This window comes from Phenylobacterium sp., from assembly GCF_037968635.1.
In the GTDB taxonomy this organism is placed as follows: Bacteria; Pseudomonadota; Alphaproteobacteria; order Caulobacterales; family Caulobacteraceae; genus Phenylobacterium.
This window is the reverse complement of sequence record NZ_JBBKVV010000086.1, coordinates 1-53,282: the sequence shown is the minus strand read 5'-3', so window position 1 is coordinate 53,282 and position 53,282 is coordinate 1. Positions and strand designations below refer to the sequence as shown.

Sequence of the window (53,282 nt, the reverse complement as noted above, 5' to 3'; positions counted from 1 at the left end):
ATTAAGGCCGAGCGGCGCCATCGCTCGCGGGAGACCCGGCTCGTTGTGGGCCTGGCTGTTGCGGGGCTCGCCATCGCCGCAGTGGTGTTTATCGGGGTGCCGGCGGCCTCGGGGCCTCTAGCGCGCGCGACGCCGCCGGAGATCGAGACGCGCATGGGCCGCAATTTCGAGGCCCAACTCTCCATCGCCTTCCGCCCCTGCGAGGCCGGCGCGGGACAGGCCGCCCTGGCCGCCTTCGGCGAGCGACTGGAGACCGCCGCCGACACCCCCTTCGACATCCGGGTTCGCGCCGTCCAGGCGCCCATGGTCAACGCCTTCGCCCTGCCGGGTGGGGCGGTGATGGTCACCGACGACCTGATCGCCTTGGCCAGGACCCCCGACGAACTCGCCGCCGTCATCTCCCACGAGGCCGCCCATGTGGAGCGCCGCCATGTGATGCAGGCGGTGTGGCGCTCTCTCGGTCTCGGCCTGGTGCTGGACGCTGTCGTCGGCGGCGGCAGCGGGGCGGGGCAGCAGGCTGTGCTGCTGGCCGGTTCGGTGGCCGACCTGCGCTTCAGCCGCTCGGCCGAGCGGGAGGCCGATGTCCGCGGCCAGCAGCTCCTGGAGGCCAACGGCCTGTCGTCCCAGGGCATGGCGCCCTTCTTCCAGCGCATCGCAAGCAAGGGGGAGGGCCCCGGCGCTGTGGCGGTGAAGGAGTTGATGTCCAGCCACCCCGACAGCCAGCGTCGAGCCCAGGAGAGCGCCGCGCGCGCCCATCCCGGAGCCCCCGCCTTCACCCCTGCGGAATGGGCGGCGATCAAGTCCGCCTGTCAGAAGCCGAAGCGCACGCTCCAGCAGATCCTGAAGAATCCTCTGGGCGGCTGATCATCGATTGCGGAAATTCCCCGGGGGAACTGTCGAATCGGCTCCAACCGGCGCGTCTCTTGTCCAGACCCACGCTGAAAGGAGACTTCGATGCAGTACACGCTTCTGGTTTACGAACCCGAGCACCTCGATCAGGGACCCGAGGGCCAGGCCAGTCTGATGGAGGTCGGGGCCAAGCACATGGCTCTGGCCCAGGCCATGCGGGACGCCGGCGTCATGCAGGCCGGCGCGGGTCTGCAGCCGGTGGCCACCGCCACCACGGTGCGGACCTCGGCCGCAGGCCAGACCCTACACGACGGTCCCTTCGCCGAGACCCGGGAGCACCTGGGGGGCTTCTATCTGATCGAGGCGGCCGACCTGGATGAGGCCATCAGGTGGGCCAGGCAGGTCCCGATCCGCCCGGGCGGATCGTGCGAGGTTCGCCCGATCATCAACCACTGAGCATGGACATCGGGCGGGCGATCTCGGCGGCGAGACCCAAGGTGGTGGCCGCCCTGGCCGCCCGCCTGCGCGACCTGGACCTGGCCGAAGAGGCCTTCGCCGAGGCCTGCGCAGCAGCAGTTCCGGCCTGGCGCGATCTGCCCCCCCGCGATCCAGCCGCCTGGCTGTGGCGGGCGGCCTGGCGACGCGCTCTGGACGCCAAAAGAAGGGCGGCTGTGCGCCAACGCCTGACACCTGATGATCCCGCGTCCCCGCCGACGCCGGAGGACGAGTTGATCGCCACCGATGATCCATTTCCCGACGAGCGGCTGCGGCTGATCTTCGTCTGCTGCCACCCGGCCATCGCCGCCGACACTCGGGCCGCCCTGACCCTGAAGCTGGTCTGTGGCCTGTCCACCGACCGTCTGGCCCGCGCCTTCCTGATGTCGGAGCCCGCCATGCTGCAGCGGATCACTCGGGCCAAGCGCAAGATCCGGGACGCCGGCGTACCCTTCGAGGTTCCCGGCAGGGAGGCTTGGCCCGAGCGGTTGGAGGCGGTGCTGGCCACCCTGGAGATCGCCTACACCCAGGCCTATGAGGACGCCGCCCTCGCCGCCGAGGCCGCGCCTTTCGCCCAGGAGGTGCTGCGGTTGTCGGGACTGCTGGTGGAACTCATACCTCGGGAGGGCGAGGTGCTGGGTCTGGCCGCCCTGGTCCGCTTCGCCGAGGCGCGACGACCCGCGCGGCTGGACGGAGCCGGCGCCATGGTCCCGCCGCCCGAGCAGGACATGGGGCTCTGGCGGGGTGACCTGATCGCGCAGGGCGCGCGGTTGCTGGACGCCGCGGCGGCTCTCGGTTCGACGGGACCTCGCCAGTTGATGGCTGCGATCCACGGCCTGCACCTTTCACGCCGAGATACCGGTGTCACGCCCTGGGCCGCCATCGTCGGCCTGTATGACGCCCTGACCCTGTTCCGACCGGACGCCGTCACGGCGGTGAACCGCGCGGTGGCGATCGGCGAGGCGAGCGGCGCGACGGCCGGGCTCTCGGAGCTGGAGGCGGTTCCCGGCGTGGCGCGGCTGACCAACTGGCTGCCCTTTCAGGCCGCGCGCGCTGGCCTTTGCGACCGGGCGGGTCTGAGCGATGACGCCGCCGGCGCCTATCGGGCGGCGCTGGCCCTCAAACCCCCGCCCGCCGAGAGGCTCTACCTGGAACGACGGCTCGCGGGCCTGGGCTGAAGGTTCGCGCTTTCCATCCTTGCCCGCGGGGCGATAAGCCTAGGGGCATGGACGCCGAGCTGAACATCGCCACCGCCCCCTTCCGCGACGCTCGCTTCGCCCCGCGCCGGGTCGAGATCGAGCACCGGGACAATGGCGAGATCATCGTCACCAACCCAACGGCCTATTCCACGGCCTTCACCACCACCACCGAGGCGCTGGAACACTGGGCCGCCAAGACCCCTTCGGCGATCTGGCTGGCGGAACGGTCGGGCGAGGGTTGGCGAACCATCTCCTATGCCGAGGCTCTGGGAGCGGTCAGCGCCATCGCAGGGGGGCTGCGAGAGCTGGGCGTGGTCAGCGACCGGCCCCTGCTGATCCTGGCCCGGAACGGCGTCGACCACGCTCTGGTCAAGTACGCGGCCATGAGCCAGGGCATGCCCGTGGCGCCGGTCTCCCCGCAGTACGGCCTGCCGGGCGCCAACCTCTCGCGGCTGGCCCACGCGGTGGAGGTGCTCCAGCCCGCAGCCGTCTACACCGAAGACGCCGACCTGTTCATCGCGGCCCTGGAGGCCCCGTTCCTGGCCGGCCTGCCGGTGATCGCGGGGCAGAACGCGCGTGTTGGCGACGTGCCGTTGGCACGGTTGCTGACGTCCCGGCCCGCCGCGCCGACCGCTCGGCCCGACGACCACGCCAAGTATCTGCTGACCTCCGGCTCCACCGGCCTGCCCAAGGCGGTGATCTGCACCCATCGCGGCATGGCCTGGAACTCCGCCCAGATCCGCGCCTGCTTCGAGGATGACGAGCCGCCGGTGATGGTCAATTCAGCGCCCTGGAGCCACAGCCTGGGGGCCAACTCCATCCTGCACATGTCAACCCACCGGGGCGGGGCGGTCTATATCGACGCCGGCCAGCCGGTGGCCGGGCGCTTCGCCGAGACGGTGCGCAACCTCAAGGACATCGCGCCCACCTATCAGAATATGGTGCCCGCCGGCTGGATGCTGTTCGCAGGCGAGTTGGAGCGCGACGCCGATCTGGCGCGAACCTTCTTCTCGCGGGTGCGCCTGCTGCAGTATGGCGGCGCGGCCCTCGGCCAGGAGATCAACGACCGGATCCAAGCTGTGGCGGTCCGCACGGTGGGGGAGCGCATCTCCTTCGCCAGCGGCTATGGCGCGACGGAGACCGGGCCGACAGCGGCGACGGTCCATTGGCACAATGGCCGCATGGGTCTGATCGGCCTGCCGGTCCCCGGCACGACGGTGAAGCTGGCGCCCTCCGGCGATAAGCTGGAGTTTCGGGTCAAGGGTCCGCAGATCACCGCCGGCTACCTAGGTCGCCCCGACCTCACGGCCCAGAGCCGCGACGCGGAGGGCTTCTACCTACTGGGCGACGCCGCCCGCTTCGTGGACCCTGCCGACCCGAGCCAGGGCATGGTCTTCGATGGCCGCCTCTCCGAAAACTTCAAGCTGGCCAGCGGCACCTTCGTGACGGTTGGCGACCTGCGGGTGGCCGCCGTCTCGGCGATAGGCGACGCGGTCACCGACGCGGTGGTCTGCGGCGAGAACCAGGAAGGGGTGGGCCTGATGTTCTATCCCAATCCCGACCTGGCGCCGGAGGCGGTGGCCGTGGCCGTTCGCCTGGGCCTCGAGGCCTTCAACGCCCGGGCCAAAGGTTCAGGAGGGCGCATAGGTCGCGCCCTGGTGCTGGACGGTCCCCCTGACGCCGGCGCGGGCGAGATCACCGACAAGGGCTATATCGCCCAGGCCCTGGCGCGGTCGCGCCGGGCGCAGACGGTGGCGAAGCTGTTCGCCGATCCCCCTTCTCCAGATGTGATGGTGTTCTGACATGAATGGCGCCGACGCCCTGATCGAAACGCTCGTGGACAACGGCGTCACCGCCTGCTTCGCCAATCCCGGCACCAGCGAGATGCAGTTTGTGGCCGCCCTGGATCGACAGCCGAAGATGCGGCCGGTGCTCTGCCTGTTCGAGGGCGTGGCCACCGGGGCCGCCGACGGCTACGGCCGCATGAGCGACACCCCGGCCTGCACCCTGCTGCACCTGGGGCCGGGCTACGGCAATGGCCTGGCCAACCTGCACAACGCCCGGCGCGCCTATACCCCGATCATCAACGTGATCGGCGACCACGCCACCTATCACCGCCAGTATGACGCGCCGCTGAACTCCGACATTCCCTCCATCGTCGCGGCCAACTCGGTCTGGGTGAAGTCGGCCGACACCCCCGACACCGTGGCCGCCACCGCCGCCGAAGCCATCACCGCCAGCTACGGCCCTCCGGGTGGCCCGGTCAGCCTGATTCTGCCCGCCGATTCCGCCTGGCTGGAGACCAAGGTCTCCAAGGCGATCGCCTCGCGCCCTGCGCCGGCCAAGCCCGACGCCGCCAATGTCGAGACGGTGGCCAAGGCCATCAAGGCCGCCGCCAAGCCTGTGGTGTTGATCGGGGGCCGCGCCGTGCGCGCGCAGGCCCTGGCCCAGGCCGCCCGTCTGCAGGCCGTCGGCGTCCGGGTGATGGCCGACACCTTCATCGCGCGCCAGCCGCGCGGCGCGGGAATCTTCGCGCCGGCCCGCATGCAGTATTTCGGGGAAGCGGCCCTGGCCGACCTCGAGGGCGTGGACCTGATGGTCTATGCGGGGACGACCATGCCGGTGGCGTTCTTCGCCTATCCGGACCGTCCCAGCGTCCTGGTGCCGGAAGGCTGCGCGACACTTACCCTGGCCGACCGCGAGACGGACTCCGTCGCGGCCCTGGCGGCGCTCGCCGACGCGCTTGGCGCGCCGGCCACCGGTCCCAGCCAGCCACTGAAACGACCAGAGAATGCGCCGACCGGGGGCATGACGCCGCAGAGCGCCGGGGTGTCCATCGCCCGCCACCTGCCCGAGGGCGCGATCATCTGCGACGACTCGGTGACCTCCGGCGGTGGTGTGGCGGGGCCTTGCATGACGGCCCGGCCGCACGACGTCCTGGCGCTCACCGGCGGCGCCATCGGCATCGGCATGCCGCTGGCCATCGGCGCGGCGGTGGCCTCGCCGGGGCGCAAGGTCGTGTCGCTGAACGGGGACGGCTCGGCCATGTATACGGTCCAAAGCCTGTGGACGATGGCGCGGGAGAACCTCGACGTCACCGTCGTGGTCTTCGCCAACCACTCCTATCGCATCCTCAATATCGAGATGGGCCGGACAGGCTCGGGCAATCCGGGTCCCTCGGCCTCCAAGCTGCTGGACCTGGGGGACCCTAAGATCGACTGGGTCTCCATGGCCAAGGGCATGGGGGTTCCGGCCGTCCGCTGCGAGACCGCCGAACAGTTCGAGACCGCCTTCGCCCGGGCCATGTCCGAGCCCGGTCCGAAGTTCATCGAAGCGGCGATCTAGCGTTTTCCCGCACTTCCCAATGAGGGCGAGGACTTCGGGCAGCGCAACGAAAAAGGCCCGCGGGGTGAACCCGCGGGCCTCGATCTTGTCTTCCTGATCAGGCGATCAGGTATTGCCGGGCAGCTTGCAGTCCTTCGAGAAGGCGCAGCCGATGACGCCGATCACGGTCATCGGGCTCGGGGTGTATTCCACGATGTAGCCCTTCAGGCCGTCAGCGCAGGCGACTTCGAGATAGCCGGTTCCCTTGGCGGTCTTGCCGATGAAGCGCGTGGCCGAGACGGCGCAATCGTTCTTACCCATCTTCTTCAGGTCCGCCGTCACCAGCGGGAACGCCAGGTCGGGTTTGGTGAAGGAGCAGCGGTAGCCGGCCACGGGCGCGCGGGCGCAGTCATGGATCTGCGGCTTCACGCCGGGGCCGCCGAAGATGCCGACAGCGCCGTCGGGACGGTTCGAGCAGGCCATTTCCACCACGTCCAGGCCGGCGGGCGAGGGGAAGGGGGCGTACTTGGAGACTTCGCAGTCGAAGGCGGCCGACTTGGCCAGCCGGGTGTAGAGGCCGGCCTGGGCGGTCTCGGCTTCCTTGGCGTCGGTCAGCTCGCAGCCGCCCATCACCATCGAGGCCTTCTCGCAGGGGTAGGTCTGGGCCAGCTGGCCCTTTTCCACCTTGTAGAGATAGCCCTTACCGTCGGTGCAGGAAGTCTCGTAGAACATCGCGCCCGCCTGGGACACGCCGGCATAGCGGCGGTCCTTGATGGCGCAGCCGTTCTTGGAGGCCGTCACCAGCGTGTCGACGATGGCCATGCGATGGGCCTTGTCGTGCAGGGTGCATTTGATGTTGCTGGTGCTGTCGTCATACAGCAGGCAGTTGTCGGCCTCGACCTTCTTGGCCTCGTCGGCCGGAGCGCTGGTCTTCAGCACGTAGCCGTCACCGGCGGCGCAGGAGACTTCCAGGAATGTGGTCGTGGCGCTCTGGCCGATGCCACGCACCTGATCAGGGGTGCAGGCGATGCCGGCCTTGGCGATGTAGCCGGCCAGGTCAGACTTGGGATCGGCGTTGCCCGGAAGCTTGCAGGGCAGGGTCGAGGGCTTGCCGTCCGGCTGCGGGCTGTTGGCTTCCACGCAGGTGAAGGCGGTCGGCGTGGCGCCGGTCACCGACGACAGGATGAAGCCGAGGCCCTTGTCGCAGTCGATCTCGTAGTAGTTGGTTTCCGTTTTCGCCTTCTTGTCGCTCATCTTCCCGACGAAGCGTGCGTCGGTGATCTGGCAGGCGATGCCCGCAGCGGTGGCGACGGCCGGAGCCTCGGCCATCCCTTGAGTGCGCGCGGCGGCGGTGACCTCCTCGACGGGCTTCTTGGCCGCCATAACGACGGCGGCAGGCGCCATCACCGCGACAAACAGGGCCGCAGCGAGCCCGATTCCGAATGACCTCATGGTCGTGATCTCTCCTGGGGTAGTTCCTCTGGGCGGACTTAAGCGCCCCTGCGTCCCTCAAATCAAGTTTGGCGTGAACGGCGTCTGAACTGAGCCGCGCATGACCGTATTGCGGTTTGATAGACACCGCCTGTGGCGCGACAATGGCCGAACACCGGTTGGAGTTTGGGCGATGCGGGACGGATTCGAAGAGACCATCACCGAGCACCCGCGTCCAAAGCTGGTCTATCCCTTCGAAAAGGGCCCTCGGACCGGCGAGGCTCTGGATGTGGCGCCAGGGGTGAAATGGCTGCGGATGCCGCTGGGCGGGTCACTGGCCTTCATCAATGTCTGGGCGATCCGCGAGGGCGCCGGATGGGCCATCGTCGATACCGGCATGGGTGGACCCGAGACCATGCAGGCCTGGCGCGAGGCCTTCGCTCAGTCCCTGGGCGGTCTGCCGGTGACCCGGGTGTTCGTCACCCACATGCACCCCGACCATATCGGCATGGCCGGCTGGTTGACGCGGAAGTTCGACTGCCGCCTATGGATCACCCGGTTGGAATTCCTGATGTGCCACAACCTGGCGGCCGACACCGGACGCGAGGCGCCGGAGGACGCGCTGCGGTTCTATCGCGGCGCCGGCTGGAACGAGGAACAGATCGAGAGTTATCGGGCGCGCTTCGGCGGCTTCGGCAAGGGGCTGCACGCCCTGCCGGCCAGTTTCCAGCGGCTGTCGGACGGTGACGAAATTCAGATCGGCGACCACCTATGGCGGATTGTGGTGGGCTCAGGCCATTCGCCGGAGCACGCCTGCCTCCATTGTCCGGACCTGAAGCTGCTGATCAGCGGCGACCAGGTGCTGCCGAAGATTTCCTCCAACGTCTCGGTCTTTCCCACCGAGCCGGGGGGCGATCCCCTGACCGACTGGCTGGTCTCCTTGGCCCGGATCAAGTCGAAGGTCCCAGACGACGTGCTGGTGCTGCCAGCTCACAACGATCCCTTCCACGGTCTGCATGCCCGAATCGACCATCTGATCGGCGGGCATGAGCGTGGCCTGACCCGGTTGAGGGCGCTGATCTCCGAGCCAAAGAGGTCGGTGGATGTGTTTTCCGTGCTGTTCCGGCGCAGGATCGACGAGTGGGTTCTGGGCATGGCGACGGGGGAGAGCCTGGCGCACCTCAACTGTCTGATCACCCGGGGGCAGGCGGTGCGCGAGACCGACGCCCAGGGTGTGGACTGGTATCGGGCGGCCTGAGCCCCCACGCAAAGAAATCACCGCCCGGCGCTATCGCATCCGGCGGGACGGCCTAATATACGACGTAAGAAATTGAGGGAGTGCGACGATGAGCGAACATGTCCTGAGCGAGAAGGCGGCCGGGGTCCTGACACTGACCCTGAACCGGCCGGAGAAGAAGAACGCTCTGACCCGGGAGATGTACCAGGCCCTGGGGGACGCCATCGACCAGGCCGAGTTCGACAAGGAGGTCCGCTGCGTCCTGATCCAGGCCAATGGCGACATGTTCACCGCCGGCAACGACCTCACCGACTTCGCGGCCGTCAATTCCGGCGACGCCAGCGCCAACGACGCCCGGCGCGGCGGCAACCCGCTGCTGGCCGCCCTGGCGCGGGCCAAGACGCCGCTGGTGGCCGCGGTCAACGGCCGAGCCGTGGGCGTGGGCGTCACCATGCTGCTGCACTGCGACCTGGTCTTCATCTCCGAGGACGCCTTGCTGACCACCCCCTTCGTCAACCTGGCCCTCGTGCCGGAGGCTGCCTCCAGTCTGACCCTGCCCAGCAGGATTGGCCATGCGCGGGCCTTCTCGATGTTCGTGCTGGGCGAGGCCGTGGACGCCAAGAAAGCCGTCGACTGGGGCATCGCCAATGCGGCGGTCCCCACCGACCAGCTTCGCGCCCGGGCCAAGGCCGCCGCAGACGCCGTTGCCGCTCGCCCGCCGGCCGCCGTGGTGATCACCAAGTCGCTGATGCGCGACGGCGAGGCCATCGCCAACCGCATGGACGAGGAGGGTCGCCACTTCGCCGCCCAGCTCAAGTCGCCGGAAGCCAAGGAGGCCTTCGCCGCCTTCGCCGAAAAGCGAGCCCCCGACTTCGCGAAGGTGAGTTGAGATGGCCCGCATCACCTCGGGGCTCTCGCCCTTCACCGACGCCGCCGAGATCGCTGAAGACCACGACCTGACCGGCCGGACGGTGGTGATCACCGGCGCGGCCACCGGCATCGGCATCGAGACCGCCAAGGCCCTGGCCGCCGCCGGCGCCGAGGTGACCATCGCCGTCCGCAACCGGGAGGCCGGCGAGAAGGCCGCAGCGGGGATCAACGCTGATATCGGCGCCGAGCGAGCCAAGGTCGGCGCCCTGGACCTCTCCGACCTGGCCTCGGTGGCCGGCTTCGTCCGCACCTGGGGCGACGCGCCCCTCAACGTGCTGATCAACAATGCCGGGGTCATGGCCTGCCCCCAGAGCTACACCGCCAATGATCTGGAGATGCAGGTCGGCACCAACCATTTCGGCCACTTCCTGCTGGGGGTCGGCCTGGCGCGGGCCCTGATGAACGGGTCGGAGGAGGGGCGTTCCGCGCGACTGGTCTCGCTCAGCTCCAGCGGCCACCGGCGCGGCGGCATCAACTGGGACGACGTCCACTACCGCACCCGTGCCTATGACAAGTGGGAGTCCTACGGCCAGTCCAAGACCGCCAACGCGCTCTTCGCCGTGGGCTACCACAAGCGCTTCGCCGACCTTGGGATCACCGCCAACTCGGTCATGCCGGGCGGCATCATGACCCCGCTGCAGCGCCACATGGCCCGCGAGGAGATGATCGCGCTCGGCTGGATGAACGCCGAGGGCGTGGTCCGCGAGGGCTTCAAGACCCCGGCCCAGGGCGCGTCCACCAGCGTCTGGGCCGCCATCGGTCCGGAACTGGAGGGCGTCGGCGGTCTGTATCTCGAGAACCTGGCCGAGGCCGTCCCCTTCGACCCGGCCGATCCCTATCAGGGCGTCATGCCCCACGCCCTGGATCCCGAGAGCGCCGAGCGCCTCTGGGCCCTTTCCGAGGACACCACCGGAGTGAAGCTATGAGCCTGCAAGGCAAGACCCTCTTCGTCACCGGCGCCAGCCGCGGCATCGGCCTGGCCATCGCCCTGCGCGCCGCCCGCGACGGCGCCAATATCGCCATCGCCGCCAAGACCGCCGAGCCGCACAAGCACCTGCCGGGCACCATCTATTCCGCCGCCAAGGAGATCGAGGCGGCTGGCGGCAAGGCGCTGCCGCTGATCGTCGACGTGCGGGACGAGGCCAGCGTCTACGAGGCGGTGGAGAAGACCGTGGCTGCCTTTGGCGGGATCGACATCTGCGTCAATAACGCCTCAGCCATCCAGCTCACCGGCACCCTGCAGACCGACATGAAGCGCTACGACCTGATGAACCAGGTCAATGCGCGGGGCACCTACCTGACCTCCAAGGCCTGCATCCCGCACCTGAAGAACGCCGCCAACCCCCACGTCCTGGCCCTGTCGCCGCCGCTGGACATGAGCCCCCGCTGGTTCGAGGGCCACGTCGCCTACACCATGGCCAAGTTCGGCATGAGCATGTGCGTCCTGGGCATGGCGTCTGAGTTCAAGGCCGATGGCATCGCCTTCAACGCGCTCTGGCCCCGCACTGGGATCGCCACGGCGGCCATCCAGTTCGCCCTGGCTGGCGACGAGGGCATGAAGCAGTGCCGCACGGTCGACATCATGGCGGACGCCGCCCACGCGATCTTCCAGAAGCCGGCCCGCGAATTCACCGGCAACTTCCTGATCGACGACAGCTTCCTCTACGCGGAGGGCGAGCGCGACTTCGACAAGTACCGAGTCGATCCCACCACCCGGCTGATGCCCGACTTCTTCGTGCCGGCCGACTCCGTCCCGCCGCCCGGCGTGGTCATCGGCTAGGCTTGCGCTTCGGCTTGACCTTGGCCCGGGCGGCGGCCTCCAGGCCCTTGCCCGCCCAGGCCGCCAGCAGGTCGGGGTCCTCCAGGGCGTCCAGGGGCGCCGACCAGTAGCTCATCGCCTTGTCGCCGCCGAAGGGCTTGAAGGGTTCGCACCCGGCCGCCTCGAACGCGGCGCGGTTGGCGTCGTCCACCTTGAGGTAGAGAGTGTCTTCGGCGATCAGGGCGAAGAACAGCGCGTGGCGCGACAGGCCGACCCCGCCGAACATGCGGCGGTGGGTGATCCCGCCGAGCGGCTGGAGCTGCTCCAGGATGTAGTCGACAAATTCCGGTGAGACCGCCATGCGCTCCTCGCCAAGCCAGAGGACACCCTAGCCGTGACCGTCACCGTCCGTCCCGCCGTTCCCGCAGACGCGGCCCTGATCCTCGACTTCATCCGCGCGCTGGCCGACCACGAGAAGCTGCTGCACGAAGTGGAGGCCACGCAGGCCGATCTCGCCGGCCACCTGTTCGGCGAGACCCCGCGCCTGTTCTGCGACATCGCCGAGAGCGACGGCGCCCCGGTGGGCTTCGCCATCTGGTTCTACAACTACTCCACCTTCCGGGGCCGCCACGGGATCTATCTGGAGGACCTGTTCGTGGTTCCGGAGGCCCGCGGGATCGGGGCCGGCAAGGCCCTGCTGCGCGCGCTCGCCCAGCGGTGCGAGGCGGAAGGGTTGGCGCGGCTGGAATGGGCGGTGCTCAACTGGAACGCTCCGGCCATCGCCTTCTATGACGGGCTGGGCGCTGGGGCGCAGACGGAATGGACCGTGCGCCGGCTGACCGACGAGGCGCTCGCGAACCTCGCGCGGGGCTAGACCTTGATGTCGATGATCGCCGGGCCGCCCGGCTTGCCGTCGGCGTCGGCCTTGGCGTGGTCCTGCAGCATCTGAAGCATCGCCTCCTTGATCCGCCGGGCAAGTTCTTCCGCGATGGACGACTCTGCCGAGGCCCGCTGCTTGGGGTCGAGCTTGGCCAAGTCGCCCTCGCTTGTGCCGCGGGATTCCAGGATCTCGGCGCGCAGCTTCTCCTTCAGCTTCTCGGCCTTCACCTCCTGCGCCCACTGGTAGATTCCCTTGTCGCGTATGGCGTCGAGGGTCGCCTTGGTCTTCGTTTTCGACTCCGCGGCCTTGACGGCGGCGGCATCCACCGCGCTCGCGGACTTGCTGATGGCGTCGGCCGCGCTGGGCAGGAGCGCGCCGAGAACCGAGGCGCCGATAGCGGAAATGGACATGCGAAGCTCCGGTCTTGCGGTTAAGGTTACGCAAGTTCCGGGCCAGCAAGAGCCGGTTCTGGGAGGAGCCGATGAGCGCGCCGCCGAAGACGATTCTGACCGCCTCGGCCGAGGAGGAAACTGCTATTCGCCAGGCGGTGCGGACTTTCGCCGTCGAGCGGGTGGCCGGGCCCCAGCACGTCGCGGGCCTGTTGGACCTGCTCTCTGATCCGCGCGTCTCCGACCCGATCTACGACCTGCCGCGCCCCTTCACGCCCGAGAACGTCGCCCGCTGGGTGGCCGACAGCGAGGCGCTGCGGCAGCGCGGCGAGTGCATTTTGCTGGTCACGCCCGATGATGCGGGCGGTGTCGGCGGCTACTCCCGGATCACCGTCTGGCCTGACCGGTCCTCGGCCGAGTTGGCGGGTGCGGCGCGGGCGGATCGTCAGAACACCGGGCGCGGGCGCCAGGGGGTCGCCGCCTCGGTCGGTGCGATCTTCGAGGTGCTGGGGGTTCGGCTGATCGGTCTGACCGCCGCCCTGGACAATGTCCGCTCGACCGCGGCCATCGACGGGGCGGGATTTATCCGAATGGGTGAGCGAGAGAGCGTCCGCCCCGATGGCTCGATACGCCGCTCCCACTATTGGGAGCTGACCCGCGACCAATGGCGGGCCCTGCAGCGCCCATGAAAAAGACCCCGGCCTTGTGACCGGGGTCCTGATCGTTTCTCGAAACGCCGCCTCTTACGAAGCGGGCGCCGCGGCCGGGGCCGCGCCTTGGCTCGCCAGCGGCGGGCGCGAGGTCGGGAAGAACTTGGGGGCCATCGCGGGAATGGCTTCCTTGATGATGCTGTCGACCGTCCAACCCGATTCCTTGGTCACGGTCTCGATCGGCCGCGGCTGCGAATAGAGCGTGATGGTTTCGCCCGACGAACCGAAGATCTGGCCCGAGACGCTGGCGGCGGCCGGGGTGATCATGGCCACCGAGAAGCGAGCCGGTTGGTCGGCGCGGATCATCTCGGCCATCACGGCGCGACGCGCGGCGGCGGCTTCATCCTTTACCGGAACCGACTGGGTCATGCGGGTCCAGGCGACCGGGGCCACGCAGTTGGAGCGCACGTTGTTACGGGCGCCTTCCATGGCGATGATGCGCGACAGGCCGGCGATGCCCATCTTGGCCGCGCCGTAATTGGCCTGGCCGATGTTGCCCAGCAGGCCGGAGGTCGAGGTGAAGAACATGTAGGCGCCGTCGTTCTGCTCGCGGAACAGCTCGATGGTGGCGCGGGCCACGTTGAAGGAGCCGCGCATGTGGACGGCGATGACGGAGTCCCATTCGGCCTCGGTCATCTTGTGGAACATCACGTCCCGCAGGATCCCGGCCGGATTGATGACGGCGTGCAGACCGCCGAATTCCTTCTTGGCCTGCTCGACCATGCCGTAGACGGCGTCGAGGTCGGTGACGCTGTCGGAATTGGAAACCGCTTCACCGCCGGCGGCGCGGATTTCCGCGGCGACGGTTTCAGCCGGACCAGCCGAGCCTTCGTCTTCGCCCTTCAGGCCACCGCCCAAATCGTTGACGACGACCTTCGCGCCTTCCTGCGCGGCGATCAGAGCGCAATCGCGGCCGATACCGTTGCCGCCGCCCGTAACAAGAACAACTTTGCCTGAAAGAGCACCCATGAACCAATCTCCCTGAAATATAATTCGCAGACTGTTATTCGAGCCTGTCGGCCTTGCGCAAGGCTGGAAACAGTTTCGCCCAGACGCCGGTCACGATCAACGCACCGACGCCGCCGAAAATCGCCGCGCCGACGGGCCCGAAGAATCGGGCCACGACACCGCTCTCGAATTCCCCCAGTTCGTTGGATGCGCCGATGAACAGGGAGGACACTGCGGCCACGCGCCCGCGCATGTGATCGGGGGTCACGATCTGCACCAAGGTCTGGCGCACATAGACGCTCAGCATGTCCGCGCCGCCCAGGACCGCCAGGGCCAGGACCGACAGCGGCAGGGATTTCGAGAGGCCGAAGACGATGGTCGCGGCCCCGAACACCGCCACGCCGGCGAACATGGTCAGCCCCGCGTGCTGGCGGATCGGCCGGGCGGCCAGGATCACCGCCACCAGGGTGGCGCCGATGGCCGGTCCCGCCCGCAGCAGGCCGAAGCCCTCGGGTCCGACGTGCAGCACATCGCGTGCAAAGACCGGAAGGAGCGCCGTAGCGCCCCCAAGCAGGACGGCGAACATGTCCAAGGAGATGGCCCCGAAGACGATCTTGTTCGTCCAGGTATAGACCATCCCCTCCTTGATCAGGGCCCAGCGGGATCCCGCCTGGACGATGGGCTTGGTCACGCCCCGGATCATGAACACACACAGGAACGACAGGGCGTAGAGCACCGTCGTCACCGAATAGGAGAGGCCGGTGGAGTGGGCCAGCAGCAGGCCGCCGATGGCCGGGCCTACGATGGAGCCGCCCTGCCAGGCCAGCGAGTTCAGCGCGATGGCCCGGGGCAGCAAGCTGCGCGGCACCAGCATGGGCCCCAGCGCGGTGGCCGAAGGGCCCATGAAGGCGCGGCTAGCGCCGAACAGGGCCGAGAGCACCAGCAGCAGTGGGATGGTGGCGAAGTCGTAGATCGAGGCGAAGGCCAGGGTCACCGCCGTGGCGATCTCGCCCGTGTAGCAGAGCAACAGCACCTTGCGCCGGTCATGGCGGTCAGCGGTCTCGCCGGCGATCGGCGACAGCAGCAGGACGGGGATGAAGGCGGCCAGGCCGATCATGCCGACATAGAAGGCCGACTGCTTCACATCCATGGTCTCGCGGGCGACGGCGTACATCTGCCAGCCCAGCGCGACACTCTGAATCTGCACACCCAGCGTCGCCCCGACACGACCGATCCAGAATAGCACGTAGTCGCGCCGCTTCATCAGCTCGCGAAGGGTGGTGGGTTCAGCGGGGCCGTCGGCGGAAGTCTCAGTCATGGGCGGCGGACATTGCGGCGCCAAGGTCACGCTCGCAACGCGCGATTGACGCCAAGCCCACATGGCCCTAATCGCGGCCCTCGTGAACGAGAAGCCGGGCCACGTTATGCGACAACAGCGACGAACCGGGCGCGCCAGCCGCGCCGCCTAGAACCGCCCGCTGCCGGCGCACCTGTGTGCGTGGCGGCGAGACCGTCGCACCCCGCACAAGATCCAACGCCCATGACCGTTCCCGCCGCCAAGGCGCCGACCTTTGAACGCGAGCAGCCGCTCGATGGCCCCGCCGTCGAAGCCCTGCTGGACCACGCCTTCGGGCCTGGACGCTTCACCAAGGTGTCTGAGCGCGTCCGCGAGGTCGCCGAGTTCCGTCCCGACCTTTCCTTCTGCGCCTGGGACGGGCAGCGCCTGGTGGGCAGCGTTCGCATGACCCGCATCCGCATCGGAACCGATGCGGCCATCTTCCTGGGTCCGCTGGCGGTCGAGGCCGACGTACGCAAGTTCGGAACCGGCGGGGCGCTGGTGCTCGCCGCCTGCGACGCCGCCCAGGAGGCCGGCTTCGCCTCGGTGCTGCTGGTGGGGGACGAGCCCTACTTCGGCCGCTTCGGATTTTCCGCCGCCCTTGCGAAGCGCGTGCGGCTTCCGGGGCCGGTGGATCAGCGCCGGGTGCTGGTTCGGGGGCTGCGGGAGGGCGGCGCCGACGATCTTTCGGGCCTGGTCGTCGCGCCCTGACCTAGGGTCGCGCTTGAGGCGCGCTTCCGCGCGTCCTACCTTGATCCCATGACCGACACGTCCAGCAAGACCGGCCTCGATGGCGTGATCGCCGCCGCCAAACAGGCGCCGGGCCGCGGCCTGCCGCCTGTGCACCTCTGGAACCCCACGCACTGCGGCGACATCGACATCGTCATCAAGAAGGACGGCCTCTGGTTCCACGAAGGCACGCCCATCGGCCGCGAGGCCCTGGTGCGCCTGTTCTCCACGGTCCTGCGCAAGGATCCCGACGGCTTCCACCTGGTGACCCCGGTGGAGAAGATGAAGATCACAGTGGAGGACGCCCCCTTCATCGCGGTGCGTGTGGACCAGGTGGGAGACGCCTTGAAATTCCTCACCAATGTCGGCGACGAGGTCGAGGCCGGCCCTGAGAACGAAATCCGGGTGGCGATGGACGCGGCGACGGGCGAGCCGCGCCCCTACCTGCACGTTCGTCGTGGCCTTGAGGCCCTGATCGCCCGTCCGGTCTTCTATGAACTCGTCGAACTCGCCCAGGAGCGTGAGACGTCGGAGGGCCCGCGATTAGGGGTCGCCTCCAACGGCGCCTGGTTCCCGGTCGGACCGGCCGGAGCTCACCGACTGTGAACCCGGCGCAGGCGTCGGCCGCCACCCGCGACTGGATCATGGCGCACCTCGATCCCCTGGAGGAACGCGCGCCCGCGTCCGGCGTGACGCGCTCGGACTTCGACCTTTCGGGTCGATACGGCGACCCGCCCGTCGAACTCACCCCGGCCTCGGTCCTGGTGGGGCTGGTGGAGCGAGAGGGGGCCTATTCGGTGATTCTCACCCGCCGGGCCGACACCCTGCGCCGACATACCGGTCAAATCGCCCTGCCGGGCGGGCGGCGCGATCCGGGCGAGACCCCCTGGGGCACGGCCCTGCGCGAGGCGCACGAGGAGGTGGGCCTGCACCCGGAGTACGTGACGCTGGCGGGCCTTTCGTCGCCTTATGTCACGGGCACCGGCTTCCTGATCACCCCGGTGGTGGGGTTCGTCCGGGAAGGCTTTTCCCTGACGCCCAATCCGGCCGAGGTGGCCGACATCTTCGAGACCCCTTTCGGCTTCCTGATGGACCCGGCCAATCACGAGGAACATGAGCGTGAGGCGCCCGGCGGGGAAAAGCGTAGGTTCTACGCCATGACCCACGCTGAACGCTTCATCTGGGGAGCCACCGCCGGCGTCCTGCGCGCGCTGTACGAGCGGCTCTATGGTGCGGCCGTTGCTTGAGGTCCTCGCCTCACGCGCGGTGCTCGTGGCCCTGCCGTTCGGACTCTGGTTCCTGTGGCGAGAGGTCGCCCGTCGCACGGGCCGCGAGATGGGCTCCACACCCTGGGCGTGGCTGTTCGCCGCCGGCGCGGTGCTGTTGGGCGTTTCGCTGATGGCCACGGCGGCGTTCCGCGACGACAATCGCGGCGAGGTCTATGTCCCCGCCGAACCTGCAAAGGACGGGCGGATCACGCCCGGCCATTTCGAGAAAAGAGCCCCCAAGTCTCCATGACCGACAGCATCGGCCAAAAGCCCTGGATGAAGACTCCGCAGGTCATCGCGGTGATGGACGCCCTGGAGGCGCGCGGCTTCACGGGCTGTGCGCGCTTCGTCGGCGGCTGCGTGCGCAACGCCCTGCTGAACCGCCCCATCGACGACATCGACATCGCCACCACCCTGACGCCTGACCAGGTCACCGAGGCCCTGCAGGAGGCTGGCATCAAGGCTGTGCCGACGGGCGTTGAGCACGGCACCATCACCGCCGTGGCCGATGGCCAGCCCTTCGAGATCACAACCTTGCGCCGGGATGTCTCCACCGATGGGCGCCGGGCGGTGGTGGCCTTCACCCAGGATTGGGCGCAGGACGCCCAGCGCCGGGACTTCACCCTCAACGCCGTCTACGCCGACCGCGACGGGACGCTTTTCGATCCGACCGGTCGTGGGATCGAGGACGGCAAGGCGGGCCGCGTGGTCTTTGTCGGCGACGCCATGACCCGCATCCGCGAGGACTATCTGCGCATCCTGCGCTTTTTCAGGTTCCAGGCCTGGTATGGCAGGGGCGAGGCAGATGACAAGGCGCTGGCGGCTTGCAAGGCGTTGAAGGAGACCCTCTCCGGACGTCCGGCCGAGCGCACCGCCAAGGAGCTCACCAAGCTGCTGGCCGCCGAGGAGCCGCGCCCGGCCCTGGCCTTGATGGCCCGAACCGGCGTCCTGACTGCTGTCCTGCCCTGCGCCACCGACCTTGCGGCCCTCAACCAACTCATCGAGATCGAGACCGAGCAGCTGTTCGAGAACGATCCGATCCTGCGCCTGTCGGCCCTGATCCCCGAGGACCAGATCGGCGCGGCGCAGGTCGCCGAGCGCCTCCGGCTTTCCAACGACGTTCGCGATCGGCTGGTGGCGGCCATGGGCAAGACCCCTCGCATCACCAGCTGGATGAGCCCGCGCGAGGTTCGTCGCGGCGTCTACGCCATCGGGCTTGGGGCCTTCAACGACCGGGTGAAGCTGGCCTGGGCGAAGTCGGGCCGGACCTCGGCCACCCACCAGTGGCGAGGCCTGTTGGCGCTCGCCGAAAGCTGGTCGCCGCCGGCCTTCCCCCTGACCGGCGAGGACGTGATCCAGTCAGGGGTGCCCAAGGGCCCGATGGTGGGCCAAGTGCTTCGCGAGGTGGAGGACTGGTGGATCGACCACGACTTCATCGACGACAAGTTTTCGGCCATCGAGAAGCTCAAGGCCGTGGCGCAAGGCATGTCCTATTGAGGTTGGGGATTCTCGAGACGGGCGCCCCGCCCTCCGAGGTCGACCAGTTCGGCGACTATCCGGCCATGTTCCGGGCGCTGTTCGGCGGGGACGCCTACGACTACGCCACCTTCGACGTCCAGGCTGGCAGGCTGCCGTCTACGACCGACGCCTGCGCGGCTTACGTCATCACCGGGTCGCCGGCCGGCGTCTATGATCCACTGCCCTGGATCGAACCGCTGAAGGACTTCCTGCGGGCCGCCAAGGGCGTACCGATGGTGGGCATCTGTTTCGGCCACCAGATCATGGCCGAGGCCTTCGGGGGCAAGGTCATCCAGTCGCCCAAGGGCTGGGGGGTGGGTCTGCACCGCTATGAGGTCCAGGCCGCCCAGGCCTGGATGGACGCTCCGCGCCTGACCGCCGCCGCCTCGCACCAGGACCAGGTGGTGGAGGCGCCGCCGGGCGCGATCGTGCTGGCCGCCAGCGGGTTCACGCCCTTCGGTATGCTGGCCTATGGCGACCAGCCGGCCATCTCCCTGCAACTGCACCCGGAGTTCGAGCCGGCCTATGCCCGCGCCCTGATCGAGGCCCGGCGTGGGACGCGCCTCACGGACGCCCAGGCCGACCGCGCGGTCCTGTCCTTCGAGCAGCCGGACGACCGCGCCCGGGTCGGACGCTGGATCCAGAGGTTCCTGGCTGAGGCAACGCTTGGCGGTTCCTGACGTTCTGTTCTTCGGCGCCACGTTCCGCGCCGGCCAGGAACGTTCCTCATGCGCCACGCCCGCGCCCTGCTTCTGTCCCTCGGCGCCGCCGGCCTCGTCGGCGTCGCGACCCTGACCGCCCAGGCCCAGACCGCGCCCAGCCAGACCGCCGCCTCGGTCCTGGCGGAGATGGAGCAGCGGACATCGCTGAAGCCGGCGGCCGCCTTCAACAGCATCGCCGACAAGAACGCCCGCTCGGCCGCCCTTTTCCAGGAGGCTGGAAAGGTCATCACCCACCCGCGATGCGCCAACTGTCACCCCGTGGAGCGTCCGACCCAGGCTGATGACCGTCACCCCCACATGCCGGTGGTGTCGCGCGGCGAGGACGGTCACGGCGAAGGCCTGCAGTGCGCCTCCTGCCACACCGCCAAGAACGTCTGGGTCGGTGGGACCCACATCGTCACCATCCCCGGCAATCCGAAGTGGGCGCTGGCGCCGGCCTCCATGGCCTGGCAGGGCAAGTCGCTGGGTGAAATCTGCGCCCAGATCAAGGATCCGGCCCGCAACGGCGGCAAGACCCTGGCCCAGATCCAGGAGCATATGGCCAGTGACGAACTGGTGGCCTGGGGCTGGAATCCGGGTCTTGGCCGTACCGCGGCTCCAGGCACGCAGGCCCAGCTCGGCGAGCTGATCCAGGCCTGGATCGACACGGGCGCCAAATGCCCCGCGCCAGGCGGCGTGAAGGTGCCCAGCCATGACCTCAAGGCCGAGACGGCGACGATGAAGCCCGCCGTCTAGGCCAGCTCACGCACCATCCAGATCGTCCCCGGCGTCTGTTGCTCAGGGAAACGGGTGAACCCGTAGGTGTCGTAGAACCGCTGCGCGCGGGTGTTGGCTTCGCTGACCCCCAGGTGAAGGCCTGGCGCGCCGACCGCCTTCAGCGCCGTCGACAGGGTGTCCATCATCCGCTGGCCCATCCCCTGGCCCTGCAGGTGGGGCAGCAGGTTGATGTGCAGGTGGGCGGGGTAGGTGGCCACGACAGGCTCCGGCGCGAGGTTGGGTTTGTGGAACAGGCGCTCCAGGTGCTGGTCCGGCGTTCGCTCGGCCCACGGGACGCCCTGCGGATCGGCATGGGCGGCCCGCAGCACCGGCCACCAGCGGACCTCCAGCAGGGCCGCGAAGGCGCGGGTGTCGGCGGTTCCGACGATGTAGCCGGCGACCCGACCGCCATCCTCCGCCACGAAGGCGAGTTCCGGCGCGAGGCGGCCGTAGGGGGCGGCATATATCGCGCCCAGCAGGTGTTTGTCGCGATAGAGGGCGGTTGCGTCCTGGCCGCTGTCGCCGGTCTTCAGGCAGACGTCGTAAAGGCCTTCCAGGTCTTCGGGTCTGTAGGGGCGAATGCTCGCCATCGACGGGCTCCCGATCAGGCCCAGGCCGCGACCGGCGGCATGGACGACAGGATCGTGTCGATGTTCCCGCCCGCCTTCAGGCCGAACATGGTGCCGCGGTCGTAGAGCAGGTTGAACTCCACATAGCGGCCCCGGCGGACCAGCTGCTCCATCCGGTCCTGATCGGTCCAGGGTTCGCTCATCCGGTGGCGCACGATCTTGGGATAGACCTCAAGGAACGCTTCGCCCACCGCGCGGGTGAAGGCGAAGTCCTTCTCGAAATCACCGGAATTGTGCCGGTCATAGAAGATGCCGCCAATCCCGCGCGTCTCCTTGCGATGGGGCAGGTAGAAGTACTCGTCGCACCAGGCCTTGTACTTGGCGTGCCAGTCGGGGTCGTAGGGGTCGCAGGCGGCCTTCATGGCGGCGTGGAACAGCACCGCGTCGTCGGCCTCCTCGCTCCGCTGCTCATCCACCATCGGCGTCAGGTCGGCGCCGCCGCCGAACCAGCTCTCCGCCGTCGACAGGAAGCGGGTGTTCATGTGGACCGTCGGGATGCGCGGAGAGCGCGGATGCACGATCAGGCTGATGCTGGCCGAGACATAGGAGGGGTCCTTGTCGGCGCCCGGCATCTGGGCGGCCATCTCCGGCGAGAAGCGGCTGGTCGCCGCCGAGGTGTGGACCCCGGCCTTCTCGAACAGCCGGCCCTTGAAGTGGCCGCCGATACCCCCGCCGACACCGGTTTCCCGGATCCAGGGCCGCATGTCGAATCGGCAGGGCGCCTCCGGATAGAGCTCGGGCGGCGCCTCGGCCTCCAGTTGCTCCAGCGCCGCGACGATGCGGATTTGTAACTCTTCGAACCACGCCTTGGCGCGGGTGCGGCGGTCTTCGATCTCGGGCGGGAGGCTGCTCATGCGGGTGGATTAGGAAATTGGCCGGTCTGGCGCAACGCTTCCGAAAGACCGATGGCCGCCGAAACTGTGACATTCAGCGACCGCATTCCACGTACCAGCGGAATATAAACCCGGGCGTCGGCGCTCTCGTGAACGTCGTCGGGAACACCGGCGCTTTCGCGCCCGAACAGCAGGACGTCATCGGGCCGGAAGGTGAAGTCGTGCAGCGGTGTCGCGCCCTTGGTTGTGAACAGAACGATCCTTCCGGGCCTGTTTTGCGCGAAATCGGCCCATCCGGGGTGCCGCGTCACTTCGCCCGGCTCCCCGTAATCCAGGGCCGCGCGCCGTATCGCACGGTCGGAAAGTGGGAAGCCACATGGCTCTATGACGTGAATTCCGACCCCCAGACAGGCGCCGAGACGGAGGGCCGCCCCAAGGTTTTGCGGAATGTCCGGTTGAAAAAGCGCCAGCAGCATTCTAAGCGATCCAGCCTACGGGATTGGCCGGGGCTAGGCGCGAATCACGGGAGGGGGCGACCGCAGTGCGCGATCGCTGTTCCTTCCGCTCATTCGACCTGCTCCAGCATTTGATTCCGAATGGCCCTTACCAGAACGTCTGGCAGGGTCGAAGACGGGTCTCGGCGCAAAGTCGCGGCCGCAAACGAAGGGTAGCTTTAAGGTGGCCGACACCGTCGTGGGCGCAAATCCCGATCCTCATGCCTCGGGCGAAGACCCGAACCGGCGTGATTTCATTCACATCGCCGCGGCCGTCATGGCCGTGGGCGCGGTTGGGGCGTTGGCCTGGCCGTTCATCGATCAGATGAACCCGGCCGGCGACACCCTCGCCCTCGCCTCGGTGGAATTCGACCTGACCAAGGTCGAAGCCGGCCAGCAGGTCACCATCAAGTGGCGCGGCAAACCGCTGTTCATCCGCAACCGGACGGGCAAGGAGATCGCCGAGGCGATCAAGGACGACACCGCCGATCTGCGCGATCCGCAGACCGACGAGCAGCGTCACAAGCCCGGCAAGGCCCAATGGCTGATCCTGGTTGGCACCTGCACCCACCTGGGCTGCGTGCCGACCTTCGGCGGCGGTGACTACGGCGGCTGGTTCTGCCCCTGCCACGGTTCGCACTACGACACCTCCGGCCGGATCCGTAAGGGTCCCGCGCCGACCAACCTGGCCGTGCCGGACTACACCTTCCTGTCGGACACCAAGGTCAAGGTGGGCTGAGGATCATGAGCGGACATTCAAACTACGAGCCGAAAACCGGCTTCGAGCGTTGGCTCGACACCCGACTGCCGATCGTGCGCCTGGCGTACGACAGCGTGATCGACTTCCCGACCCCGAAGAACCTGAACTACTGGTGGACCTTCGGCGGCATCCTGGCGGTCTGCCTGGGCATCCAGATCGTGACCGGCGTCGTGCTGGCCATGCACTACGTCCCGCACGTCGACTACGCCTTCAACTCCGTCGAGCGCATCATGCGCGACGTGAACTACGGCTGGCTGGTGCGCTACATGCACTCCAACGGGGCCTCGATGTTCTTCATCGCGGTCTATATCCACATGTTCCGCGGCCTCTACTATGGGTCCTACAAGGCGCCCCGCGAGGTGCTGTGGATCCTGGGCTGCGTGATCTACCTGCTGATGATGGCCACGGCCTTCATGGGCTACGTCCTGCCCTGGGGTCAGATGAGCTTCCACGGCGCGGTGGTGATCACCAACCTGTTCGGCGCCCTGCCGGTGGTGGGCGAGTCCATCACCACCTGGCTGTGGGGCGGCTTTGCGGTGGATAACCCCACCCTGAACCGCTTCTTCTCGCTGCACTTCCTGCTGCCGTTCATGATCGCCGGCGTGGTGATCCTGCACATCTGGGCGCTGCACGTGCCCGGCAACGGCAACCCCACCGGGGTGAACGTGAAGTCCAAGGAGGACACCGTTCCCTTCCACCCGTACTACACGGTGAAGGACGGCTTCGCGATTTCGATCTTCCTGCTGATGTTCGCGGTCTTCGTGTTCTTCCAGCCCAACGCCTTGGGCGACGCGGTGAACTATGTTCCCGCCAATCCCCTGGTGACCCCGGCCCACATCGTTCCGGAATGGTACTTCCTGCCGTTCTACGCGATCCTGCGGGCGGTTCCGGACAAGCTCGCCGGCGTGCTGCTGATGTTCGGCGCCATCGCCATGCTGTTCGTCCTGCCCTGGCTCGACACCTCCAAGGTGCGGTCCATGCGCTACCGGCCTACCGCAAAGCTCTACTTCGGTATCTTCGTGCTGGCCTGCCTGGTGCTGGGCTATTGCGGCGGCCGTCTTCCCGACGACCACGTGATCGGCAACCTGTCGACCTTCCAGCTTCTGGACGCCGACCTGAACTCGATGGTGTGGCTCTCCCGCGTCGCGACGGCCTACTACTTCGCCTACTTCGTGGTCGTGCTTCCGATCCTGGGCCTCACCGAGACCCCGCTGCCCCAGCCGGAATCGATCTCCGCGCCGGTGCTCCCCGCCAACGCGCCCGCGGGCGCCGCGGCTTCGCCTGAAAAGAGGGGCTGAGCCTCAGATGCTGCGCAAAGGTTTCATTCTCGCGGCGCTTGGGCTCGCTTTCGTTGCCGGTCCGTCGTTCGCGGCGACCCATCCGGAAGAACCCAAGGGTGTCCACTGGAGCTTCGAAGGCCCGTTCGGAAAGTTCGACCAGGCCCAGGTTCAACGGGGTTACAAGGTCTATCGGGAGGTCTGCGCCGCCTGCCACTCGATGAGCCTGCTGAGCTTCCGCAATCTTGGTGAGAAGAGCGGTCCGTTCTTCGACGACAAGTACAAGAACCCGAACGACAACGCCTACGTGAAGGCGATCTCCAAGGACTATCAGATCAACGACATCGACTCGGAAACCGGGGACGTCATCCAACGTCCCGGCACCCCGGCCGATCGCTTCCCCAGCCCGTTCCCCAACGAGGCCGCCGCGCGCGCCTCCAACGGCGGCGCCCTGCCGCCGGACCTCTCGGTCATCATCAAGGCCAGGGCCCAGGGACCGCAATACGTCTACTCGATCCTGACCGGCTACGTCGCCCCGCCGGCCGGCCTCGAAGTGCCGCCGAACCAGCACTACAACCCCTATATGCCCGGCGACGTCAGCGCCTTCTACAAGGGCAAGGGCCACGTGCCGGCCGGGGGCTTCATCGCGATGGCTCCGCCTCTGGAAGCTGAGAAGGTGACCTTCGATGACGGGACGAAGTCGACGATCGACCAGCAGGCCAAGGACGTGGTCGCGTTCCTGGCCTGGGCCTCGGAGCCCAAGCAAACCGAGCGTAAGCAGTTCGGCGTGGCCGCCATGATCTACCTGCTGATCTTTGCGGGCCTGCTCTGGGTCAGCTACCGCCGCATCTGGAAGAACGTCGCCCACTAGGCGCCTCGTCTTTCCGAGCATGATCGAAGGCCCCGGCGAAAGCCGGGGCCTTTTTTCGTTCCTGTTCCAGGCGGATGAAGAATTGCTAAGTTGCCTGGGGACGCCGACCCGCCGATAGGCGAGGGGAACCGATCGGGGTTTTGGGGGCGGCATGGCCACAAAGAACAGGCGGATTCACCCCATCGGATATCTGGCGCTGTACGCGGTCCTCTGGGTCGCGGCCTTCGCATATCTGTTCTACCGGCAGGCCGACTGGAGCTTTCCCCTGGTCTCCCTGGGACTGTTCGGGGTCGCGCTCTCGGGGGTGGCCTGGGCCCTGACGCGCAGGTCAAATCCGCCCCCGGTCAGGGTGCGCCGTCCGACCGTTGAACTCACCGCCGTGCTGATCTTCATGGTGGTTTACGCCCTTGGTTTCCTCGGCTGGGGCATGGGTGCGCTGAAGACCGCCATGCCCGACGGTCAGCTCCGCGAGTTGGTGATTCTCGGCGCCAAGCTGGCGGTCCATGTCTTCATCCCCGCCCTGATCCTGCTGGCGCTGGGGGGGCGGGTCGCGCCGCTGTTCTCCACCGGTCTGGCTCGCAAGGGCTTTTGGCCCACCCTGATCGTCATGAGCGCCATCTTCCTGGCCCTGCTCAGCGTCGTCAGTCCCAGCCTCCAGCAGATCGGCGACCTGCAGCCGGGTCTGAAGGTCCTCGTCTGGGCCGCGCCGGCCGCCTTCATCTGGATCGCCCTGGAAGCGGGGCTGGCCGAGGAGTTCCTGTTTCGCGCCGTGCTGCAGACCCGCCTGGCCGCTGTCCTGAGCAGCGAGACCGGGGCTGTCGTCCTGGGCGCCCTGGTCTTCGCCCTCGCCCACGTGCCCGGCCTCTACCTGCGCGGCGCGCCGGGCGAGCAGGGCCACTCCACGGATCTCTTTGAGGTCATCGCCTACACCATAGGGGCCCTGTCGCCGGTGGCCCTGATGCTGGGGGTGGTCTGGGCGCGGACCCGCAGCCTGCTGCTGGTGGTCCTGCTGCATGCGGCCATCGACGTGCTGCCGATCCTCCCCGACTTCCTCAAAACCTGGGCGGGGCTGAGTCCTGTTTCCTAGGGGCGGCCCAACAGCAGCCGGCCGCGCGGGAAGTCGAACCGCACCGACCATCGCAACAGCACCTGTGGACCGATCGCGCCTATCACGCCGTCGACATGGGGCTGCAAGCCGGCGCCCAGACCCTCGAACACTCCGCCCGCGAAAGAAAGGGCCCTCAGTCGGGCGCGGCGGGGACCATAGGGCGCCAGGTCATCCGCCTTGGCCCCAGGGACGCTCGCCAGAGCCTCATCGAGCCGCACGGGACTGTCCAGCCCCGTCGCCACCACAAAGCCGCCAACGGCCGTCCTGGGGCCGTCCGCGGCGGCGGCGTTGACAACCGGCGCCCCGCCGATCAGGCGCATCTTCAGACGCGTCTCCGCGCGGAATTTCGGAACCCTGCCGGCGCGCCATATCTCCACCCGGCAGGGGGCCAAGCTGACATCCACCACATAGGCCGATAGGATGTCGGCGCCGATCACCCCGGCGATGGGAGTGGGGAAGGCATAGGTTCGCGCATCGAGGTCCACGACGACCACCGGCCGCTCGGTCAGGCGCAGGCCATCGATCCGCACTTCGCCCCGAAGCGCCGGCGGCAGGCCCTCCATCTGCGCCCGCGTCTCATGCAGCTGGGTGGTGGGGCTGCCGGTGTCGAGAATGTAGTCCCCGGCCACCCCGGCGACTCTGGCCGGCACCACCACGACTCCGTGCTCGAGCCAGCAGGCCGCCGCCTGTGCGGACGCCGGGGCGAACCAGAGGGCGACGAGGGCCAGGACGAGCTTCACTCAGGCGATTCCCGTAGGAGGGGGACGCTGGACCATAGCCAAGCCCGCCGGCCTACGCGATAAATAGGCATGCTCACCTCGATACCTTGCCTGCCGCCCACGGATGGGCGCTGACATGGCTTTCACCAAGGCCTGGCGCGACTTCAGGCGCATGCAGGATGTGGCCACCGCGGCCTCGAGCCTGATCTATGCGGGTTCGGTGATCCACGCCTTCAGCGTCTTGCCGGGCGGCGCGGCGGTTATCGCCCGCCATGCCCTGGCCTGGCCGGCCACCGCCCTGCTGGCGGGCTTCGCCCTGCCGCTGCTGATCCTGCCGGCGCGGCGGGCGTTGGCCCGCTATGTCTGGATGAGCTTCATATCGGGGTTCGGACAGACGCCCGTCTCGGTGCTCACCGGGGTCGGACTGCTCATCGCCGCGGCCGGTTTCATCTATTGGCAGGTGGCCTCGGTGGCCAACGGCGGCCACTATCCCGCCGCCGTGTTCGCGGGCTACGCCGCCGGGATCGGCATCCTGGGCGCCCAGTCGGTCCTGGCCCGCTGGCTGGAACGTGACCCGGAAGCGCGCAAGCATATCGAGGAATAGCTTCCTACATTTCGCCGCGGCCGCCGCCGTTGTTCATGAACACCTGCAGGGTCCGCAGGCGCGCCAGGCGGGCGGCGTCGGGGTTGTAGTCGGCGCGGCGGTCGGAAACAAAGCCGTGACCGGCGTCATAGAGGTGGACCGGGACGTCGGCGTGGGCCGTCCGAATCTCCTCGACCTTCTCCATCGGAATCGAGGCGTCGTTGCGGCCGAAGTGCAGGATCGTCGGAACCCTGGGTGTCTCCTCCACCAGCTCGCTGATCCGGCGGCCATAGAAGGCCGAGGCCGCCGAGACCCCGGTGCAGCGGCAGGCCGCCAGCCAGGTCGCCGCCCCGCCCCAGCAGAAGCCGGTGACGAAGACGGCCGGCGCCAGCGCGTCGATGGCGGCCTGCAGGTCGCCCGCCACCTGATCCCACGGGGTTTGCGTGGAATACTCCACCCCCCTGGCGATGGCGGGAGCGCTGTAGTCGGCCTCGAAGCCGGGCTCCAGGCGGTCGTAGAAGCTGGGTGCGATGACCTCGTATCCGTCCTCCGCGAAACCGTCCGCCAACTCGCGAATATGGTCGGTGACCCCGAAGATCTCCTGGACCAGCACGATCCCCCCCCGCCGCGCATCGGCGACCGGGGCGTGATAGGCGGCCAGTTCGAAGCCGTCGAACTTGCTGGTCAGGCGGATCGTCTCGCCCATGGCCCTCAAGCGCCCGCGAACAGGTCGAGGGTGCGCTGGCGGGCCAGGTCGGCGCTGGGCTGGTTCAGTCGTTCCGGGTCCTCGTTGTTGAAGCCGTGGCCGGCGTCCTCGTAGATGTAGACCGCCACGCCGGGATTGCTGGCCTGGACGGCGGCCTTGACCTCATCGGCGGGGATGCCCGCGTCCTTCCGGCCCAGATGGACGATGGTGGGGCACTTGGGCGTCTTGTCGGCGTTGGCCTGGACCAGGCTGCCGTAATAGCTGGACGCGCCGGAGAAGCCTTCGAGCTGACAGGCCGACAGCCAGGTCAGCGACCCGCCGTAGCAATAGCCCACCACGAACACCTTGCCCGCACCCGCCAGGTCGTCCCGCACGGCGGCGATGTCGGCGAGCGCCTGGTCCAGCGGGGTGGCGCGGGCATGGGTGACGCCCGCCGTCAGGCCGGCCGGATCGTGGCCCGCCGTGAAGCCCGGCTCGCGGCGGTCGTAGAGCGATGGCGCGATGGCCTCGTAGCCGAGAGACGCCCAGCGGTCGACGTCGCGCTGGATGTGCTCGTCGATCCCGAAGATTTCCTGGATGACGACGACGCCGCCTTTGCGCGCAGCCGTCGGCGCGGCGCGATAGACCGCGAACTCGAAGCCGTCGGCCCCGCTCTTCAGCTTGGAAAACTCACCCATGACGTCTCTCCCGATTTCGCCATCTGAGATAGGCCGGTGGCCAGGGATGTCCAGCGCGGTTGGCGCGCCGCGCGGGCGGCGCTAAGAAATCCGGCAACCGCCGTCATCGAGGTCGATCCCTTGAGCCCGCCATCTCTGCAGTCTTTCGGGCCGGACATCTGGCTGTCGGCAGGCCCGGAGGCCCAGGTTATCGGTTTCCGCTATCCTACCCGAATGGTGCTGATCCGGCTGGGCGTGGGCCACCTCCTTGCGATCTCGCCGGTGGCGCTCACCCCAAATCTCAAGGCCGAGATCGAGGCCCTGGGCGAGGTGCGCCACATCGTGGGGCCGAACTCGCTGCATGATCTGTTCCTGGGTGAGTGGCGACAGGCCTATCCGCAGGCGACACTCCACGCCGCGCCGGGCCTCAGGCAGGTCCGGCCGGACCTCGCTTTCGACGCCGACCTCAGCGACACGCCCGCGCCGGCATGGGGATCAGATCTGGATCAGGTCATCGTGCGGGGAAACAGGATCACGGCGGAGGTGGTCTTCTTCCACCGACCCAGCAGCACGGCGATCTTCACCGACCTGATCCAGCAGTTCCCGCCCGGGTGGTTCAAGGGCTGGCGCGCCATCGTGGCCCGTCTGGACCTGATGACGGAAGCCGAGCCTCAAGTCCCTCGCAAGTTCCGGGTCGCCTTCTCAGATCGCGCCGCCGCGCGGGTCTCTGTCCGTCGCATCCTCGAATGGCCGACGGAGAGGGTCGTGATGGCCCATGGCGCGCCTGTGGCCCATGACGGGCGGGCCTTCCTCGCCCGGGCGTTCGGCTGGCTTAAGCCTTAGACGTTGAACCGGAAGTTCAGGACGTCGCCGTCGCGGACCACGTATTCCTTGCCTTCCTGGCGGAACTTCCCCGCCTCGCGGGCCCCGGCTTCACCTTTCAGGCCCACATAGTCCTCATAGGCGATGGTCTCAGCGCGGATGAAGCCCTTCTCGAAATCGGTATGGATCACGCCGGCCGCCTGGGGGGCGGTGTCGCCCTTGTGGATCGTCCAGGCCCGCGCCTCCTTGGGGCCGACCGTGAAATAGGTCTGCAGGCCCAGCAGGTGGTAGGCCTCACGGATCAGCTTGTTCAGGCCGGGCTCGGTGAGACCCAGGGTCTCCAGGAACTCGGCGCGCTCGCCGGCGTCCAGCATGGCGATCTCGCTCTCGATCTGGGCGGAGATCGCGACGTGGTCGGCGCCGTCGCGCGTGGCGCGCTCGGCCACCAGCCGCGACATCCCGTTGCCGTCGGCGGCTGAGCCTTCATCGACATTGGAGACATAGAGGGCCGGCTTGGAGGTCAGCAGCTGCAGCATGCGCCAGGCCTTGTCGTCCTCGGCGGAAACCTGCGCCTTGCGGGCCGGACGGCCGGCGTTCAGTTCCGTCAGGGCCAGTTGCACCAGGCGCAGGGTCTGGGCGCTTTCCTTGTCTCCGGCCTTGGCCCGCTTCTCGAGGTTGCTGACCCGCTTCTCCAGGCTTTCCAGGTCGGCCAGCATCAGCTCGGTCTCGATGGTCTCCAGGTCGGAGAGCGGATCGACCTTGCCCTCAACGTGGGTGATGTCGTCGTCGATGAAGCAGCGGGCGACAAAGGCCACGGCGTCGCAGTCGCGGATGTTGGCCAGGAACTGGTTGCCCAGGCCTTCGCCCTTCGACGCCCCGCGCACCAGGCCGGCGATGTCCACGAAGTTGATGCGCGCCGGGATGATCTCCTTGGAGGGGATGATGGCGGCCAGGGCGTCCAGGCGCGGCTCGGGCACCGCCACGTCGCCGGTGTTGGGCTCGATGGTGCAGAAGGGATAGTTGGCCGCCTGGGCCGACGCGGTCTGGGTCAGCGCGTTGAACAGGGTCGATTTGCCGACGTTGGGCAGGCCGACGATCGCGACTTTCAGGGCCATGAACTTCCAATTCCTATGCGAGGGCGCGGACTAGCACGTCTGCCGCCCCCAAACCAATTCCAGTGACGTCAGGTGTCGCCGCGGTTGCGGGCCTGCCGGGTGTCGCCCTTGTCGGCCGGGGCCAGGCGCAGGACTTCGGTCTGGTACTTGTCGTCCTCGCCGGCGGCCAGCAGGGGCGCGGCCTGTGCGACGGCCCTCAACAGGTCGATGACCCAGGGGTGCTCCACCTTATGGAAGTCCGACAGCACGTGACCCTGCACCCGCTCGGGATGTCCGGGATGGCCCACGCCCAGCCGGGCGCGGCGGAAGTCGGGGCCGATATGGGCGGTGACGGAGCGGACTCCGTTGTTGCCCGCCGCCCCGCCGCCGGTCTTCATCCGAAAGCGGCCGGGGGCCAGGTCGATCTCGTCGTAGAACAGCACCACGTCGGCGGGGGTGGCCTTGTAGAACTTCAGGGCGGCGCCGACGGAACGGCCGCTCTCGTTGTAGAAGGTCTGGGGCTTGAGGATCAGGGCCTTCACCGGGCCGTCGGGCGTGTCGATCTCGCCCTCGCGGGCCAGCCCGGAGAACTTCGAGCGCTCGGGCCCGAACCGCCATTGCTGGGCGATCTCGTCCACGGCGATGAAGCCGATGTTGTGGCGGTTCTTGGCGTACTGGGCGCCGGGATTGCCTTGGCCCGCGAGGATCAGCATGGCGCCAGGCGGCTCGGCCCCCCGAAGGGGGCCGGCCAGTCCTTAAACTGTGGTCGTGGCGGCGGCGGCGGCCGCGTCGTCGGTGGCGGCGTCAGCCGAGGCCGAGGCCGACGAACCGGCCAGGGTGGCGACGACGTAGTCGCGTTCGGTGGCGGGCTTGACGCCTTCCGGCAGAGTGAAGGCCGACATCCGGATGGTGTCGCCGATTTCCGCGCCGGTGAGGTCGAAGACCAGCTCTTCGGGGATACGGTCGGCGGGGCAGGCCAGCTCGACCGTATGACGCACGATATTGAGCGTGCCGCCCTTCTTGAGGCCGGGGGATTCTTCCTGATTCTTGAAGTGCACGGGCACTTCGATCTTGATCAGCTGGTGCTCGTCGACGCGGTACAGGTCAAAGTGGACCGGCTCGTCGGTGACGGGGTGCATGTCGATCGCCTTGGCGATGACCGGCTGGCTTTCCTTGCCGTACTTGAGGGTCACCAGGTGGCCCAGCAGCTTGCCCGTATAGAGCGCCTTGCGGAATTCGTTGGCCTTCACGGCGATGGCCACAGGATCCTTGTCGCCGCCGTAGAGCACGCCGGGGACCAGGCCCGCACGACGGGTCTCGCGCGCGCCACCGGTGCCCGTGCGATCGCGAACTTCAACGTTCAGAATGATATCGGCCATGGCCTTGCCTCAAAACGAAACCGCCGCGCGAAGTGCCGCGCGGCGACGGACGACCCTCCTGGGGTCGAAAGGTGGGCGTAAATACACAAAAGCCCCGCCCGTGGCAACGGGCGGGCGCAGATGTTTTAGCGCTTCTTGGTGACAGACTTCGCCGGCGTCTTGGCCGGGGTCACCTTGTAGCCGGTGGAGCCGTCAGCGACGTTGATCTTCGGAATGAACTTCGCCTCGAAGGGCTCGGTGTTTCCCGACGCCTTAATCACGCAGCGGCCGGTGTCCATCATGATGTGCTGGCCCAGGCAGAAAACGTCCTCGTAGTGCGGCTTGGAGACGGCCAGGCACTGATACAGGTTCAGCTTGGCCATGTTCATGCAGAACGCCACGTTGGGCTCGGCCATCACCGCCATCAGGGTGTCGACATTGGCGTCGCCGCCTTCGCCCAGGGCGGCGAGCGCGGCCACGGCCATGCCGCGGATCACGATGGGGCTGTAGGGCGGGGCGGCCGGTTCGGCGGTGAGCCCCAGGGTCGAGACGCCCAAGGCCGCCTGCTGCAGGCGCGCGGTCTCGGCCAGGTCGCCCACCACCGGGGTGGCGGAGAGATTCTTGGCCTGGGACAGCCGCAGGTCGCGGTTGACCACGTCGGACTTGGACCACTTCTGCTTCTGGATGTCGTAGGCCGACTGCTTCACCGCCTTGCCGGCGTCGTAGAGCTGCTGGCCCTCATTGCCGAGCGCGGTCTTCACCAGACCGGCGGCGCTGGCCGAGCCGCTCATGCCCACGACATAGGCCGGGTCCTTGAGGATCGCGGCCACCACTTCACGGCGCTGGTCGACATTGACGGCATAGGTGCGGACCCCGGCCACGAAGGCCGGATCCTGCAGAGCGACGATGGCGGCGTAGGCCGTGGCGCCGCGCTGGAGTTGCTTGGGCTCATAGGCCGCGCCAACAGCCACGCCCTTGGCGATCTGGTCGCCGTCGGCGAAATCGGGTGTGATCGCGCTGACGTGGGCCATGTAATAGCGGTAGGCGGCTGCTTGCTCGATCAGCTTGGGCGACAGGCTCACGGCCGGAGGAGGCGGGGCAGGCGGCGTGGGCGCGGGCTGCGAACAGGCCGACAGCAGGGCCGCGAAGGCGATGGCGGCGAGCGTGCCGGTCACGCGAATGGCAGAGGTCATCCTGAAGCTTCCCCAGAAGATAAGCGCGCGAGACTATAACAGATGCGCGGGCAGGAATGTGACCGCACGTCCTTAACCCTTATTGACCAAGCGTGGCCGTTTCAGGGTTGTGTCAGCAAGTCCCGTGCCGGAAAGCCGTTAGAATCGAGGATCAACCGTCAGTCGAACAGTTTCGACACGGACTCTTCATTGGCGATGCGCCGGATGGCCTCGCCCAGCAGCTTGTCGCAGCTCACATAACGCAGCTTGGACTTGTCGCTGGCGGCCTCGGAGGCGGAGATGGAGTCGGTCATCACCAGCTCCTTGAGGATCGAGGAATTGACCCGGTCGATAGCCGCGCCCGACAGCACCCCGTGGGTGACATAGGCCGAGACCTCGGTCGCGCCGCCGTCCACCAGAGCCTGGGCCGCGTTGCAGAGGGTGCCGCCGCCGTCGATGATGTCATCGAACAGGATGCAGCGTCGGCCCGAGACGTCACCGATGATGTTGGCGACCTCGCTCTTGCCCGGGCCCGAGCGGCGCTTGTCGACGATGGCCAGATCGGCGTTCAGGCGGCTGGCCACGGCCAGCGCCCGGACCACGCCGCCCACGTCGGGGGAGACGATCATCAGGTCGCTGGTCTTCTCGTAGTTTTCCTTGATGTCGGCGGCCAGCAGCGGCGCGGACACCAGATTGTCGGTGGGGATGTCGAAGAAGCCCTGGATCTGGCCGGAGTGCAGATCCATCGTCAGCACCCGATCGGCGCCGGCGCGCTCGATCAGGTTGGAGACCAGCTTGGCGGAGATGGGCGTGCGCCCCCCGGTCTTCCGGTCCTGCCGGGCATAGCCGAAATAGGGCATGACGGCGGTGATCCGCTTGGCCGAGGCGCGTCGCAGCGCGTCGATGCAGATCAGCAGTTCCATCAGGTTGTCGTTGGTGGGGTAGCTGGTGGACTGCAGCACGAAGACATCCTCGCCGCGGACGTTCTCGTCGATGGTCACCCAGACCTCGTTGTCGGCGAAGCGCTTTACCTGAGCCTTGGTGAGCGGCAGGTCGAGATGGGAGGCCACAGCCTCGGCGAGCGCTCGATTGGAGTTGCCAGCCAGCAGCTTCATGAGAACTCCCGCAATGTCTCGCCGATGGGCGGGGCTTGTAGCAGGCGAGCCGCCCGCGGCAAGGCCCGGCGGTGATTCAGACCAGCGTAATCGCCGACAGCAGTCGGCCGAAGTCGGGCTCGTCCCGCTTGAAAGCGCGGCGGTTGGAAAAGAACAGGGCCTCCTCCGCGCAGGTGTCGTTGCCGATCCAGGCGGCGGTCCCGACACCGGCGGCGGTCAGCCGCGAGACCACGAAGCCCGGCAGGTCGAACATGCGCTTCTCCGAGGTTTCCCCCGGCGCGAAGAACCGTTCGTGGTCGCCGTCCTTGGCGGTGAAGGCGGTCAGGAACTCCAGGCCGACCTCGTAGGAGGCCTGGCCGATGCAGGGACCGACCACGGCCACCATCCGCGACGGTTCGGCGCCCAGGCCGGCCATGGCGGCGACGGCGGCCTCGGCGACGCCGTGCAGCGCGCCCTTCCAGCCAGCATGGGCGGCGGCCACCACGCGCCCCTGCGCGTCGGCGATCAGGATCGGAGCGCAGTCGGCGGCCAGGGCGCCGCAGAGCACGCCCGAGGTCGAGGTGATCACCGCGTCCCCCTCCGGCCGCTCATCCCCCCAAGGCCGGTCGGCCACCAACGCCGTGGCCGAATGGATCTGATAGCAGGTGGAGAGCGCGCGCGCCGGCAGGCCGAAGTGCTCGGCGGTCCGACGCCGGTTCTCCGCCACATCGGCGGGGTCGTCCCCGGAGCCGCGCCCGACGTTCAGGCTGTCATAGATACCCGTCGAGACGCCGCCGGTCCGCGTGAAGAAGGCGTGGCGAACGCCGGGAAGGTCCAGCAGGGGCGAGGCGATCACGTCCATCTCAGGTCTCGAAGCCGGGGGGGACCAGGCCTGGGGTGTGGATGCAGACGACCTTGAACAGTTCGCCCATCTGGTCGGGGGACACCAGCCGCTCCAGCTGCCGCTCGATCACTTCGCTGCGGTCGGGACGGGCGGCGGTCAGGGCCTGCGCCCGTGCGCCGATCCCCAGCCGCACCAGGAACTCGCCCTGGGTGAGGATCGCCGCGGTGGCCGCGCCCTCCCTGGCCGCCGCCGTCAGCACGGCGGGGAAGTCGGCATGGACGGTGAGGTCGGCCTCGCCGGGGCTGGCCAGCGGGCTCTCCTTCACGTGGCGGCGCAGGGCCTGCAGGGTGTCGCCGAAGCCTGCGGCGTCGCGGCCATAGTCGATCAGCAGGGCGGCCCCGCCGTCGGTCACGATCCGCGCGCCGAGCTCTGAGCCCAGGGCTTCCTGGACCGGCGAGTGCTCCAGCACCGACCCGGGCGGTGCGTCGGGCAGGACCTGGCCCAGCGCCGCGCCTGACAGCCCGAAGGCGAGGCCGCCGGTGTCGTCCAGCCCGACCACCCGCTCGGCCCAGCGCGTGTTGGTCCGCACGAACTGCCGCGGTGGCAGGCAGTCCAGCAGCTCGTTGGCGATCAGCAGCAGCGGCGCCTCGCCGGGAACCTGCGCCAGGGAGCTCGCCCAGCTCACACAGTCGCCGAGCGCCTCGCGTTGCCGCGCCCTCAGCGGTTCAGAGGTTTCCACCAGCCAGACATCGGCGGCGGCCACAAAGGTCGGCGCCAGGCGCGCGGCCCGCAGCATGTCGTCCATCAGGGTCCCGTCGCCCGGCCCCATCTCCACCAGGCGGAAAGGCGCGGGGCGGCCCAGCCGCTCCCAGGTCTCCACCGCCCACAGGCCGATCAGCTCGCCGAACATCTGGCTCACCAGGGGGGCGGTGATGAAGTCGCCCTCCGCGCCCAGACCCGGGCGCGTCGCGTAATAGCCGTCGGCCGGATCGTGCAGGCAGGCGGTCATGTACTGGGCCACGCTCATCGGCCCGCTCTCGCGGACCTGGGCGATCAGCCGGTCACGCAGGCCCATCGGCTTCGATCTTGAACGGATCGCGTTCCGGCGGCTCACCCTCCACCACCTCGGCGACCTCGGCTTCCAGGCCCACCTCGGGCTCGGGCAGGGGCTCGCTCATCCCGCGCCAGATCAGCCAGGCGCCCCCGAGCGCCATCGGGATCGACAGCATCATCCCCATGGTCAGACCGAAGGGGAAGGCAGGCATATAGGCGTCCGGCTCGCGGACGTTCTCCAGCAGAATCCGGCAGATCGCGTAACCGAGGAAGAACATGCCGGCCACGACGCCGCGCCGGTTCAGCAGCTTGGCGTGGTGGGTGGCGATCCGCAGGATGATGAACAGCAGCAGGCCCTCCAGCAGGGCCTCATAGATCTGGCTGGGATGGCGCGGCATGATCCCGGCGTCGGGGAAGACCACGCCCCAGGGCAGGCTGGTGGGGCGGCCCCAGAGCTCGCCGTTGATGAAGTTGGCGATGCGCACGAAGAAGATGCCGATAGGCGCCGCCGCGGTGATCACGTCCCCCAGACGGAACACGTCGACCTTGTTGACCCGGGCGAACAGCAGGGTGGCGATCAGCACGCCCAGCACCCCGCCGTGGAAGCTCATCCCCCCCTTCCAGGTCTTGAACACCTCCAGCGGGTCGGTGACCACCAGGGACGGGGTGTAGAAGAAGACGTGCCCCAGCCGGCCGCCGACGATGATCCCCAGCGTGATCCACAGGATCAGGTCATCGATCTGCGCGGCGCTGGCCGGTGGGCCCCGCAGGGGCCAGAGCGCCTGGTTCCGCGCCATGGAGGTGATGTAGCGCCAGCCGATCAAGATGCCGGCGACGTAGCCCAGGGCATACCAGCGGATGGCGAACGGGCCGATGTGGATCAGGACGGGGTCGATGTCCGGGAAGGGCAAGGCCAGGGCGCTCCGAGAAGATGTTCACGCGGTTTAGACGGAAACCCCGTGGCTTTCATCCCCCTCGATCCCATATAAGGAAGCATGCAGACCCAGAACCCCTTCCTCGACGAGATGGCCAAGCTGACCGGAGCCGCCATGGGCCTCGCCCAGAGCGCCGGCGAAGAGGCAAAGGCCGCGTTCCGAGCCCAGGCTGACCGGATGGTGGCCGAACTCGACCTGATCCGCCGCGATGAGTTCGAGGTGCTCAAGGCCGAGATCGTCGCCCTGCGGGCCGAAGTCGCCGCCCTGAAGGGCGCCGAGGCTCCCAAGAAGCCGGCCAAGAAGGCCTGATTGCGCGGCATAAAGACCTAAACACACGAATGTGGCTCGCCCACCGGAAGAAGCCGGTGACAGGCGACCCGCGAACCAGATTAGTTTCAAGATCGCAGGCGATTCGGGGCGCGCTCGCTCCTCCGGACGCCGTACGCGAAAGGACCACGGGTCTTATGGACACGCCTCAGTCTGACGAAGACGTCCTGCTCGCCCACGACCCGCTCGATGTCGTTGAGCATGTTCTGCAGGCCGAGAACCTTCAGTTCGACCGGACAGAAGAGGGCGACCTCGCCTTCACCCTGGCGGGCGACTGGAAGGACTACGAACTCTGGTTCGCCTGGCGGCCAGAGGCCGACTGCCTGCAGCTCTGCCTGTCGGTGGATATCCAGGTGCGGCCCGAACAGCGCCCGGCGGCCTTCGAACTGGTCTCCACCGTCAACCAGCGCGTCTGGCTCGGCCACTTCGAGGTCTGGGACGACGGCGAGATCGTCTTCCGCCACGCCATGGCCCTGATGACCGGCGAGCGCCCGACCCTGGCCCAAGCCGCCGCCATGATCGACGTGGCCATGGAAGGCGCCGACCGCTTCTACCCGGCCTTCGATTTCATGGCCCGGGGCGGCAAGTCGCCGGCCGAGGCCATCGCCGCCTGCATGTTCGACACGGTGGGGGAGGCCTAACCCGCTATCCGAGCCGCCAGGGCCGGGACCCGCGCCAGCAGGTCCCGCGTCAGGGCCTCCCGGTTGGCCCAAAGTCCCAGGTACCAGTCGCGGCGCGCCGCCGCCTGGCGATCGAACATTCGCTCGTCGCGGACATAGTCCCACGCCGCGCGCGCCATCGCCCGACGCTTGTCTCCATTGCGCAGGGCGATCCGGAGTTGTCGGTCCCAGTCGCGCAGGTCGCTCGCGATCAGGCCCGTCTCTCCGTCCCGTATGGTGTCGCCATAGACGACCGGTGAGGCGATGGTCAGCACGCCGCCTCGCGCGGCGTCCAGGAATTTGGCGTCGCTCTTGAACGCTTCCCCCGGCGCGCCCTGCAGCGGGGAGAGGCAGATGTCACAGCCCGCCATCGCCTCCAGATAGGCCTCGTAGGGCAGGGTGGGATGGAAGGTCTTCCGCTTGGTGGGCAGGGCGTCGAAGACCGCCCGGTCGTGGACCACCACGAAGCTGGTGCGGGGGTTGTCGCCAATGACATTCTTCAGCGAGGCCGCGACCGCAGCCGGGAACGGCCCTCGGTTCGCCGCGCCATAGAAGACGCTGGGGGAACCGCTGCGCGCCGGGAACGGCGGCAAATCAAACACCGCATTGGCGAACACCTTCACCTCCGGGTTCCGGGTGCGGAAGGCCTCGGCCAGGGCCGGTGTGCTGGTCTGCACCGCGTGGACGTGGGCGAACTTGCTCCAGTCGGTGGCGGCCCGCGCCCGGCCCTGCTGCTGGGCGATGAAATCGGGATGGTCATCGACGTCGATCACCGCCACCCAGCCGTTGCGCAGGATGTGGGTGAGGTCCCCCAGCATCCGATCCTCGGTGTCATAGAACGGCCGCTGCAGCACCAGCACCTTGGGCTGGCCCGCTGGTGTCGCGGGCAGGGCGATGGGCAGGCCCTGCGCGAAGGTCGACTCCAGGGTCGGGTCGGCCGCCAGGGCCAGGCTCGGCAGCCGGCCGCGGATGTCGAGCAGGGTCGAGGCGAAGGCCGCCACGTGCAGGCGCAGGGGGTAGGGCTCAGGCAAGGGTCTCTAGCGGGTCCAGGTCTGGGCCTGGCAGATCGGGCCGATGCAACCCTCCACCTTCAGGGTCCCGTCGGCGTTGGCGCCGAGCTTGGAGCCGTAGGTCTTGCCGCTGCCGGGGTCGTAGATCTTGCCGCCCGTCCACTTGCCCGCACCCGCCGGTTTGAAGTCGCGGATCAGCTGCAGGCCCACGACCGTGCGGCTGCGCAGGGCCGGATCGGGATTGTTGACGTCCTTCTGCGGGCCGCCGGCCTTGTCCTTGGGGTTCTTCATCCAGGTGATGGTCCCGCAGGCCTTGGCCGCGTCGCTGGCGCACGGCGCGATGCGGACCTTCGCGGCTCCGCCCACGGTCTGCCAGTCCCCCATCACCGGATCGGCGGCTTGGGCGGCTGTGGCGGTCAGCAGGGCGATGGCGGCGGCGGGCGCGAGATAGGCAAGCTTCATGATGGTCCTCTCGTTTTTCTAAGCTGAGCCTTCAAATCTTTGAACGGTGGCTGAATAACGTTCCTAGCCGGGCAATCTGACGGTGGCGCGAAGGCCGCCCATCGGCGAGCGGCCCAGGGTGACGTCGCCGCCATGTCCGCGGGCGACGTCCCGGGCGATGGCCAGGCCCAGGCCAACCCCCTTGTCGTTCTGGTTACGGGACTCGTCCAGCCGGTTGAAGGCCTTGAAGGCCTCCTCGTGGCGATCCTCGGGGATGCCCGGTCCGTCGTCGTCCACCACGATCTCCACCCCTCCCGCCGCCCGTGCGGTGGCGGCGACCACGATGTGCTCGCCATGGGCGGCGGCGTTCATGATCAGGTTGGAGAGCGCCCGCTTCAGGGAATTGGGCCGCACGCTGGCGGTCAGGTCGTCCTCGACGGTCACGCTCACCTCGGCCCCGGCTCGCACCGCGCCTTCGCTGACCGCCTCGATCAGGGCCTTGAGTTGGACGGTCTCGACGGTCTCGCCGCCCTCACCGCGGGCGAAGGCCAGGTACTCGTCGATCATGTGCTCCATTTCGGAGAGATCGCGCTTCATCTCCCCGGTCCGCTTGGTGGGCTCGGCCAGGGCCAACTCCAGCTTCAGGCGGGTCAGCGGCGTGCGCAGGTCATGGCTCACGCTGGCGAGCAGGGCGGTGCGCTGGTCAAGGTGGCGCTGAATGCGGGCCTTCATGGCGAGGAAGGCCTGGGCCGCCTGCCGCACCTCGCGCGCGCCGGTGGGTTTGAAGAAGGGCACGTCCATCCCACGGCCGAAATCGTCGGCGGCCGAGGCCAGCCGCTCGATGGCGCGCACCTGGTTGCGGATGAACAGGATCGAGATCGCGGTCAGCAGCAGGGTCGCCACGGTCATCCAGAGCACGAAGATGTGGCCCTGGGTGGCGATGGCGCGATCGCGCGGCGCCAGCACCCGCATCACCCCTTGAGCCGTCTGCACCCGGATATCGACATAGGCGGGATACCGGGTCGTATCGAACCAGAACGGCGCGTCGATGCGGCCGGCCAAGGCCTTCTCCAGCGAGCGATCCACCACAGCGAACAGGGCGGGGCGGCGGCTCACCGGCAGGGTGCGGCCGGTCTGGAAGGCCAGGGACAGGCTCATGGACCGTTCCGCCCGGTCGGCGATGCGGCCGAAGCTCTCCGGCGTGGGGTCGTCCTGATAGCTCTCCACGGCCCAGGCCACGTCGCCGGCCAGCCCTTCCGACAGCCGGCTGGTCACCGCCTGCCAGTGGGCGTCGAAGAACACCCAGGTCACCGCCACCTGCATCACCGCCACCGGAAGGATGATGATCAGCAGCGAGCGGCCGAACAGGGTGGTGGGCAGGCTGCGCTTGATCAGCCTCTGTAACCGGACGGGCGAGAGCCGCAGGCGCATCAGTCAGGCGCCAGCAGATAGCCCACGCCGCGCACGGTCTGCAGATAGCGCGGGGTCTTGGGATCGCTCTCGATCTTGCGGCGCAGGCGGGTGACCTGGACGTCCACGGCCCGGCCGGACGGATCGACGGTCTCGCGGGCCAGCTCCATCCGGTCCACGGGTTCGTGCGGACTGCGGGCCAGGCGCTTCAGCAGCGCGACCTCAGCCTCGGTGAGCCGCACCGGGACGCCCTCGCTGAAGAGCTCGCCGCGTTCCAGGTCGAAGCTGCAGTGGCCCAGCGAGATCGGCCCGTTGGCCGTCGAGCCCGGCCGTCCCTGCGCCCGGCGCAGGATGGCCTCGATGCGTAACAGCAGCTCCTCGGGCTCGAAGGGCTTGTTCAGATAGTCGTCCGCCCCAAGCTTCAGACCCTCGATGCGGTCCTCCGGCAGGCCGCGGGCGGTCAGCATCAGCACAGGCGTCCGCCCGGCCATGCCCTTGCGTTCCCGCAGCCATTTGGTCAGCGAAAACCCGTCCTCGCCCGGCATCATCACGTCGAAGACGGCGAGGTCGAAGTCCAGGGTCTCCATCAGCTTGCGGGCCGGCGCGCCGCCGGGCGCGGTGGTCACCCGGAACCCGGCCCGGGTGAGGTACTCCTTCAAGAGCTCACGGATGCGGTCGTCGTCGTCCACCACCAGTAGGTGGCGTTCCCCGGTCTCGCTCATCGCCCCGCTCCCGTCTTTGTTCGCCCGCCCGCGAGCGCGGCCAGGATACGTCGGGCGCCGCCCACCCCGTCCAGTCCGCCGGTCCGATAGGCTCGCGCCAGCTGGCCGCGCAGTCGCTCTGAAATCCGCGCCTCGAAGGCCGCGCCCGCCTCGGTGAGCGTCGCCGCGCGCCGGCGTCCGTCCAGATCGCCCGGCGCCTTCTCGGCCAGGCCATGCCCCTCCAGGTCGCTGATCACCCGGCTGGCGGCCTGTTTCGACAGGCTGGTGATGTGGGCCAGCTCCTGCACGCCCAGGCCGGGCCGGCGCTTCATCAGGAAGGCCGCGCGCCAGTGGGAGCGGCCCAGGCTCAGGCCCTCGGCCTCCAGCCCGGCGTCGACGCCGGCCCAGATCGCCGCCTCGGCCAGGATCATCAGCTCAAGCCCGGTGTCCAGTTCCTCGTCGCGCAGGACCAGTCTCGGATCGGCCACGGCGCTCATTGGAAACCCCCAATTTGTTTGACGTCGCAGGCGCGGGGGTCTGTAAGGAGGCGTTCCCTGCAGGAGGTCCCATGTCTCTCGTTCCCTTCGATGACCGCGACGGATGGATCTGGCTCGACGGCCAGTTCGTAGCCTGGCGCGAGGCGAAGGTGCACGTCCTGACCCATGGGCTCCATTACGCCTCGTCGGTGTTCGAAGGCGAGCGGATGTATGGCGGGGAGATCTACAAGCTGACCGAGCATACCCAGCGTCTGTTCAATTCGGCGGAGATCCTCGACTTCGAGATCCCCTTCACGGTGGCCGAGATCGACCAGGCCTGCAAGGACACCTGCGCCAAGAACGGCCTGACCGACGCCTACGTCCGTCCCATCGCCTGGCGCGGGTCGGAGATGATCGGGGTCTCGGCCCAGCAGACCAAGATCCACGTGGCCATCGCCGTCTGGGATTGGCCCAGCTACTTCAAGCCGGAAGAGCGCGCCAAGGGCATCCGGATGTGCTGGGCCAAGTACAAGCGTCCCTCGCCGGAGACCGAGCCGGTCCACGCCAAGGCCGCCGGACTCTACATGATCTGCACCATCTCCAAGCATGCCGCGGAGAAGGACGGATATACCGACGCCATGATGCTGGACTATCGCGGCTACATCGCCGAATCGACCGGCTCCAACGTCTTCTTCGTGAAGGACGGGGTGCTGCACACCCCGTTGCCCGACTGCTTCCTGAACGGCATCACCCGCCAGTCGGTGATCGCCCTGGCCAAGTCCAAAGGCGTCGAGGTGGTCGTGCGCCACATCAAGCCGGAAGAACTGTCGACCTTCACCGAATGCTTCGTGGTGGGCACCGCCGCCGAGGTCACCCCGGTGGCTGAGATCGGCGAGTACAGCTTCACGCCGGGCAAGCTCTCGCTGGAGCTGATGGACGACTACGCCAAGCTGGTGCGGCGCGAACTGGTTCCGGCCTAGGCCATCACCTTCGCCTCGAGCTCGGCCAGCCGCCGCCGGGTGACCGCGAGGTCCTCGCCATAGGTCACCGGATCGGCGGCGGCGAGCGCCCCGCTGATGTCCAGGCTCTCCCGGTACAGATCCAGCGCCCGCATCCGGTGGCCGCGATCCTCGCGGGCGTCGGCCAGGCGTTCCAGGGCCAGGGACAGGGCGCGCCGGCCGCCGAAGTCAGAGGGTTCCGCCTGAACCGAGGCGCGGCGCAGGGACAGGGCCTCCTCATAGGCGTCCACGGCGGTGTCCAGGCGCTGTTCCTCATAGGCCACGTCGCCGACATTGGTGAGCGCGTCGGCCAGCCCCGCCGGCTCACCGATCTGGCGGGCATAGGTCAGGGCCTCGTCATAGGCGTCAGCCGCCTGGTCGGTCAGGCCCTGGGCGCGGGCGAAGTCCCCGGCGTCCTGGGCGGCGAGCACCCGTTCGTGATCGTCCCCCGCCAACGACGAAAGCCGCCTGACGATGTCGGCGGCTTCTGACCAGCGTTCGGCCCTGGTGTGGTCGTGGAGCGCTCGCCTGGCCTCGGCGAAGGCTCCCGGCGCCCCGGGCGGCGCGCCGGAGTGGACCTCCGGTTCTGGCGCGGCCTCCGCCACGGCCTCCGCCACCGGTTCGGGCGCCAGGGCCGCCACCGCCGCCTCATGATGGGCGTGGGTGGCGCCGTGGTCGTGCGCCGCCATCGGCGCGGGATCGTTGAAGTCGATGGTCATGGGGGCCGCGCCCTTGCGGCGCTTCTTGCCGCCGCCGCCGGAAGGACCGCCTGGGCCCTTGGGCATCAGGGCGGCGATGAAGATGATCGCGCCCAGACCGGCCGCGGCCATCGCCACGAAGAACCGCAGGCTCTCGAAGGCGCCCAGCGGGATCGGGGGAATTCGCCCCTCCAGCCCGCCCGGATGCAGAATGGCGTAGGCGACGCCTCCAAGCGCCAGCCCCAGCAGCATTCCAAAGATCCGACCTAGCATACGAATTCCCCCGGCCGCTCGCCCCCCAGGCGCCGACGGGGGAAGGTTCGGGACCCAGGGCGGGGGGCGTCGAGGCGATGCAACCGGCGGGGGATACGATGAGCGCGATCCGCGCGCTTCCTAGGCGAAGCGCGCGGATTCTGCCTCTAAATTAGCCAGTTGTAGGGGCGGGGATAGGCTTCGCCCCGCGACAGATGCACCAGGCCCAGGATGCACCGGACCCCGAACCAGATTCCCACGACGCTGCAGATGAAGACCCCCAGCATCAGGAACGGGATGCCCACCAGGATCAGCGAGAAGACCCCGCCGAACAGAACCAGCAGGCCCCCGATGATGAACCACCAGATCGACAGCCAGAAGGTGCGGATCATGAAGGTGTAGTGGCTCTCCATCCTCGGGCCGGCCGTGGCGCGGTTGGCATAGGCGATGATCAGCCCGATGAAGACCGTGAAGAAGGTCGCGAAGGTCAGCAGGTAAAGCACATAGGCGACGATCGGCAGGGTCTTGTCTTCGGTCAGGTTGACCGTGCCGGTGTCCAGTCGTTCACTCATTGACGGGCTCCTCTTCGTCTCGTCCAGAGCATGATGTGGCCCTGATTTGTCCCGGCGCCAGTTTAATTCGCGTCCATCTTTCCGCCACGATTGAGCCATGGCAGGGCTCCGGCTGCGAGGATCATCACGAATATCAGGCGGGCGGCCAGCGCCACGCCCAGGGTCCAGGCCCCGGCCGTCGCCGCGAACAGCAGCAACAGGAGGGCGCCGGCCCCCAGCAGGCCGATCATCCAGATCAACGGCTCGGCCATGGGCGTCCCGGCGTTCCGGAACCGTGCGCCGGGCGTGGTCACCGCGGCTGCGGCCGCGACAGCGCCGACGAAGGCCGCGAAGGAGGCGGCGCGGTTTTCCGGGCGCAGGCCGCGGGTGTAGCTCATCGCCGGAATGGTCAGGCGGCCGCGGGCGAAGGTCAGGACCGCCCCGCCCTCCGCGCTCTGCAGGCCCTTGAGTTTCGCCAGCTCGAACCGCCGCACCCGGCGGCCCCGCTGTTCGGTTATGACCTCCCCGTCCAGCGTCCAGACGGTCTCGCCCTGCAGGGGGGAGAGCCGGGCGCTGTGCGAGATGGCCATGGCTTAGCCGCGGACGACCGTGATCTCGACGCCGGCCGCCGCGGCGTGAGGGGCCAGCGCCAGGGGTTTTTCGACCCGCACCCGGGCCCGGGTCACGCGAGGATCGGCGAGACAGGCGCGGGCGAGCCGTTCGGCGAAGGCCTCCACCAGGCCGATATGGCCCTCGGCGGCGATGGCGCGGGCGGCTTCGCCCACCATCTCATAATTGACGGTTTCGCTCAGGCGCTCGGCGCCGGCGGTGGGGACATCCAGCTCGACGTCGACGACGAGGGGCTGGGCCTTGCCCTTTTCATGGGAATAGACGCCGATCTGGGCGTCGACCTTCAGTCCGGTGACGAAGATCTTGGTCATGACGATGCGGCCTTGGGCCACGGGTTGGGCTTGAGTTTCGGCGGGAATCTCCTGGATCGGCGAGAGGGCCAAGGTCGCGCTCCTTCAGGTCAGGTGCTGACCGGAATCGACAGCGATCATCTGGCCCGTCACCGACCGTGCGTCAATCAGATAGGCCAGGGCCTGACCGATCTCCGCCGGATCGACCGGGTGGCCCAGCGGCGTGGCGGCGGCCTCGGCGGCGAAGGCGGCGCCATCCTGGTGGATGGAGGCCAGGGTCGGGCCCGGTCCGATGCCGTTGACCCGGATGCGGGGCGCTAGGGCCTGGGCCAGCATCTGGGTGGCGCTCCACAGGGCGGCCTTGGAGAGCGTATAGCTGAAGAACTCCGCCCCCGGCGCCAGCACCCGCTGGTCCAGCACATTGACGATCAGCCCCGCGCGGTCGGCGGGCAGCCGGCGTGCGAAGGCCTGGGCCAGGACCAGGGGCGCGCGGAGATTGGTCTCCATGTGCCCGTCCCAGGAGGCGCGGTTCATGCTGGAAATGGCGTCGTCCTCGAACACCGAGGCGCAGTTGACCAGCAGGGTGACGGGGCCGAGCTCGTCCTCGGCATGGCCCACCATCGGGGCGGTGGCCGCCTCCTGACGCAGGTCGCAGGGATGGAGATAGGCCTTGCGGCCAAGGCTGCGGACATCGGCCGCGGCCGCCTGGGCGTCGTCGTCGACCGCCCGGCAGTGGATGGCGACGTCATAGCCCGCCCGCGCGCAGGCCTGGACCAAGGCCCGGCCGATACGGCGCGTACCCCCGGTGACCAGGGCCGCGCCGCGGGTGGTCTCCGCCATTCCGGATCGATCAGTCGAAACGGCCGAACTCGAAGCGGTTGAGGCCGGCGATCACGGCGAGGAAGGCGAGGATCGTATAGATGGCGACCATGGTCGGGCTCCGATTTGCTGGGCCGGTGTTAGCGAGACGGACGCGCCGTCGCAAGCCGACTTGTCGAACGCGTCGCCGCAGGGCCTAGTTCAGGCAAAATAAGAACGCCGGAGGATACCCCATGCCGCTCACCCCCATCGCGCCCGCGAGCCTCACCAAGATCGCGCTCGGCATCGACCGGCCCGAGGACGTGGTGGTCGCAATGGACGGCCGGGTCTTCGCCTCGGATCACCAGTGCGCGGTGGCCGAGATCTTCGCCGACGGAACCTTCAAGCGGCTGGGGCCCAAGGGCGGCGCGCCCAACGGCCTCAACATGGACCGCGAGGGCCGGGTGCTGATCGCCAACTTCGGCATCTACGACAAGGAGGAGGGGCCCCTCCAACGCTTCGATCCGGCCACCGGAAAGCACGAGACCCTGGTGGCGCAGGTGGACGGCAAGCGCCTGACCAGCGCCAACTATCCGGTGATGGACCGGGCCGGGAACATCTGGTGCGCCAACTCCACCCACGCCGAGACCTGGCCTCAGGCGCTCGATGGCCGCACCGACGGCTTCATCTTCGTGATGCGCCCCAACGGCGCGACCTCCATCGTCGCCGAGGGGCTGAAGTTTCCCAACGGCCTGGCGCTGTCGGCCGACGAGCAGACTCTTTTCTGCGCCCAGACCAGCGGCGCCGACGTCATGGCCTTCCCGGTGCTGCCCGGCGCCACCCTCGGCCCCGGCCGCCGCTACGGCCCGGTGCTGGGCAAGCTGCAGCAGGAGGTTCCGCCACCGCCGGCGGCGGAGTTGGGCTATACCGACGGGGTGGGAATGGACGCCGAGGGTAACCTCTGGGTCTGCCTGCCGGCCGCCAACAAGGTGGTGGCCATCACGCCTGGCCTTGAAGTCGTCACCGTCATCCACGATCTGTCGGGCGAGATCGTCAACCATCCCACCAACATCACCTGGGGCGGCGCTGATCTGAAGGACCTCTATATCGGCTCTATCCGCGCGGGTTACGTCCTCAAGGGGCGCAGCCCGGTGGCCGGCCAGCCGCACATCCACCAGTGACCCGAAAGTCTCCATGCCGTTGCGGAATACGGCTTTGGGGGCTTCCCCAGTGATCAACGATCACTAAAATGCTTGTTTGAAGTCGGCCCCGCCGGCGAGACCATCAACGAAATCCCGGGAGGACGCCCATGCGCGAGTACCTGAAGTTCTACATCAACGGCGAATGGGTCGATCCGTCGGAGGGCAAGACCCTCGACGTCATCAACCCGGCCAATGAGGAAGTCTGCGGCAAGATCTCGCTGGGCAACGCCACTGACGTGGATAAGGCCGTCAAGGCCGCCCGCGCCGCCTTCCCGGCCTGGAGCCAGACCACCCGCGAGGAGCGCCTGGAAGTTCTGGGCCGCATCCTGGCCGAATATCAGAAGCGCTTCGGCGACCTGGCCACCGCCGTGACCGAGGAAATGGGCGCCCCCGCCAACCTCGCCCAGCGCGCTCAGGTTCCGATCGGCATGGGCCACCTGGCCACCGCCGTGGAAGTGCTGAAGACCTTCAAGTTCGAGGAAGACCGCGGTCCGACCCTCATCGTGAAGGAGCCGATCGGCGTCTGCGGGTTCATCACCCCCTGGAACTGGCCCCTGAACCAGATCGTCTGCAAGGTGGCCCCGGCCATCGCGACGGGCTGCACCATGGTGCTGAAGCCTTCGGAAGTGGCCCCGTTCTCGGGCCACATCTTCGCTGAGATCATGCATGCCGCTGGCGTTCCCGCCGGTGTGTTCAACATGGTGCAGGGCGACGGCATCGGCGTCGGCGTCCCGCTCTCCAGCCACCCGGAAGTCGACATGGTCTCCTTCACCGGCTCCACCCGCGCCGGCATCGAGGTGGCCAAGAACGCCGCCCCGACCGTCAAGCGCGTGGCCCAGGAACTGGGCGGCAAGAGCCCCAACATCGTCCTTGATGACGGGGCCTTCGCCAAGGGCGTGGGCCGTGGCGTCGCCACCATGATGACCAACTCCGGTCAGTCCTGTAACGCGCCCACCCGCATGCTGGTCCCCAAGGCCCGCATGGACGAGGCCATCAACGTGGCCCGCGAGGCGGTCTCCACCGTCACCGTCGGCGACCCGAACGGCAACAGCCAGCTGGGTCCCGTGGTCTCGGAAGTCCAGTTCAACAAGATCCAGAAGCTGATCCAGGCCGGCATCGACGAGGGCGCGACCCTGGTCGCCGGCGGGACGGGGCGTCCCGACGGCCTGGACAAGGGCTACTATGTGAAGCCCACCGTCTTCGCCAACGTGACCAGCGACATGACCATCGCCAAGGAAGAAATCTTCGGCCCCGTGCTGTCGATCCTCGGCTATGACAACCTCGAACAGGCCATCGAAGTCGGTAACGACACCGAGTACGGCCTGGCCGCCTATGTGCAGGCCGAAGACCTCGCCGCCGCCCGCAAGGTCGCGTCTCAGCTCCGCGCCGGCCAGGTGTCGATCAACGGCGGCGGCGGCGACCTGATGGCCCCCTTCGGCGGCTACAAGATGAGCGGCAACGGGCGCGAGTGGGGCGATTTCGGCTTCCACGAGTTCCTGGAAACCAAGGCTGTCCTCGGCTACGCGCCGAAGCCCGCCGCGGAATAATCTGATCTTCCAGACCCCCGGGGCGCTTGCCGTCCCGGGGGTTTTGGTTCGCCCTGCCGATCAGGCGCGCGCGACGTCCTGCCGGCAGGCGTCTAGAGCTGCGGCCAGCACCTCCCGACCCAGACCATCCGGCATCGCTCTCGCCAGGGCGAGCGCGCCCACCATGCGCGCCAGCAAGGCGATGGCCTCAGAGCGCGCCTCCGGACCCTTCGGCAGCCGCGCGCACATTGACTCCACCATTCGCTCGAAGCCCTCGGCGAACACCTGCTTCACCGGCTCATCCTGCCGCGCCACGTCGCCGGCCAAGGCGGCGGCGGGACAGGTCTTGCCCGGCGACCGGCGCGCGGCCTCCGACAGGTACTGGCTGAGCAGGTCGTCCAGGTCCTCCACGCCGGCCCGGTGGTCGTCCATCTGGCGGAAAGCGAGGTCCAGGGCCTGGGCCGAGAGGTCGTCCTTGGACTTGAAGTGGTTGTAAAACCCGCCGTGGGTAAAACCGGCGGCCTTCATCAGATCGCCCACCGCCACCCCGTCAAAACCACGCTCGCGAAACAGCCTGGCGGCGGTGGTCACCACCTGGTCGTGGTTCTCCTGCGCCTGGGCGCGGCTGATGCGCATGCCGAATTCCTCTATGCTTACGATCATCATCAATAGAACGCAGCCTCCGCCTGGGCAATCGCCGTGAGGTTTGACAGGGTCACTTCATTATGATGATGATCATCATCATTAAAAACGGAGGCTCCCATGCCGCTCTGGAAGATCTACCACCCCGAAGACGCCTTCTCAGTCGCCGACAAGCAGGCCCTGTCCCAGGCGATCACGGCCCTCTACAGCCGCCTGCCCAAGTTCTATGTGGGCGTGGTGTTCCAGGCGGTCCCCAAGGACTCCTTCTATGTGGGGGGTGAACCGGCGGACAGGTTCGTGCGCATCTGGGTCGACCACATCGCCCGGACCTTGCCGACGCCGGAGGCCAAGGCCTGGTGGATCAAGGCCTGCGACGAAGCGCTGGCGCCCTTCATCGGGGATCGTGGCTTCGACTGGGAGTTCCATATCGACGAGACCCCCTTCGACCTCTGGTCCATCCAGGGCCTGCGCCCGCCGCCGGCCAATTCGCAGGCGGAGGCCCGCTGGATCGCAGAGAACAAGGCCTCGCCATACGAGCTTCCGGCCGCAAGCCCAGGCTGACGTCGCGGCGCCTCAAACCCGGCGTTGCCATCCCGGCCATCTGGTGCGAATTCAGACGGGCCGGGCCCCCGCCTCGAGGGGCCGGCGAGGCGGGAGGACCGATGTCTCAGGACATCTCGTGCGTGGCCGACGTCGCGCGTCATCATGGGCGCGTGCGTCCGGACGCCCAGGCCCTGTGGTTCGAGGACCGCGCCACCTCCTATGCCCAGCTCGACGCCCTGTCGTCGCAATGCGCCCGGGCCCTGATCGCCGCCGGCGCCAAGCCCGGCGACCGCATCGGGACCCTGTCGAAGGGCAATGACGACTTCTTCGTCCTCTGGTTCGGCTGCCTGAAGGCTCGGGTCTGCCTGACCCCGGTGAACTGGCGCCTTGCTCCGCCAGAGGTGGAGTTCATTCTCAAGGACGCTGGCTGCCGCCTTGTGGTGGTGGGACCGGACTATGCCGATCTGTTGGCGGGCCTGGACCTTCCGCAGCTCGAGACCACGGTGGTGTTCGGCGAGTCCTTCCGCGCCTGGCTGGCCGCACAGCCGGCCACCGACCCGCACCTTGCGGCCCTGCCCGATGACGACGTCATCCAGCTCTACACCTCGGGCACCACCGGCCTGCCCAAGGGCGTCCAGCTGACTGAGACCAACTACGCCCACTGCTTCGACGGCGCGACCAAGGTCTGGGCGCGGTTCGAGCCCGGCGACGGGGTGCTGGTGGCCATGCCGCTGTTCCACGTGGCCGGCGCCAATCTCGGCATGCTGGCCCTGCTGCAGGGCGCGCGCACCGTGGTGATGCGGGAGGTTGATCCCGCCCTGCTGCTCGCCCTGACCGGCCAGCACGCCATCCGTCACGCCTTCCTGGCCCCGGCCCTGATCAACATGCTGCTGCAGCATCCAGCCATGACGGGCGCCGATCTCACGACCCTTGAGCACGTCTATTATGGCGCCTCGCCGATTTCCGAGGAGGTGCTCAAGCGCGCCCAGGACCGCTTCGGCTCGGAATTCTCCCAGCTCTACGGCCTGACCGAGACCATCGGCGGCGGCGCCTATCTGCCGCCTGCCGCCCACGATCCCAAGCTCGGCAAGCTGCGCGCCTGCGGCAAGCCCTCGCCGGGCTACGAGGTCCGCATCCGCCTGGATGGACGGGACGCCGAAACCGGCGAGGTCGGTGAGATCGAGATTCGCTCGCCGGGCATCATGAAGGGCTACTGGAACCGCCCCGACGCCACGGCCCAGGCCATCGACGCCGACGGCTGGTTCCGCTCGGGCGACGCCGGCTTCTTCGACGCCGACGGCTACCTGTTCATCCACGACCGGGTGAAGGACATGATCGTCACCGGTGGCGAGAACGTCTATCCGGCCGAGGTGGAGAACGCGCTGTTCTCCCACCCCGATGTCGCCGACGCCGCCGTGGTCGGCGTGCCCGACGACCGCTGGGGTGAGGCGGTGAAGGCCATGGTGGTGCTGCGCCCTGGCGCCACTGGAAATCCTGCCGACATCATCGCCCACTGCCGGCCGTTGATCGCCGGCTACAAGGTTCCCAAAAGCGTCGACTTCATCGACGTCCTGCCCCGAAACCCCTCCGGCAAGGTGCTCCGCCGCGAACTGCGCGCACCCTACTGGCATGGCCGCGACCGCCAGGTCGGCTAGCTCAAGGAAAAGACCCATGGATCCGCACATCAAAGCCATGCTCGACGCCGCCGAGGCCGCCGCGGCCGGGCAAGCTGCGCCGCCGTTGGACGCCATCCCGCCCGAGATGATCCGCGCCGGCTACCGCATGCAGCGACAGGCCCAGAACCTCAACGCCCCCAAGGACGTCACCGCAACCGACATCAAGGTGGCGGGCGCGGACGGCCAGGTCCCGGCGCGCCTCTACGTTCCGGCCAATGCTCCGGCCGTGACCCCGCTGCTGGTCTATTATCACGGCGGCGGCTTCGCCATCGGTGACCTGGAGACCCATGACGGCCACTGCCGCCGCATGGCCGCCTATGCGGGCGTCCGGGTCCTGGCCATCGACTACCGCCTGGCGCCGGAGCATCCCTTCCCGGCGGGCCACGACGACTGCCTGGCCGCCACCAAATGGGCCTTCGATCATGCCGCCGAGATCGGCGTTGATCCGACCCGCATCGCCGTGGGCGGCTGCTCGGCCGGCGGCAACCTGGCCGCCTCCATCAGCGTCGACATGAAGAACGACCCGGCGCGGAAGATCGCCTTCCAGCTGCTGCTCTATCCGGGCATCTGGCCGGAGGAAGAGACCCAGTCGCGCAAGGACCTCGACGGTCCGGTGCTGACCAAGGCGGCGCTCGCCTGGTTCGACAAGTGCCTGGCCGTCATCGGCCACCCCCAGGCCCATCGCGCCATGCTCAGTCGCGCCGACGTTGCCGGCGTCGCCCCGGCCCTGGTGATCACGGCCGGCTACGATCCCCTGAAGGACGAGGGCCGCGACTTCGCCGCCAAGCTCAACGCCGCCGGGGTCAAGGCCGTGCACAAGGAGTACCCCGACATGGTCCACGACTTCCTGATCATGGGCGACGTCTCCCCCGCCATCGACGCCGCGGCCCACGAGGTGGCGGCGGCGCTCAAGGCGGCGCTGGCCTAATTCTCCCTTCCCCCTCGATGGGGGAAGGGTCGGGGA

At 68.3% G+C, this 53,282-nt stretch carries 61 protein-coding genes and 1 pseudogene (1 of these 62 running past the window's edge); 32 read left to right on the top strand and 30 right to left on the bottom strand.

Going from position 1 to position 53,282, the window contains the following annotated elements:
- The 5 genes from AAC997_RS10505 to AAC997_RS10485 form a co-directional block, all read left to right on the top strand.
- Positions 1–864: the 3' portion of a M48 family metallopeptidase gene (locus AAC997_RS10505; RefSeq protein ID WP_340645646.1), read on the top strand. It extends 231 nt beyond the left edge of the window; 864 of the gene's 1,095 nt are visible here — the last part of the coding sequence; the start codon falls outside the window, past its left edge; its stop codon occupies positions 862–864.
- A 90-nt stretch (positions 865–954) separates the two neighbouring features.
- Positions 955–1,305, top strand: a complete 351-nt coding sequence (locus AAC997_RS10500; protein ID WP_340645645.1) for a YciI family protein — start codon at positions 955–957, stop codon at positions 1,303–1,305.
- 2 nt (positions 1,306–1,307) lie between these two features.
- The gene (locus AAC997_RS10495) at positions 1,308–2,522 is read left to right on the top strand and encodes a DUF6596 domain-containing protein (RefSeq protein WP_340645644.1); all 1,215 of its coding nucleotides are present in this window, start codon (positions 1,308–1,310) and stop codon (positions 2,520–2,522) included.
- 47 nt (positions 2,523–2,569) lie between these two features.
- Positions 2,570–4,345 (top strand): feruloyl-CoA synthase, encoded by a 1,776-nt coding sequence (locus AAC997_RS10490; RefSeq protein ID WP_340645643.1) that lies wholly within the window; start codon positions 2,570–2,572, stop codon positions 4,343–4,345.
- Between the two features lies 1 nt (position 4,346).
- Positions 4,347–5,888, top strand: a complete 1,542-nt coding sequence (locus AAC997_RS10485; protein WP_340645642.1) for an acetolactate synthase large subunit — start codon at positions 4,347–4,349, stop codon at positions 5,886–5,888.
- A gap of 105 nt (positions 5,889–5,993) precedes the next feature.
- Here AAC997_RS10485 and AAC997_RS10480 read toward each other — a convergent pair whose 3' ends face one another.
- On the bottom strand, positions 5,994–7,319 hold the full coding sequence (locus AAC997_RS10480) for a hypothetical protein (RefSeq protein WP_340645641.1): 1,326 nt from the start codon (positions 7,317–7,319) through the stop codon (positions 5,994–5,996).
- Between the two features lie 172 nt (positions 7,320–7,491).
- Between AAC997_RS10480 and AAC997_RS10475 the strand changes: the two genes are divergently transcribed.
- The 4 genes from AAC997_RS10475 (at position 7,492) to AAC997_RS10460 (ending at position 11,245) form a co-directional block, all read left to right on the top strand.
- A complete protein-coding gene (locus AAC997_RS10475) occupies positions 7,492–8,556 on the top strand; it encodes an MBL fold metallo-hydrolase (protein ID WP_340645640.1) in 1,065 nt (354 codons plus the stop codon).
- 88 nt (positions 8,557–8,644) lie between these two features.
- Complete coding sequence (locus AAC997_RS10470) at positions 8,645–9,424, top strand: enoyl-CoA hydratase-related protein (RefSeq protein WP_340645639.1); 780 nt, start codon at positions 8,645–8,647, stop codon at positions 9,422–9,424.
- Between the two features lies 1 nt (position 9,425).
- Positions 9,426–10,391: an oxidoreductase gene (locus AAC997_RS10465; protein ID WP_340645638.1), complete on the top strand. Its 966-nt coding sequence runs from the start codon at positions 9,426–9,428 to the stop codon at positions 10,389–10,391.
- Positions 10,388–11,245, top strand: coding sequence for an NAD(P)-dependent oxidoreductase (locus AAC997_RS10460; RefSeq protein WP_340645637.1), 858 nt, complete (start codon positions 10,388–10,390; stop codon positions 11,243–11,245). Before AAC997_RS10465 ends, AAC997_RS10460 begins: the two co-directional genes overlap by 4 nt.
- On the opposite strand, the gene AAC997_RS10455 is transcribed toward AAC997_RS10460, so the two are convergent.
- Positions 11,235–11,585 carry a TfoX/Sxy family protein gene (locus AAC997_RS10455; RefSeq protein ID WP_340645636.1) on the bottom strand — a complete coding sequence of 117 codons (351 nt, stop codon included), beginning with the start codon at positions 11,583–11,585 and terminating at the stop codon, positions 11,235–11,237. The two genes, AAC997_RS10460 and AAC997_RS10455, sit on opposite strands and share 11 nt — an antisense overlap.
- A gap of 33 nt (positions 11,586–11,618) precedes the next feature.
- Here AAC997_RS10455 and AAC997_RS10450 point away from each other — a divergent pair, with 33 nt between their 5' ends.
- The gene (locus AAC997_RS10450; RefSeq protein WP_340645635.1) at positions 11,619–12,098 is read left to right on the top strand and encodes a GNAT family N-acetyltransferase; all 480 of its coding nucleotides are present in this window, start codon (positions 11,619–11,621) and stop codon (positions 12,096–12,098) included.
- Here the strand turns inward: AAC997_RS10450 and AAC997_RS10445 are convergent.
- Positions 12,095–12,514 carry a hypothetical protein gene (locus AAC997_RS10445; protein ID WP_340645634.1) on the bottom strand — a complete coding sequence of 140 codons (420 nt, stop codon included), beginning with the start codon at positions 12,512–12,514 and terminating at the stop codon, positions 12,095–12,097. The genes AAC997_RS10450 and AAC997_RS10445 overlap by 4 nt on opposite strands.
- A 71-nt stretch (positions 12,515–12,585) precedes the next feature.
- Between AAC997_RS10445 and AAC997_RS10440 the strand changes: the two genes are divergently transcribed.
- Positions 12,586–13,182, top strand: coding sequence for a GNAT family protein (locus AAC997_RS10440; RefSeq protein ID WP_340645633.1), 597 nt, complete (start codon positions 12,586–12,588; stop codon positions 13,180–13,182).
- A 54-nt stretch (positions 13,183–13,236) separates the two neighbouring features.
- Here AAC997_RS10440 and AAC997_RS10435 read toward each other — a convergent pair whose 3' ends face one another.
- Positions 13,237–14,172, bottom strand: coding sequence for an SDR family NAD(P)-dependent oxidoreductase (locus AAC997_RS10435; protein ID WP_340645632.1), 936 nt, complete (start codon positions 14,170–14,172; stop codon positions 13,237–13,239).
- 34 nt (positions 14,173–14,206) lie between these two features.
- Complete coding sequence (locus tag AAC997_RS10430) at positions 14,207–15,469, bottom strand: MFS transporter (protein ID WP_340645631.1); 1,263 nt, start codon at positions 15,467–15,469, stop codon at positions 14,207–14,209.
- Between the two features lie 222 nt (positions 15,470–15,691).
- Here AAC997_RS10430 and AAC997_RS10425 point away from each other — a divergent pair, with 222 nt between their 5' ends.
- The 7 genes from AAC997_RS10425 to AAC997_RS10395 are packed head-to-tail and all read left to right on the top strand — an operon-like array spanning position 15,692 to position 20,459.
- Entirely contained in the window at positions 15,692–16,198 is a 507-nt protein-coding gene (locus tag AAC997_RS10425; RefSeq protein ID WP_340645630.1) for an N-acetyltransferase, read from the top strand.
- 48 nt (positions 16,199–16,246) lie between these two features.
- Positions 16,247–16,822 carry a DUF1285 domain-containing protein gene (locus AAC997_RS10420; RefSeq protein WP_340645629.1) on the top strand — a complete coding sequence of 192 codons (576 nt, stop codon included), beginning with the start codon at positions 16,247–16,249 and terminating at the stop codon, positions 16,820–16,822.
- Between the two features lie 38 nt (positions 16,823–16,860).
- A complete protein-coding gene (locus AAC997_RS10415; protein WP_340645656.1) occupies positions 16,861–17,463 on the top strand; it encodes a CoA pyrophosphatase in 603 nt (200 codons plus the stop codon).
- Positions 17,456–17,734 (top strand): hypothetical protein, encoded by a 279-nt coding sequence (locus AAC997_RS10410; RefSeq protein ID WP_340645628.1) that lies wholly within the window; start codon positions 17,456–17,458, stop codon positions 17,732–17,734. Before AAC997_RS10415 ends, AAC997_RS10410 begins: the two co-directional genes overlap by 8 nt.
- The gene (locus AAC997_RS10405) at positions 17,731–18,981 is read left to right on the top strand and encodes a CCA tRNA nucleotidyltransferase (RefSeq protein WP_340645627.1); all 1,251 of its coding nucleotides are present in this window, start codon (positions 17,731–17,733) and stop codon (positions 18,979–18,981) included. The genes AAC997_RS10410 and AAC997_RS10405 overlap by 4 nt, the downstream gene beginning before the upstream one ends.
- Positions 18,978–19,682, top strand: a complete 705-nt coding sequence (locus AAC997_RS10400) for a type 1 glutamine amidotransferase (protein WP_340645626.1) — start codon at positions 18,978–18,980, stop codon at positions 19,680–19,682. Before AAC997_RS10405 ends, AAC997_RS10400 begins: the two co-directional genes overlap by 4 nt.
- Before the next feature lie 48 nt (positions 19,683–19,730).
- Entirely contained in the window at positions 19,731–20,459 is a 729-nt protein-coding gene (locus AAC997_RS10395) for an Isoquinoline 1-oxidoreductase subunit (protein WP_340645625.1), read from the top strand.
- Here the strand turns inward: AAC997_RS10395 and AAC997_RS10390 are convergent.
- Genes AAC997_RS10390 through AAC997_RS10380 form a run of 3 tightly spaced genes read right to left on the bottom strand, consistent with a single transcriptional unit; the run spans position 20,456 to position 22,418 of the window.
- The gene (locus AAC997_RS10390; RefSeq protein WP_340645624.1) at positions 20,456–21,070 is read right to left on the bottom strand and encodes a GNAT family N-acetyltransferase; all 615 of its coding nucleotides are present in this window, start codon (positions 21,068–21,070) and stop codon (positions 20,456–20,458) included. The two genes, AAC997_RS10395 and AAC997_RS10390, sit on opposite strands and share 4 nt — an antisense overlap.
- A 14-nt stretch (positions 21,071–21,084) precedes the next feature.
- Positions 21,085–21,963 (bottom strand): oxygen-dependent coproporphyrinogen oxidase, encoded by an 879-nt coding sequence (gene hemF, locus AAC997_RS10385; RefSeq protein WP_340645623.1) that lies wholly within the window; start codon positions 21,961–21,963, stop codon positions 21,085–21,087.
- Positions 21,960–22,418, bottom strand: coding sequence for a tRNA (cytidine(34)-2'-O)-methyltransferase (locus tag AAC997_RS10380; protein ID WP_340645622.1), 459 nt, complete (start codon positions 22,416–22,418; stop codon positions 21,960–21,962). The genes hemF and AAC997_RS10380 overlap by 4 nt, the downstream gene beginning before the upstream one ends.
- Positions 22,419–22,620: 202 nt before the next feature.
- On the opposite strand from AAC997_RS10380, the gene petA reads away from it, so the two are divergent.
- From petA to AAC997_RS10360, 4 genes are all read left to right on the top strand, one after another.
- Positions 22,621–23,175: a ubiquinol-cytochrome c reductase iron-sulfur subunit gene (gene petA, locus AAC997_RS10375; protein ID WP_304824576.1), complete on the top strand. Its 555-nt coding sequence runs from the start codon at positions 22,621–22,623 to the stop codon at positions 23,173–23,175.
- A 5-nt stretch (positions 23,176–23,180) separates the two neighbouring features.
- Positions 23,181–24,494: a cytochrome b/b6 gene (locus AAC997_RS10370; RefSeq protein ID WP_340645621.1), complete on the top strand. Its 1,314-nt coding sequence runs from the start codon at positions 23,181–23,183 to the stop codon at positions 24,492–24,494.
- 7 nt (positions 24,495–24,501) lie between these two features.
- Positions 24,502–25,344, top strand: a complete 843-nt coding sequence (locus tag AAC997_RS10365; RefSeq protein WP_340645620.1) for a cytochrome c1 — start codon at positions 24,502–24,504, stop codon at positions 25,342–25,344.
- Positions 25,345–25,495: 151 nt separating this feature from the next.
- Positions 25,496–26,431, top strand: a complete 936-nt coding sequence (locus AAC997_RS10360; protein WP_340645619.1) for a CPBP family intramembrane glutamic endopeptidase — start codon at positions 25,496–25,498, stop codon at positions 26,429–26,431.
- Here AAC997_RS10360 and AAC997_RS10355 read toward each other — a convergent pair.
- Positions 26,428–27,192 (bottom strand): hypothetical protein, encoded by a 765-nt coding sequence (locus tag AAC997_RS10355; RefSeq protein WP_340645618.1) that lies wholly within the window; start codon positions 27,190–27,192, stop codon positions 26,428–26,430. The genes AAC997_RS10360 and AAC997_RS10355 overlap by 4 nt on opposite strands.
- Positions 27,193–27,307: 115 nt before the next feature.
- On the opposite strand from AAC997_RS10355, the gene AAC997_RS10350 reads away from it, so the two are divergent.
- On the top strand, positions 27,308–27,775 hold the full coding sequence (locus tag AAC997_RS10350; RefSeq protein WP_340645617.1) for a hypothetical protein: 468 nt from the start codon (positions 27,308–27,310) through the stop codon (positions 27,773–27,775).
- A 4-nt stretch (positions 27,776–27,779) separates the two neighbouring features.
- Here AAC997_RS10350 and AAC997_RS10345 read toward each other — a convergent pair whose 3' ends face one another.
- Together AAC997_RS10345 and AAC997_RS10340 are read right to left on the bottom strand one after the other, a co-directional pair.
- Positions 27,780–28,460, bottom strand: a complete 681-nt coding sequence (locus tag AAC997_RS10345) for a dienelactone hydrolase family protein (RefSeq protein WP_340645616.1) — start codon at positions 28,458–28,460, stop codon at positions 27,780–27,782.
- Positions 28,461–28,465: 5 nt separating this feature from the next.
- Positions 28,466–29,137, bottom strand: a complete 672-nt coding sequence (locus AAC997_RS10340; RefSeq protein WP_340645615.1) for a dienelactone hydrolase family protein — start codon at positions 29,135–29,137, stop codon at positions 28,466–28,468.
- 36 nt (positions 29,138–29,173) lie between these two features.
- On the opposite strand from AAC997_RS10340, the gene AAC997_RS10335 reads away from it, so the two are divergent.
- A complete protein-coding gene (locus tag AAC997_RS10335) occupies positions 29,174–29,959 on the top strand; it encodes a DUF4336 domain-containing protein (RefSeq protein ID WP_340645614.1) in 786 nt (261 codons plus the stop codon).
- Here AAC997_RS10335 and ychF read toward each other — a convergent pair.
- The 8 genes and pseudogenes from ychF to lgt form a co-directional block, all read right to left on the bottom strand.
- Positions 29,956–31,053 (bottom strand): redox-regulated ATPase YchF, encoded by a 1,098-nt coding sequence (gene ychF / locus AAC997_RS10330; RefSeq protein ID WP_340645613.1) that lies wholly within the window; start codon positions 31,051–31,053, stop codon positions 29,956–29,958. The genes AAC997_RS10335 and ychF overlap by 4 nt on opposite strands.
- Before the next feature lie 68 nt (positions 31,054–31,121).
- The gene (pth, locus tag AAC997_RS10325; protein WP_340645612.1) at positions 31,122–31,745 is read right to left on the bottom strand and encodes an aminoacyl-tRNA hydrolase; all 624 of its coding nucleotides are present in this window, start codon (positions 31,743–31,745) and stop codon (positions 31,122–31,124) included.
- 42 nt (positions 31,746–31,787) lie between these two features.
- A complete protein-coding gene (locus tag AAC997_RS10320; protein ID WP_340645611.1) occupies positions 31,788–32,411 on the bottom strand; it encodes a 50S ribosomal protein L25/general stress protein Ctc in 624 nt (207 codons plus the stop codon).
- A 125-nt stretch (positions 32,412–32,536) separates the two neighbouring features.
- Positions 32,537–33,583 carry a hypothetical protein gene (locus tag AAC997_RS10315; protein ID WP_340645610.1) on the bottom strand — a complete coding sequence of 349 codons (1,047 nt, stop codon included), beginning with the start codon at positions 33,581–33,583 and terminating at the stop codon, positions 32,537–32,539.
- A gap of 158 nt (positions 33,584–33,741) precedes the next feature.
- Positions 33,742–34,677, bottom strand: coding sequence for a ribose-phosphate pyrophosphokinase (locus AAC997_RS10310; RefSeq protein WP_340645609.1), 936 nt, complete (start codon positions 34,675–34,677; stop codon positions 33,742–33,744).
- A gap of 76 nt (positions 34,678–34,753) precedes the next feature.
- A complete protein-coding gene (gene pgeF / locus AAC997_RS10305; protein WP_340645608.1) occupies positions 34,754–35,518 on the bottom strand; it encodes a peptidoglycan editing factor PgeF in 765 nt (254 codons plus the stop codon).
- 1 nt (position 35,519) lies between these two features.
- Complete coding sequence (locus tag AAC997_RS10300) at positions 35,520–36,575, bottom strand: class I SAM-dependent methyltransferase (protein WP_340645607.1); 1,056 nt, start codon at positions 36,573–36,575, stop codon at positions 35,520–35,522.
- Positions 36,576–36,657: 82 nt separating this feature from the next.
- Positions 36,658–37,464, bottom strand: a pseudogene (lgt, locus tag AAC997_RS10295) (prolipoprotein diacylglyceryl transferase); the annotation flags it as partial.
- An 84-nt stretch (positions 37,465–37,548) separates the two neighbouring features.
- Here lgt and AAC997_RS10290 point away from each other — a divergent pair.
- Complete coding sequence (locus AAC997_RS10290; RefSeq protein ID WP_340645606.1) at positions 37,549–37,797, top strand: accessory factor UbiK family protein; 249 nt, start codon at positions 37,549–37,551, stop codon at positions 37,795–37,797.
- Positions 37,798–37,952: 155 nt separating this feature from the next.
- Positions 37,953–38,456 carry a YbjN domain-containing protein gene (locus tag AAC997_RS10285; RefSeq protein WP_340645605.1) on the top strand — a complete coding sequence of 168 codons (504 nt, stop codon included), beginning with the start codon at positions 37,953–37,955 and terminating at the stop codon, positions 38,454–38,456.
- On the opposite strand, the gene AAC997_RS10280 is transcribed toward AAC997_RS10285, so the two are convergent.
- The 5 genes from AAC997_RS10280 to AAC997_RS10260 all read right to left on the bottom strand — a co-directional run bounded on the left by AAC997_RS10280 (position 38,453) and on the right by AAC997_RS10260 (position 42,533).
- Positions 38,453–39,505: a glycosyltransferase gene (locus AAC997_RS10280; protein ID WP_340645604.1), complete on the bottom strand. Its 1,053-nt coding sequence runs from the start codon at positions 39,503–39,505 to the stop codon at positions 38,453–38,455. The two genes, AAC997_RS10285 and AAC997_RS10280, sit on opposite strands and share 4 nt — an antisense overlap.
- A 6-nt stretch (positions 39,506–39,511) precedes the next feature.
- Positions 39,512–39,946, bottom strand: a complete 435-nt coding sequence (locus AAC997_RS10275; RefSeq protein ID WP_340645603.1) for a DUF2147 domain-containing protein — start codon at positions 39,944–39,946, stop codon at positions 39,512–39,514.
- Positions 39,947–40,009: 63 nt separating this feature from the next.
- Entirely contained in the window at positions 40,010–41,356 is a 1,347-nt protein-coding gene (locus AAC997_RS10270; protein ID WP_340645602.1) for an ATP-binding protein, read from the bottom strand.
- Entirely contained in the window at positions 41,356–42,057 is a 702-nt protein-coding gene (locus tag AAC997_RS10265) for a response regulator transcription factor (protein WP_340645601.1), read from the bottom strand. The genes AAC997_RS10270 and AAC997_RS10265 overlap by 1 nt, the downstream gene beginning before the upstream one ends.
- The gene (locus AAC997_RS10260; protein WP_340645600.1) at positions 42,054–42,533 is read right to left on the bottom strand and encodes a MarR family transcriptional regulator; all 480 of its coding nucleotides are present in this window, start codon (positions 42,531–42,533) and stop codon (positions 42,054–42,056) included. The genes AAC997_RS10265 and AAC997_RS10260 overlap by 4 nt, the downstream gene beginning before the upstream one ends.
- A gap of 71 nt (positions 42,534–42,604) precedes the next feature.
- Here AAC997_RS10260 and AAC997_RS10255 point away from each other — a divergent pair, with 71 nt between their 5' ends.
- A complete protein-coding gene (locus AAC997_RS10255) occupies positions 42,605–43,492 on the top strand; it encodes a branched-chain amino acid aminotransferase (RefSeq protein ID WP_340645599.1) in 888 nt (295 codons plus the stop codon).
- On the opposite strand, the gene AAC997_RS10250 is transcribed toward AAC997_RS10255, so the two are convergent.
- From AAC997_RS10250 to AAC997_RS10230, 5 genes are all read right to left on the bottom strand, one after another.
- A complete protein-coding gene (locus AAC997_RS10250; protein ID WP_340645598.1) occupies positions 43,489–44,460 on the bottom strand; it encodes a tetratricopeptide repeat protein in 972 nt (323 codons plus the stop codon). The genes AAC997_RS10255 and AAC997_RS10250 overlap by 4 nt on opposite strands.
- A 167-nt stretch (positions 44,461–44,627) precedes the next feature.
- Positions 44,628–45,032: a hypothetical protein gene (locus AAC997_RS10245; protein ID WP_340645597.1), complete on the bottom strand. Its 405-nt coding sequence runs from the start codon at positions 45,030–45,032 to the stop codon at positions 44,628–44,630.
- 62 nt (positions 45,033–45,094) lie between these two features.
- Positions 45,095–45,601 carry a hypothetical protein gene (locus AAC997_RS10240; protein ID WP_340645596.1) on the bottom strand — a complete coding sequence of 169 codons (507 nt, stop codon included), beginning with the start codon at positions 45,599–45,601 and terminating at the stop codon, positions 45,095–45,097.
- A gap of 3 nt (positions 45,602–45,604) precedes the next feature.
- Entirely contained in the window at positions 45,605–45,952 is a 348-nt protein-coding gene (gene folB / locus AAC997_RS10235) for a dihydroneopterin aldolase (RefSeq protein WP_293493948.1), read from the bottom strand.
- Positions 45,953–46,036: 84 nt separating this feature from the next.
- Positions 46,037–46,771 carry an SDR family oxidoreductase gene (locus AAC997_RS10230; RefSeq protein ID WP_340645595.1) on the bottom strand — a complete coding sequence of 245 codons (735 nt, stop codon included), beginning with the start codon at positions 46,769–46,771 and terminating at the stop codon, positions 46,037–46,039.
- Between the two features lie 212 nt (positions 46,772–46,983).
- Here AAC997_RS10230 and AAC997_RS10225 point away from each other — a divergent pair, with 212 nt between their 5' ends.
- Together AAC997_RS10225 and AAC997_RS10220 are read left to right on the top strand one after the other, a co-directional pair.
- The gene (locus AAC997_RS10225) at positions 46,984–47,910 is read left to right on the top strand and encodes an SMP-30/gluconolactonase/LRE family protein (RefSeq protein WP_340645594.1); all 927 of its coding nucleotides are present in this window, start codon (positions 46,984–46,986) and stop codon (positions 47,908–47,910) included.
- A 128-nt stretch (positions 47,911–48,038) separates the two neighbouring features.
- Positions 48,039–49,478: an aldehyde dehydrogenase family protein gene (locus tag AAC997_RS10220; protein ID WP_340645593.1), complete on the top strand. Its 1,440-nt coding sequence runs from the start codon at positions 48,039–48,041 to the stop codon at positions 49,476–49,478.
- Positions 49,479–49,538: 60 nt separating this feature from the next.
- Here the strand turns inward: AAC997_RS10220 and AAC997_RS10215 are convergent, their stop codons facing one another.
- A complete protein-coding gene (locus AAC997_RS10215; RefSeq protein WP_340645592.1) occupies positions 49,539–50,093 on the bottom strand; it encodes a TetR family transcriptional regulator in 555 nt (184 codons plus the stop codon).
- A gap of 126 nt (positions 50,094–50,219) precedes the next feature.
- On the opposite strand from AAC997_RS10215, the gene AAC997_RS10210 reads away from it, so the two are divergent.
- From AAC997_RS10210 to AAC997_RS10200, 3 genes are all read left to right on the top strand, one after another.
- Positions 50,220–50,660 carry a tautomerase family protein gene (locus AAC997_RS10210; protein WP_340645591.1) on the top strand — a complete coding sequence of 147 codons (441 nt, stop codon included), beginning with the start codon at positions 50,220–50,222 and terminating at the stop codon, positions 50,658–50,660.
- A 101-nt stretch (positions 50,661–50,761) separates the two neighbouring features.
- The gene (locus tag AAC997_RS10205; protein ID WP_340645590.1) at positions 50,762–52,297 is read left to right on the top strand and encodes a long-chain-fatty-acid--CoA ligase; all 1,536 of its coding nucleotides are present in this window, start codon (positions 50,762–50,764) and stop codon (positions 52,295–52,297) included.
- 16 nt (positions 52,298–52,313) lie between these two features.
- The gene (locus tag AAC997_RS10200) at positions 52,314–53,246 is read left to right on the top strand and encodes an alpha/beta hydrolase (protein ID WP_340645589.1); all 933 of its coding nucleotides are present in this window, start codon (positions 52,314–52,316) and stop codon (positions 53,244–53,246) included.
- The last annotated feature ends 36 nt before the right edge of the window (positions 53,247–53,282 follow it).

Excerpts from the sequence above, each read along its gene's own strand:
- AAC997_RS10500 (WP_340645645.1), top strand. The coding sequence starts at position 955 with ATGCAGTACACGCTTCTGGTTTACGAACCCGAGCACCTCGATCAGGGA.
- AAC997_RS10495 (WP_340645644.1), top strand. The coding sequence starts at position 1,308 with ATGGACATCGGGCGGGCGATCTCGGCGGCGAGACCCAAGGTGGTGGCC.
- AAC997_RS10490 (WP_340645643.1), top strand. The coding sequence starts at position 2,570 with ATGGACGCCGAGCTGAACATCGCCACCGCCCCCTTCCGCGACGCTCGC.
- AAC997_RS10485 (WP_340645642.1), top strand. The coding sequence starts at position 4,347 with ATGAATGGCGCCGACGCCCTGATCGAAACGCTCGTGGACAACGGCGTC.
- AAC997_RS10480 (WP_340645641.1), bottom strand. The coding sequence starts at position 7,319 with ATGAGGTCATTCGGAATCGGGCTCGCTGCGGCCCTGTTTGTCGCGGTG.
- AAC997_RS10475 (WP_340645640.1), top strand. The coding sequence starts at position 7,492 with ATGCGGGACGGATTCGAAGAGACCATCACCGAGCACCCGCGTCCAAAG.
- AAC997_RS10470 (WP_340645639.1), top strand. The coding sequence starts at position 8,645 with ATGAGCGAACATGTCCTGAGCGAGAAGGCGGCCGGGGTCCTGACACTG.
- AAC997_RS10465 (WP_340645638.1), top strand. The coding sequence starts at position 9,426 with ATGGCCCGCATCACCTCGGGGCTCTCGCCCTTCACCGACGCCGCCGAG.
- AAC997_RS10460 (WP_340645637.1), top strand. The coding sequence starts at position 10,388 with ATGAGCCTGCAAGGCAAGACCCTCTTCGTCACCGGCGCCAGCCGCGGC.
- AAC997_RS10455 (WP_340645636.1), bottom strand. The coding sequence starts at position 11,585 with ATGGCGGTCTCACCGGAATTTGTCGACTACATCCTGGAGCAGCTCCAG.
- AAC997_RS10445 (WP_340645634.1), bottom strand. The coding sequence starts at position 12,514 with ATGTCCATTTCCGCTATCGGCGCCTCGGTTCTCGGCGCGCTCCTGCCC.
- AAC997_RS10440 (WP_340645633.1), top strand. The coding sequence starts at position 12,586 with ATGAGCGCGCCGCCGAAGACGATTCTGACCGCCTCGGCCGAGGAGGAA.
- AAC997_RS10435 (WP_340645632.1), bottom strand. The coding sequence starts at position 14,172 with ATGGGTGCTCTTTCAGGCAAAGTTGTTCTTGTTACGGGCGGCGGCAAC.
- AAC997_RS10430 (WP_340645631.1), bottom strand. The coding sequence starts at position 15,469 with ATGACTGAGACTTCCGCCGACGGCCCCGCTGAACCCACCACCCTTCGC.
- AAC997_RS10425 (WP_340645630.1), top strand. The coding sequence starts at position 15,692 with ATGACCGTTCCCGCCGCCAAGGCGCCGACCTTTGAACGCGAGCAGCCG.
- AAC997_RS10420 (WP_340645629.1), top strand. The coding sequence starts at position 16,247 with ATGACCGACACGTCCAGCAAGACCGGCCTCGATGGCGTGATCGCCGCC.
- AAC997_RS10415 (WP_340645656.1), top strand. The coding sequence starts at position 16,861 with ATGGCGCACCTCGATCCCCTGGAGGAACGCGCGCCCGCGTCCGGCGTG.
- AAC997_RS10405 (WP_340645627.1), top strand. The coding sequence starts at position 17,731 with ATGACCGACAGCATCGGCCAAAAGCCCTGGATGAAGACTCCGCAGGTC.
- AAC997_RS10395 (WP_340645625.1), top strand. The coding sequence starts at position 19,731 with ATGCGCCACGCCCGCGCCCTGCTTCTGTCCCTCGGCGCCGCCGGCCTC.
- AAC997_RS10390 (WP_340645624.1), bottom strand. The coding sequence starts at position 21,070 with ATGGCGAGCATTCGCCCCTACAGACCCGAAGACCTGGAAGGCCTTTAC.
- hemF (WP_340645623.1), bottom strand. The coding sequence starts at position 21,963 with ATGAGCAGCCTCCCGCCCGAGATCGAAGACCGCCGCACCCGCGCCAAG.
- AAC997_RS10380 (WP_340645622.1), bottom strand. The coding sequence starts at position 22,418 with ATGCTGCTGGCGCTTTTTCAACCGGACATTCCGCAAAACCTTGGGGCG.
- AAC997_RS10370 (WP_340645621.1), top strand. The coding sequence starts at position 23,181 with ATGAGCGGACATTCAAACTACGAGCCGAAAACCGGCTTCGAGCGTTGG.
- AAC997_RS10365 (WP_340645620.1), top strand. The coding sequence starts at position 24,502 with ATGCTGCGCAAAGGTTTCATTCTCGCGGCGCTTGGGCTCGCTTTCGTT.
- AAC997_RS10360 (WP_340645619.1), top strand. The coding sequence starts at position 25,496 with ATGGCCACAAAGAACAGGCGGATTCACCCCATCGGATATCTGGCGCTG.
- AAC997_RS10350 (WP_340645617.1), top strand. The coding sequence starts at position 27,308 with ATGGCTTTCACCAAGGCCTGGCGCGACTTCAGGCGCATGCAGGATGTG.
- AAC997_RS10345 (WP_340645616.1), bottom strand. The coding sequence starts at position 28,460 with ATGGGCGAGACGATCCGCCTGACCAGCAAGTTCGACGGCTTCGAACTG.
- AAC997_RS10340 (WP_340645615.1), bottom strand. The coding sequence starts at position 29,137 with ATGGGTGAGTTTTCCAAGCTGAAGAGCGGGGCCGACGGCTTCGAGTTC.
- ychF (WP_340645613.1), bottom strand. The coding sequence starts at position 31,053 with ATGGCCCTGAAAGTCGCGATCGTCGGCCTGCCCAACGTCGGCAAATCG.
- pth (WP_340645612.1), bottom strand. The coding sequence starts at position 31,745 with ATGCTGATCCTCGCGGGCCAAGGCAATCCCGGCGCCCAGTACGCCAAG.
- AAC997_RS10320 (WP_340645611.1), bottom strand. The coding sequence starts at position 32,411 with ATGGCCGATATCATTCTGAACGTTGAAGTTCGCGATCGCACGGGCACC.
- AAC997_RS10315 (WP_340645610.1), bottom strand. The coding sequence starts at position 33,583 with ATGACCTCTGCCATTCGCGTGACCGGCACGCTCGCCGCCATCGCCTTC.
- AAC997_RS10310 (WP_340645609.1), bottom strand. The coding sequence starts at position 34,677 with ATGAAGCTGCTGGCTGGCAACTCCAATCGAGCGCTCGCCGAGGCTGTG.
- pgeF (WP_340645608.1), bottom strand. The coding sequence starts at position 35,518 with ATGGACGTGATCGCCTCGCCCCTGCTGGACCTTCCCGGCGTTCGCCAC.
- AAC997_RS10300 (WP_340645607.1), bottom strand. The coding sequence starts at position 36,575 with ATGGGCCTGCGTGACCGGCTGATCGCCCAGGTCCGCGAGAGCGGGCCG.
- AAC997_RS10290 (WP_340645606.1), top strand. The coding sequence starts at position 37,549 with ATGCAGACCCAGAACCCCTTCCTCGACGAGATGGCCAAGCTGACCGGA.
- AAC997_RS10285 (WP_340645605.1), top strand. The coding sequence starts at position 37,953 with ATGGACACGCCTCAGTCTGACGAAGACGTCCTGCTCGCCCACGACCCG.
- AAC997_RS10275 (WP_340645603.1), bottom strand. The coding sequence starts at position 39,946 with ATGAAGCTTGCCTATCTCGCGCCCGCCGCCGCCATCGCCCTGCTGACC.
- AAC997_RS10270 (WP_340645602.1), bottom strand. The coding sequence starts at position 41,356 with ATGCGCCTGCGGCTCTCGCCCGTCCGGTTACAGAGGCTGATCAAGCGC.
- AAC997_RS10265 (WP_340645601.1), bottom strand. The coding sequence starts at position 42,057 with ATGAGCGAGACCGGGGAACGCCACCTACTGGTGGTGGACGACGACGAC.
- AAC997_RS10260 (WP_340645600.1), bottom strand. The coding sequence starts at position 42,533 with ATGAGCGCCGTGGCCGATCCGAGACTGGTCCTGCGCGACGAGGAACTG.
- AAC997_RS10255 (WP_340645599.1), top strand. The coding sequence starts at position 42,605 with ATGTCTCTCGTTCCCTTCGATGACCGCGACGGATGGATCTGGCTCGAC.
- AAC997_RS10250 (WP_340645598.1), bottom strand. The coding sequence starts at position 44,460 with ATGCTGCTGGGGCTGGCGCTTGGAGGCGTCGCCTACGCCATTCTGCAT.
- AAC997_RS10245 (WP_340645597.1), bottom strand. The coding sequence starts at position 45,032 with ATGAGTGAACGACTGGACACCGGCACGGTCAACCTGACCGAAGACAAG.
- AAC997_RS10240 (WP_340645596.1), bottom strand. The coding sequence starts at position 45,601 with ATGGCCATCTCGCACAGCGCCCGGCTCTCCCCCCTGCAGGGCGAGACC.
- folB (WP_293493948.1), bottom strand. The coding sequence starts at position 45,952 with ATGACCAAGATCTTCGTCACCGGACTGAAGGTCGACGCCCAGATCGGC.
- AAC997_RS10230 (WP_340645595.1), bottom strand. The coding sequence starts at position 46,771 with ATGGCGGAGACCACCCGCGGCGCGGCCCTGGTCACCGGGGGTACGCGC.
- AAC997_RS10225 (WP_340645594.1), top strand. The coding sequence starts at position 46,984 with ATGCCGCTCACCCCCATCGCGCCCGCGAGCCTCACCAAGATCGCGCTC.
- AAC997_RS10220 (WP_340645593.1), top strand. The coding sequence starts at position 48,039 with ATGCGCGAGTACCTGAAGTTCTACATCAACGGCGAATGGGTCGATCCG.
- AAC997_RS10215 (WP_340645592.1), bottom strand. The coding sequence starts at position 50,093 with ATGCGCATCAGCCGCGCCCAGGCGCAGGAGAACCACGACCAGGTGGTG.
- AAC997_RS10210 (WP_340645591.1), top strand. The coding sequence starts at position 50,220 with ATGCCGCTCTGGAAGATCTACCACCCCGAAGACGCCTTCTCAGTCGCC.
- AAC997_RS10205 (WP_340645590.1), top strand. The coding sequence starts at position 50,762 with ATGTCTCAGGACATCTCGTGCGTGGCCGACGTCGCGCGTCATCATGGG.
- AAC997_RS10200 (WP_340645589.1), top strand. The coding sequence starts at position 52,314 with ATGGATCCGCACATCAAAGCCATGCTCGACGCCGCCGAGGCCGCCGCG.